The following is a 57,671-nucleotide window of genomic DNA, read 5'->3' on the forward strand; positions in this document are numbered from 1 at the left end:
AGTTTATCTCACATGCACTTGAGGTTTGGGCAGAGCAACATGGCATTAAGTTAGATTTTATTAAGCCAGGGAAACCTACACAAAATGCGTATATTGAACGATTCAACCGCACTTATCGAAATGAAGTATTAGACTGTTACTTGTTCAATAGCTTGACTCAGGTAAGAGAAATCACAGATAGTTGGATTGAAGAATATAATTATGATCGGCCACATGAATCACTGAATGATTTACCACCCAAATTATATGAGCGGTTAAATGAGGAAAGCTCTATTAAAAAATGATCGATATAGGGGATGGTTACACAACTATTAATCTCCATGTATTGTTAATTTAGTATTTTTAGAGTCTTTGTCTTTTACATTAACGAGCTAGCCAAGAGTAATCTAAATACTGTATCTATTTTAATTTAATACATTATGAAATTAGATGTTTATGGTTGTTGTGTGGATAATTGTTTTAACTATTTCATTATTTTTAGTTATTAGTGTATAGATTTGGTAGATGTTGCTAATGAAAGAGTTTAAGTATTTAATTATTGTAAATTTACATTTTTTTTGAAGTAGCTATTTAAGATATTAACTTAATTATTTTAGTTGTTAATAATCCCTGTATTTGGAGTAATCAATGCAGCATTTACAAAAAATATTTTCACTTTCACGTGCTCAAAAACGACTTGTTAGTCTCTTGGGTGATAGTGTATTTATTACATTGTCATTTTGGATGGCTTTGTTTGTTAGAATTGATGAAGTGCACATTTTTTCTAATATTTCATATTGGACGGTGCTATTTTTTGTCCTTCCTATGAGTCTGTTTTTTTTCACCAAGCTAGGTTTGTACCGTGCTGTTCTTCGCTATATTGGTTTACATGCTTTAGTGGCAATTAATACCGGAATTTTACTTTCTACAATTTCGCTTGTTGTTGTGGCATTTTATTTAACTGCCGATATGCCTCGTACCCTTCCATTTATCTATGCAGCCTTTATGTTGATGTGTGTCGGTGGTTCACGCGTATTAATTCGTTCTTTTATTGGCACAAGTATTAAAAAAGACGGTGAACCAGTGATTATTTATGGTGCCGGTGTTAGTGGGCGCCAGTTACTGAGTTCATTAGTGCAAAGTCGTGAATATTATCCGGTTGCATTTGTTGATGAAGACACCAATTTACATGGCACTGTTATTCAAGGGGTGAATGTTTATTCCCCTGATGTAATTCAACAATTAACAAAAAAGAAAGCGGCGACTAAAGTGTTATTGGCAATACCAAGTGCTACGCGCTCAAAACGTAAAGCTATTTTAACGCAACTTGAGTTTTTGTCAGTACCTGTTTTGACTATTCCGTCAACAGCTGATTTAGTTAATGGTGACAAACTCTATAGTGATGTCAAAGAAGTTGAGATTGACGATCTTTTAGGGCGAGAAAGTGTTGCCCCTCGCCAAGATTTATTGCAAGCCAATATTATTGATAAAGTGGTTATGGTCACGGGGGCTGGTGGCTCTATTGGTTCTGAGCTATGCCGTCAAATTTTAAGGCAATCGCCTAAAAAGCTCATTTTATTTGAGTTATCGGAATATTCTCTATACGCCATAGAAAGCGAATTATCGCTAATGGCGAAAGAGTTAAATTTAGATGTACCAATTTTACCTATGTTAGGTTCTGTTCAAAACGAAAATCGAGTGCGTTCGATAATGCAGTCATTCGGCGTAAAAACGGTTTATCACGCTGCAGCCTATAAACACGTACCATTGGTTGAGCATAATGTGATTGAAGGCATACGTAATAATGTTTTCGGCACGCTTTATACGGTTAGGGCGGCAATTGATGCCAAGGTAGAAACGTTTGTGTTAATTTCTACCGACAAAGCGGTTCGTCCTACTAATGTCATGGGCACTACTAAACGTATGGCCGAGCTGGTTTTGCAAGCATTTGCTAACGAAGGTAATGCAACCCGCTTTTGTATGGTCCGATTTGGTAATGTGTTGGGCTCTTCTGGCTCTGTAGTTCCGTTGTTTAGAAGTCAAATAGCTAAAGGAGGTCCTTTAACCGTTACTCACCCTGAAATTACGCGTTTCTTTATGACTATTCCTGAAGCGTCTCAACTGGTCATTCAAGCTGGAGCGATGGGTAAAGGGGGGGATGTATTTGTGTTAGATATGGGTAAATCAGTTAAAATTGTCGATCTTGCACAAAAAATGATCCGCCTGAGTGGCTTTGATGTGCTTAATGATGAAAACCCAAATGGTGATATTGCTATTGAGTTTAGCGGTTTGAGACCCGGTGAAAAGTTATATGAAGAACTCTTGATTGGCGATGACGTTACCGGCACTAATCATGAACGTATTATGACAGCTAATGAGCTTAATTTAAGTTGGAAAGAATATGAAGTTATTTTAGATAAGTTGGATATTGCATGCAATACAAGAGACTTAGAAGGTATAAGGAATATTCTGTTAACAACACCAACAGGTTTTGCTCCTACTGATGGTATTTGTGATTTACTTTACCAGCAGCAAGCGAAAAATATTCAGTCGCAAAGTAATATTGTCAATTTATAATTTCTCCCTATAAAAAAGCGCAAATCATTTACAGATATGCGCTTTTTTATTTTATATACGGGCCTTGAACTGTCGTCGTTTAAACGTTAACCCTAATAAGGGGATATCTCTTTTCGCTTACAATGTTTTGGCTATCGTTTTAATATAATCGCTAAATTCTTTGCCAATTTCTTTATGGCGTAATGCATGCTCAACACCTGCTTGCATGTATCCCAATTTATTACCGCAGTCGTGGCTTTTACCTTGCATGTAATAAGCATTCACAGTTTGGTTTTCCATTAACATTGCTATGGCATCTGTTAATTGGATTTCATCACCAGCACCAGCAGGGGTTTTCGCTAGGTACGACCAAATTTCAGCTGGTAAAATATAACGTCCTACAATACCTAAATTTGAAGGTGCTTCTTCGATTTCTGGCTTTTCCACTAACTTAGTTAATGGTAATGACTCACCAGGTTTGAGATTTTTTCCATTAATATCCGCTATACCATACTGATCAACTTGAGTTTCGGGTACGCCCTCTACCATTATTTGACCAACTTCGGTTTGATCAAATAATGTCACCATTTGTGCTAAGTTATCCGTTTTCAAATTGCTACTTGCTGAATCAAGAATGACATCTGGTAAAAGCACAGCAAAAGGTGCGTTACCCACAACGGTTTTAGCGCATAAAATGGCATGGCCTAAGCCTTTAGCTTGAGCTTGGCGCACGCTAATGATAGAGACATCAGCAGGGCATATTGCTTTTACTTCCGAAAGTAGCTGCCTTTTTACACGTTTCTCAAGATGCGCTTCCAGTTCAAAGCTGGTATCGAAGTGATTTTCCACTGCATTTTTACTCGCATGAGTGACCAGTACGATTTCTTTTATACCGGCTTCAATGGCTTCTTGTACAACATATTGGATAAGTGGTTTATCCATAATAGGCAGCATTTCTTTAGGGATGGTTTTAGTGGCAGGTAACATTCTTGTACCTAACCCAGCAACAGGAATAACAGCTTTGGTAATTTTATGTTGTTTCATTAAAATGAACTTTTTTATTTGCATTAAGCCTTTTATTTTATACTGAAATAACCATCTGGTGCAGATAAATTTGTATCTTTGTTGCACCATAGCGCTGTCACGGTTGTCGATGCCTCCTCTAGCAGCTGCATGCGTAATAGTGAGCCAATCATTTAAAAAGTGTTGTAAAAACGGAGTCATCCATATATCACATGGTGAATTTTGTATTTACTGTTTTTCCTAAAAAGAGTTAGCCGCCGTAACACTTTTCAATATTTAGTCATTCATTATTCTGTCATTTAGTCATATAAGCTATTTTGTTGTTAATGACATTGCTTTAAAATAGCAATATTTTTTCAGTTAGTTTGAACTTGGGTTCGGAGAAAGCATGTCTCGTAAATTTTTTGGTACCGATGGTGTACGCGGTAAAGTGGGAAGTTTTCCAATAACCCCCGTTTTTGCTATGAAGTTAGGTTGGGCGGCTGGTAAGGTGCTTGCCTCTGGTGGTACTAAAGAAGTGTTAATTGGTAAAGACACGCGTATTAGTGGTTATATGCTTGAGTCTGCCATGCAAGCGGGTTTTTCTGCCGCTGGTGTTAATGTGGCTTTAGTTGGCCCAATGCCAACCCCTGCAGTTGCTTATTTGGCATCGACATTTAGAGCAGATGCCGGTGTGGTCATCAGTGCATCTCATAATCCATATTATGATAACGGAATTAAGTTTTTCTCAAATTCAGGTACAAAATTAAACGATGCACAAGAATTAGAGATAGAAGCGTTATTAGACCAAGCACTGAACCATAATGCGATGGATTGTGTTGCTTCTGAAGAGTTAGGCAAAGTGCGCCGCATCAACGATGCTGCGGGGCGTTACATTGAGTTTTGTAAGGGCGTGTTCAATAAAGAACTGTCATTAGAAGGTTTAAAAATTGTTGTCGATAGTGCCAATGGTGCGGCTTACCATATTGCGCCTAACGTTTACAGTGAATTAGGCGCACAAGTGATTAGCATAAACGCTAAACCCAATGGAATAAATATTAATGATCACTGCGGTGCAACACATTTAGATAGTTTGCAAACCGCTGTGTTGGTGCATGAAGCGGACTTAGGCATTGCACTTGATGGCGATGCAGATCGTATTATGTTTGTTGATAACCACGGTCATGTCGTCGATGGCGATCAGATACTCTATATATTGGCAAAAACCGCGCAAGAGAATGGCACTTTGCATGGTGGTGTTGTCGGTACATTAATGTCTAACTTAGGTTTAGAGATGGCATTGCGTGACATGGGTATTCCATTTAAGCGCGCTAAAGTGGGTGACCGTTATGTTGTTGAACTGTTGCAGCAAACGGGTTGGCGATTAGGCGGCGAAGGTTCTGGGCATATATTACACCTAGATCATGCTTCAACCGGTGACGGCGTTGTGGCCTCTTTATTGGTACTTCAAGCTTTGTTATTGGCGCAAGCTAACGATGCAGAGTGTACATTGGAAACCTTGGTTTCTGGCATGCAAATGCTGCCACAAGTATTATTAAACATCAAACTCACCCAAGATAACGCCGATGAAATTATTGCATCCGATGCAGTTAAACAAGCGGTGACAGAGGCGGAAAACGTGCTGGCTGATAATGGTCGAGTGCTATTAAGAAAGTCAGGTACCGAGCCGCTTATTCGCGTGATGGTTGAATCTACAGACCCTACTATGAGCCAGCAACAAGCTGAACATATTGCAAAAGCGGTAAAGCAACAATAACCCAATAGATACAAACAAATAGATACATCGACTAAATGAGTGTTATTTTGTTGAGATTTGAGATTTGAGATTTGAGATTTGAGAGTTGAGGTGTTGTGGATTTACTCTTTAAATATGATTGATTTTAGTAAGACTGATTATTTCTGACCTAAACATTCATGACACTATAAGTACACAACATCATAGAATTAAAAAAGGCTTTAAGTTTTTACTTAAAGCCTTTTTTATTGTTGTAACTTTTAAACTCTGAGATTAAAAATCACGTTGCCAGCCGGCATAAAATACCGTATCCCAATCACTATTTAATGTGATATCTGGATAAGTACTATAACCCACTGTGCCGCCTAAGGTTAATTTACCTTGATAAAGCGGGCGATGATAACTAGCATCAACTTGGTATAGTTGCTCATAACGTGCTGGAGAAATTGGGTTGCCACCCGGGGAGCCTTTATCTGTGCCATCCACATTGAGTTTTGCCCAGCGTAACTTGGTGGTAAGTGATTGCTGGTTTGACAGCTGAGTGATGCCGCCGAGTACTAATACTCTTGAATCATTATCATATGTGGTGCCTAAACTACGGCCGTAGTAACGATAGCCGCTTCTATAAAATCCGTGTTCATACATGCAGTTAAATACGTCACTTGATATACCACAAGAGGCAGTTGTGTCGGTGTACTCAGCAAAAACTCGGGTTTTAATATCTTTAAGATAAATATCAACGCCGCCCATATTTGAGGCATTAATTAAGCGATGTTTTACTTTATGGTAGTCTTCATGAGTGCGTTCATAGTAAATGCCATATGGTACGCCCCAAGCGGTGTCAGACCATCTAAAGTCATAACCTGCGAGTAGGTTTTCTTGACCATTTTTAACCTCTGACTCTATAACACCACCATTAGTTAAACCGTCCCACCAATCAGATAAGCTATTGCCGTAACCTTCGCCGCCCCATTGCATCACCCATGAAAACCCAACCTCTAACTTGCTAATGGGCTTTAAAGTGCCTCGTGCGCCCCAATGTTTGGCGTCAGGTACATAACGGTCGCTTTCCATTTGGCTAAAGCTGGTGGTAAATGTCCAAGGGCCAACCCAACTAAGCCAAGGCGACTCAAATGCGTTACTGTCATCTCTGCTTAATGTAATGCCTGGCATTGGTCGTGCATTTGCCGTTTGAATTAGCCCTGAGTCCCACCCAGGTCCCCAATATTTTTTAATTGCGCCGCCAGAGACTATCCAGTTGCCTAACTTTACCGCAGCAAAGCTGTCATCTAGGCGGGTTTCATTGCCATCAATTGCATCATAATGATAACTGGCGGATAACCGACCACTAAACCAGTCTTGCGTGATTGAGGTATCAACTTTTACTTCAGCTTTGTCGCGGTAATCATTACCAAAGCCTATAAACCTAGCTTGATCGGTTGCACCGTTAAGGCTTACGCTGACATTGGTTGATTGATTCGCGTTGTCATATGCTTGGACTACTCGGTCAAAAGCCGCTTGCTGAAAAGGCGTCATTGCTTGACGAGATGAGTTATCAAGGTCCTTTTTAATGCCAGACCACATTAAAGGGTAGGTGGTGACAGGTTGAATAATCACCCCTGTATCAGCAAGTAGCTGAATATCAGCACGAAGTGCTAAATCGGTTGGCTCTACCCACCACGATGCTTGTGAGGCAAAACTCGTTAAAATGGTCAAACTGGCTAATAATTTTAGTTTCATGATGTACTCATTTACAATTTGGCAAAATGTGTAATGCAATAAATACGAGGCAAATAGCGACTCACTACATTAATCAATGACTGATTGTTCGCGGAGATTATCCAAATTTCCCCCGTAAAAATTAGGTGGATTTTAGCATGGATACCGACGATATGTGCATATTGTCACGGTATTCTTTATCTCATCGGTTTTTGAGTCACTTTACCCATCATTGTGCTAGTTATTTCGTTAGTTATTGTGTATTGCTGCTGCCTTTTTTGTTAATTATTAACTGTTTATGTTTGGCTGGCTTGTGCTTTAGGTTGTAAGTTAATACCTAAACGAGTCTGTCCGCAATTGCGCGTTTTATTGTGTTAAGCCTTTAATGCGTTTGTAAGTGTTGATTGTACGTTGCGTTGGCACTTGGCTTGGTTTTTTAGCTAATAAATAACAAAGCCAAGGCTGACTGAGCATTGGCTTTTGGTTCAACAGATTATCCCCCCCTGTGATGATGAATATCAAACGGCTATGGTAAGATAGCGAAATTAATTGCTCAAAGATCATTTGTAGGTAAAGCATGATTTTAATCACTGGTGGTGCAGGGTTTATTGGTAGCGCGTTAATTCGTTACTTAATCAATCATACCCAAGAGCAGGTGATCAATTTTGACTCATTGAGTTATTCAGGTAATTTAGCGTCGTTAATGTCAATTGACATGCATCCTCGCTATCGTTTTATTCAAGGTGATATTTGTGATGCGCTAGCCGTTACGCAGGTTTTACAACAATACAAACCTAAAGCGGTAATGCATTTGGCGGCGCAATCTCATGTAGACCGCTCGATTGATGGGCCAGGTGACTTTATTCAAACCAATATAGTGGGTACATTTCAGCTGCTTGAATCTGTTAGAGCTTATTGGCAAAACCTGGAGCAAAAAGCGCGTCTAGCGTTTCGTTTCCATCATATTTCTACCGATGAAGTGTATGGCGATTTAACCGCCACAGCGCCAGCGTTTACTGAACAACATGCTTATAAACCTAGCTCGCCTTATTCTGCTTCAAAAGCCGCCTCTGATCATTTGGTCAATGCATGGTGTAAAACCTATGGTTTACCTGTTGTTATAAGTAATTGCACTAACAATTATGGTTCACATCAATTTCCTGAAAAACTGATCCCACATATGATTTTGTCTGCATTATCGGGTAAATCGTTACCCGTTTATGGTGATGGTTTGCAAGTGCGCGACTGGCTGCATGTTGATGATCATGTTAGAGCCTTATACTTGGTGTTAACCCAAGGCAAATTAGGCGAAACCTATAATATTGGCGGCTTAAACCAAATCACCAATATTGACGTGGTTAAGCAGATATGCCAAATATTAGAGCAGCTAGCGCCGCAATATCGCCCTGAAAATGGGTTTGCTAGTTTGATTCGTTTTGTGAGTGATCGGCCTGGGCACGATAAGCGCTATGCGATAAACAGCACTAAAATTTCTACCCAATTAGGCTGGCAGCCACAAGAAACCTTTAGCAGCGGCTTACACAAAACCGTGCAGTGGTATTTAACCAATAAAGCGTGGTGGCAGGCAATTGTTGATGATACTTACCAACTGAGCCGTATTGGACAGGACAAACAACAATGAAAAATCAGCCGTGTAAAGGGATTATCTTAGCCGGTGGTAATGGCACCCGTTTGCACCCCATCACGTTAGGCACCTCAAAACAATTATTACATGTAGAAATTTTAGGCCGTGGTTTTGCTTGGCTTGATACCGGTACGCATGAGTCATTGTTAGAGGCAGGGCAATTTGTACAAACTGTGGAAAAACGTCAAGGTTTTAAAGTGGCTTGTTTAGAAGAAATAGGCTTAAACAATGGGTGGCTTTCAATTGATATCGTGAAAAAGCGCGCTGAACTAATGAGTAATAACAGTTATGGGCAATATTTAAACTTGCTTATAAAGGAGCATTTACATCAACATTAAATCAACGGCTATTGATGGGGTTAAACTCATTACGCCGACTGTTTATCAAGATCATCGCGGCTTTTTTGCGCAAACTTATCAACTGGCACAATACCAGAAGTTATTGGGCGAGAATGAACCGTTTGTTCAAGATAACTACTCCCGTTCAAATAAGGGCGTATTACGCGGCATGCATTTTCAAGCGCAGCGGCCGCAAGCTAAGCTAGTTCGTTGCACTCGCGGGGCAATATTTGATGTGGTTGTGGATTTAAGAACTGACTCAGCCACGTTTAAACACTGGTTTGGTATTGAGCTCACTGAACATAACCGCCTTCAATTATGGGTACCAAAAGGTTTAGCTCATGGTTTTCTAGCGCTTGATGATATCAATGATGTTGAATATAAATGTTCTGATTATTATCACCCTCAAAGCGAACAAACCTTGCGTTGGGATGACCCCACTATTGCTATTGAATGGCCGCAAGCTGAAGTTATTTTGTCTGATAAAGATCGCGACGGCCTGAGTTGGCAGCAATTATTTTTATGAAGGTATTGGTTATTGGCGGCCAAAGCCAGCTAGCGCAATCATTAAAGGCGAGGCTTATTGTTGACGATGGACGATTATTTGCGCCTGCTTATCAAGATAACGCACCAACTTATGCAATAAATGATAATGCAATTGAGTTTGTGTTTACCAATAAAGCCCAACTCGACATAACCCATGCTTATAATGTGCAAGCTGCAATTAATGACATTAAACCTCACATTATTATTAATTGCGCAGCATTGACTGATGTAGAACAAGCTGAGCAAATAGACAAGCAATCTGATGTTTTTGCTGTTAATGCCGACGGTGTGCAAACACTATCTCAACAATGTAAACGCAATGATATTTTGCTTATTTATCTATCGACAGATTATGTTTTTGACGGCAATACAAGCAGGCCTTATTTATCAGATGATCCTTGCCAGCCTTTAAATCAATACGGACTGAGCAAGCGACAAGGCGAGCTTAATGCTATCAATAGCGGCTGCAGATATGTTGTGATCCGTACGTCTTGGTTATTCAGTGAATTTGGCCAAAACTTTGTTAAATCAATGCTGAGGTTGGGCGGGTTTTACCACGCTAATGCTTTAGCTAAGCCTCTGAACATTGTTAATGATCAACGCGGCAACCCCACTTATGCCGGGCATCTTGCCGATGCGTTAATTGCGGTTGTTCAGAAAAATGCCCGTCAATCTGTACCATCAGCGGTTTACCATTTTTCTGACACTGTCGTTTCGCCAGCCTTTTTGCAACAGCAACAGCAACAGCAACAGCATAAAGCTGATCTGCAAACTCAATCATCATCTGAATGTGAATATATGGATGTTAGCTGGTTTGAATTCGCACAAAGTATATTTCAGTTTGCTGAAATAGAACGTAACTCGTTTATTCCACCTGCATTAACCGCGGTATCAACAATTGACTATGTCAAAGCCGTTGGCCAACAAGCTAAAAGGCCTAAATATTCGTCGTTAAATTGTGACTCTTTTTATGAAACATTTGGCGTGGTAGCGACAGATTGGCGAGTAGGGCTCAAAAAGGTGATCAAAGCTTGTGCTGCTGAAGCTAAAACGGGCTAATGCTATTTATGTGTTTTGCGTGGAGGGGAGCCTAAACCTGCTCGACAATCCGTTGATGTAAGTTATTCCATTGCTCTGGGAACTTGCCATCTAACATATATACGAATGCGATAATCTCCGCGATAAGCAAATACAGCTCTTTGGGAATATCTTCTCCTAATTCTAACAACTGTAAAAAATTGCTTAAATTAGGGTCTTTATGAATATGAATCCCCGCTTCTTTGGCAAGAGCGATAATTTCTTCAGCTAAAAGGTCTTCGCCTTTTGCCGTCACTTTCGGGGCATTTTTACCGTCGAAGCTAAGTGCAACGGCTTGTTTTTTACTTTGGTGTTCATCTGCCATGCATTATTGCCTTCTATTACTTACCGGTTATCAAGCGAGCGTTTTTACTAAAAAGTGATCGCCTGGTAATAGTGTTGGCGGTATCGGTTTCACTTCAGTTTTAAATTGTCCGGTTGTAAACCCTATCGCGGATATTTTTTGTTTAAAAGCGTCTTGAAAGTTAACTATTTTATCCAATGTTTGTTGATTATTGCCTTGTACGGTGATGTCTAAAAGCGCATTGCGTTTGTGGGCAATAACAATCAATGAACCTTGGGTAATATTAAATTTTAGTTGTAAACGCCAGCCTTTTTTATTGTCATCGTCATCTTTTTTTTGTTCAAACTTGCCTTCAAATTGCTCTTGTTTTTGATTAATAGAATAGGGCATCGCAAAGTACCACGTTGGCGCTTGATTTGGATCAGAGCTAGCTTGTTGATACAAGCTCACGCTGTGACTTAATTGCCCTAAGCTGTCTAAGGTACCTGCTTTATCTAGCCCCGTCATTAATGCGCTAGCATGGGCCAACTTGCCAACTGCAGCGGTTTGTAGCTTTTGGATATGAGCGGCGAGTTTAGTCGATATTTTGTTATTTTGATTTTGCGCCCTAACACCTAACAATAACTGAAATAAGGTAGTAATTGCGCTGCCACTGACCAAAGGCGTTGTAGCCGAAGAAGGGTGCGAGACTTGTAATGCAGCCAAACTATGAAGCTCTGCTTGTAGTAATTGCGGCTCAGCTAAACTGGTTAGCGGTTTAGGTGCTATTTGCGGCAATAACTTTAATAGTTCGGTGGCTAAATTGACTTTCGCTGTTGCAACTTGAGTGTTATCGCTTGGGAGCGTACCAGCTTTAGTTAATGCTTTTGCAAGTACGTCAATCGGGCTGCTGTCGGTGGTTTTAGCTTGATAACTTGGGCCAATAATCCCTTCTTTTGCATTACCTAATATGTTTTTGTCCGCTGCAGATGTTTGTTGATTAGCTTGAGTAGTTTGCACTTCAGCAGACATTCTTTTAATACTTGCCATTGATAAGCCGTTGGTTAATGGCGCTGCAGTATTTTTTGCCGCGTCAGTGTTTCCATTCGCTGAATTGGCATTTGATGCGCCGGCTTTATCTGTTGGCAGTATTGGCGCTGTTGTTTGGCTGCTATTGGATTTTGCTGTGGCTTTAGCTGCAAGTTGGTTAAGGTTATTTGTCAGTTCAGCTTGCGGGTTTTTAACGGTTGATTGAAGCTCTTTTACTGCTTGGTTAGCTAATTTGCTGTCAGATTGATTTTGAGGTGTCACTTGCGCAATTGACGCGTTGGCCGACTTTGTTGAGCTATTAGCCGCATTGGCATTATTTGATGCAGTGCCTGCTTTATTGTCCTGGTTAAGCGGAATTGATTCGAGTTTTTTAAATAATTGCGCCAGTAATTGCCCAGGCTCATTTTTGGTGATAACGAGGTTAGTTGCACCGTTTAATTGGGTAGTGGCGGCTTGTTTAGGGGTGAGCTCAACATCAACCGTGCCTAACACTTTGGTGAGCTCTAGTACCAGTCTTTGGGGCTGCGCAGCTATTTTTGCTAAGTATTCGCCCGATTGAATCCGTGGTTGGCTATCTAACTTGATATTAGGGCCGTCAGCAAACTGTAATGTGTTGGCGCTAATTTGCGATAACGGCAACGGATAACCTTGAGGGCGAGAGGCTAAATTACTCAGTTGAGCGCTTGATACGCCATTTTGTTGGGCAAGCTCAGACAATGCTTGAGGCATTTTTAGTTGCACGCTTTGCGCCAGCATAATTAATTGGCTTGCAATGGGTTTGGCCGTAGTCGTTGTTGAACTTGCCCCCGCTTGTGCTTCCTTGGCAATTTGTTGACTTGCCATGGTTTGTTTTAACGCATCGGCGGTGATGGCTTTTATTTGCTGTTGAGTGAGCACCACACTGGCGGCTTTATTGAGCTGTTTAGCTTGTTCATGATTAAGCTTTACATCAAAATCTTGCCCTTGCACGCTAACTTGTGGCCTAGCGGATACGGCTGGCTGTGGTGGGGTTTGGGGGGCACTTTTGGGATTAGTCGTTTGATTAGTGCTTTGGTTATTAGCAGCTTGAGTGCTTGGGTCACTATTGGTTTGCGTTTGCATCGCTTGAGATGGCGTATTTGATGTATTACCACGAGTAATTTGTACCTTGGTTACATGCGCTAATTGTTTATCTAATTGTTCAAGCTGTTTAAGGTTATTTACTTGGGTGTCAACGGTTGCTGGCGTATTTGTACTTTGGCGCGGGGCATTGGCTTGCGACCCATGATTTTGGTTGCTAGCGCTTGAAAGAGCTTGTTGAGAGGCATGTTGTTGTGCGCTAAGTTGGCTATTTTGCTGTGCAAGACTTGCCGATGATGATGCTGTTTGGGTATTTGTTTGAGCGCCAGTAATATTTGTTTTTCCACCTGAGGTCAATCTATTAGGTGAGACATGTTGCGCGTTATCGTTTCCTGTCTTTCTCACCGTGGCTGTTTTGTCAGCTGTGGTTTTTGATATAGAGGGACGAAATGGGCTCATGTGACTTCCTAGTTAACTTGCACGCCTTAAACACGGGATTTATTTTAACTCAATGCACTGTTGTCGGCATTAATGAGTTTGAGATAAGCATCAAAATGATAATTAATGTTTTGCATCCGCTTTTTTCAAGCGTATCCTTGCACATCTTAAAATTAGCCCTAACCGACAATTGTCATTGATTTGTTCTCTAGCATATTTCGTTTGGCTATCTTTAAGCTACCCTTTAACCCATGTGTGGGCTCTTGGGTTGTAAAATCGGCCAAATTATCGAGAATGCTTGGTTAATATAATACGAAGTGATAATGGCTACCGACATATAGTCAGTATCGACTTGAGAAAAAATTGCTTTAACAAAAAGACTGGCGCGTGTTGATCTTTCTAGCTGATTTTAACCGCGTAAGATCAACATGACCTAATATGCAGTTTATTACGTACAAGTTGTTATCTGCCATAGTTTTGGTTTATATCAGTTTTTCTGGGCGATTAAAAAGCCCAAAGTCTTAGTCAATTTATAAGAGATGTATATGAAGTTTGTCAGGATATTGTTTTCTTCACTTACCTTACTTGCAGCCTTGTTTGCGCTACCCGTTCATGCTGAAAAAATAGCTGACGCTCCCCATGCTGAGCAAGCAACAACGCCACTTGTTGCTGAGGTTGTCTACAACGATGACCGCGATCCTTTTGAAGGGTTTAACCGCGCCATGTGGGACTTTAATTATCATTACCTTGATAAATACCTTTTGCGCCCTGTCGCTCATGGTTATCAAGACTATGTGCCGATGCCCGTGAAAACGGGGGTAAACAACTTTATATTAAATTTTGACGAGCCAAGTTCGTTGGTCAATAACGCACTTCAAGGTAAATGGGGCTGGGCGGCTAATGCTGGTGGACGCTTTACAATTAACACAACGGTTGGGCTATTAGGGATTGTTGATGTTGCCGATATGATGGGCTTGGCGCGCAAACAAGATGCTTTTAACGAAGTGTTAGGGTATTACGGCGTGCCCAATGGACCTTATTTTATGGCACCGTTTTTCGGCCCTTACGTCACCAGAGAAATCACGACAGATTGGGTTGATGGTCTATACTTTCCTCTATCAGAATTTACTTTTTGGCAATCAATCCTTAAATGGGGCCTGAAAAGCATTCATTCTCGCGCAGCGGCCATTGATCAAGAACGGTTATTAGACAACGCACTCGACCCATACACTTTTGTAAAAGAAGCATTTTTACAACGCATGGACTACAAGGTTTATGATGGCCTTCCCCCTTCAAATAATGAAGATGATGCATTGTTAGATGAATATATGGACGAGTTAGATTAGAGGAGCTGCTCTGAATCATTCTCTGGGAGTTGTTTTATGGCGCTAACAGATGTTGCAGTACTTTTAGTGGAAGACGACCCCGTATTTCGTCAACTTGTTGCTGATTTCCTTGCAGCCCAAGGGGCGGTGGTTAATATTGCCAATGATGGCGAGCAAGGGGTCGACCTGTTTAACCGTCAACACTTTGATATTGTTATCGCAGATTTATGCATGCCCGTCGTTGGGGGCTTAGATATGCTAAAACAAATGGTTGATATTAACCCGGCGATCCCTGCCATTGTTATCTCAGGTAACGACGCCATGGCCGATGTGGTCGAAGCGCTACGCATTGGCGCAAGTGATTACTTGGTCAAACCGGTTACCGACTTATTTATGATTGAACAAGCCGTTGAGCAGGCGCTGCTTACTGGCACAAAAGCCGTTGAGCAGCACGTTGCGCCACAAAGCACTGAACTTATCGACCTTTCATACCAAGAATTAAATGACAATCTGTTGTTACTTGAACAAAGTGCCGAAGCGGCTAAAAGTGTGCAGCAACAGTTATTTCCAAGCTCTGCTATTGAATACCCCCAAGCACTTATCCACTATACCTTGTATAAAAACAATGATGTTAGTGCTTACTTCATCGACTCGACCATGGTGGGGGACAAACACCTTATACTGTATATGGCGCACTTTATGCCAGAAGATAACAGCGCCGCCTTTGGTTGTGTGTTATTGCGAAGTTTTGTCAATCAACAACTAAAGCGCTATCGAAATGGTCAAAGTCACACCTTAATTCGACCTGCTGAAATGCTTGAATACTTAAATGAGCGCATGGTTAATTCAGGTTTACATATTTTGATGGACATTATTTATGTGTGTTTAGACGTTAGTGAGTATCGCATTAGCATTGCTCAGTCGGGCAAGGGCTTACGTTGTTACTTACGCAATGAAATGGGACTAACACCGTTAGCCATTCCTGATACTGCCCCCATTGGTTTCCCTTCTTGGTATCAACCGAGTATTCAGTTTCGTCATTTATCGATAGGTGAGCAGCTATGTATTGGTACTCATCAAGTTGAGCACAAGCAAGCGTTACTTGAAAATCAGTTTGAAGGGCTTATTTTTGATAATAAGATAAAAGCAGGCGGGTTTATGCAGCTTGAGTGCGAGTAACATTAACTGGTTATCTTAACGCAAGCGTGTTTTTTAAATGTAGATGACAGATGACAGCGTATTGATAAATAGCGAGCAATAAAAAATCCCCGAAAGGGGATTTTTTATTGAAGTAACTTAAGCCGTTAACTTATTAACGTTTAATTGCTTCGTGTTCCGCAGTCACTGCCATTTCTTCTTCTAAGGCTTTTTCTTCACTTTCAGTATGGCCTTCAGCGCCATGCATCCAATCAACTAATTTATCAGCCATAAAGTACAAAATGATACCTGAAATGGTTGCTGTAATTGCAATACCAGAAAAAATAGCCATTGCATTAGCAAGTTGCTCTTCTTTTTCGCCACCGTGACCAATAAATGAACCCACGATACCGCCAACTTTGTTTGCTACTGCAATAAATAAGAACCAAGTACCCATCAATAATGAAGCAATACGCAGTGGCGCTAATTTAGTCACCATAGACAAGCCAATAGGTGATAAACATAATTCACCCATAGTATGGAAGAAGTATGCGCCGACTAACCACCACATGCTTGATTTAGCACTTGCGTCACCATCCATTTGCATTACTGCGCCAATCATGAATAGGAAACCAACAGCTAATAGGAATAAACCTAAAGCAAATTTCACTGGTGAGTTTGGCTCACTTTTACCTAAACGAATCCAGATAGAGGCAATAACAGGGGCAAATACCACAATGAAAATAGCATTTAATGATTGGAAGTAAGTCGTTGGTACTTCCCAGCCACCGATCATACGGTCAGTAAACTCGTTAGTGAACAAGTTCATCAAGCCGCCTGCTTGTTCAAAGCCCGCCCAGAAGATAACGGTAAACAGACCCATTACCATAATAACTTTAATGCGGTCGCGTTCAATTTGAGTGAGTGGTTCTTTACGTAATTCACCTTTGGCTTCATTTTTTTGTTTTTCTAATTTAGCCGCTGGAATGGTACCAATATCACCGAGTAAACGCTGTGCAAAGAAGAATTGGATAATGAGTGAAGCGACCATACCAATACCTGCGCACAAGAAACCGGCTTGCCAGTCATTGACAAAAATTTCTTTACCGTCAATAACCGTGTGGTGACCAAATGCAGTATAAGCCCAAGCAACAATAATACCTGAAAGCGCGGCACCAACGTTGATACCCATATAGAAGATGGTGAATGCACCGTCACGGCGGTGATCGCCTTCTTCGTATAAGTCACCTACCATGGTAGAAATGTTTGGCTTAAATAAGCCATTACCAATAATAAGAGTACCAAGACCGATATAAAACAATGTTGTTTCAAGACCTGGGAACCAGTCATGAGGGGCTGCTAGGGTAAATTGCCCTAGTGCCATCAAGAAACCACCAATATAAATAGATTTACGTTGACCAAGATAATTATCTGCTAACCAGCCACCAACGAGTGGGGTTAAGTAAACAAGGCCTGTAAAGGTGCCATATAGCGACAATGCGTCGGCTTGTGTCCAGCCAAGTCCGCTACCACCTTGTGATTCAACTTTATCGACCAGATATAACACCAAAATTGCGCGCATGGCGTAATAACTGAAACGTTCCCATAATTCGGTTGTGAATAAGAGGAACAATCCTTTTGGATGACCAAGTATCGTACCTGGTGCTTTTGCTTCACTCATTAAGTCTTCCACCTTAAGCTTGTGATTGCCTGCAAAAATTTGCAGAGATTGTTTGTTTGCAAAATGCGACTGTTAATGAAGACATAATGAAATGTGAATAACATTTGTATCAACACCAAAGAGCGCTTAATTGTTTATTTTTTATATTAATTAACTTCTTTTGAGGCAAAAATGCCATCAAACATAAAAAAGTTAACCTTATATACCCTTTTAATAGCGGTAAAGTCAATGTTGATAAGGCTCAGGGCAAGGGTGAAGTAAGATTAATTTGTAAATAAAATCGACACTTAACGGTGTTTTTAGAGAGGTTAGTTGTTAACTGAGCCGAATAAAGCGCACTCATGTTTTGGTCGCTACCGTCGATAACTTATGCATCACTATGGTTTGCCTGCACAGATATTTCATTATGCGGGTAAATGTTAAATATATTTTACGAAATGGTGATAAGTGTTTAAAATGTATCGGGCTTTAAGTCGTCTTTTTGGGGAGATGTTCCGTTGTGAATCTCCTATGTGACAAATCCTTTCATCAGCAGCACTTATTTGAATTTACGTACTTTAAAGAGTAGAAAATATCGATGATGAACTGCATCATTTGGGAGTTGGTATGTTGCTTGGGTTAAAAAGGGTTTGTTTTTTATGTTGTTTATTGTCTTTTCATGCGTTTGCAGCATGGCCAGATTCTGACAATGATGGTGTGCCAGATAAAAAAGATGCCTGCGCAGATACCCCAACGGGTGTGACGGTGATGGCAAACGGTTGCCAAGACCCTAATGACGCCATTTTAGCCGCGCAGTTATCTGCCTCTGCCATAATGGCCGTGATTGAAGATAACAATGTGGATAAAAACGGGCAAACCGTTGGCCAGCAGTTTATTAACCAGCAAATAGACCCTGCGGATATTTTACAAATACAGAGCAGCTTAAAAAGCCAAATTGCAGCATGTAATAAGACCGCTAGCGTTGCTTGTTTTAATAATGTAGTAAAAAGTATTTATTTTGATGTAGGCAGTGCACAACTATTATCGACTCAATGGCGAGCCTTATTGGCGATAAACTTGATACTTGAGCAATCTCCCTCATTGCAGTTGACGATTATTGGCCATACTGATAATTCAGGTACCGAACCGTTAAATCAAACGTTATCGTTAAAACGTGCACAACAAGTAAAAACTGCATTAATACAGTTACAACCTGAACTTGCCCTGAGCAAAATTGTTGTAAAAGGCCTCAGCAGTAAAGCACCGGTTGCCAGTAACCTTTCAGCACAAGGAAGGCAGCTGAACCGGCGAGTAGAATTTATGTTTAAAGCAGAATAATTCTGTTTATTTAAGGGAGTAAAACCATGGAAAACCTTGAAGGTTTAATTGAACAAGCACCAGCATTTTTAATGACATATGGCCTTAAAGCCGTTGCCGCCATTGTTATTTTTATTATTGGTAAATATTTTTCAGGTGTTGCAAAACGCCTAACAGATAAAGTATTAACCAGTCGGGGTGTTGATCAAACCGTTGTCTCATTTGTCTCTAATCTTGTTTGGGGCTTAGTCTTTGTATTTACTGTTATTGCCACCTTAGGGCAAATAGGGGTGCAAACGGCCTCGTTAGTCGCTGTTATTGGTGCGGCTGGTTTAGCGGTTGGTTTAGCGCTTCAGGGGTCGTTATCTAACTTCGCTGCTGGGGTATTAATGGTTATTTTCCGCCCTTGTCGTGTAGGTGACTTTGTTGAAGCTGCTGGTGTTGCAGGTGTGGTCGATGAAATTACTATTTTTTCGACTAAGTTACGCACCGGCGATAACAAAACCATTATTGCCCCTAATTCGGCAATGATGGATGGCACGATTATCAATTACTCGGCTCAAGAAAATCGCCGTGTAGATTTGGTGATAGGCGTGGGTTACACCTCAGATATTGCCGCGACCAAAAAAGTCATCGCACAAGTGTTAGACAATAACCAATATGTGTTAAAAGACCCCGCTTACACCGTGGCATTAGGTGAATTAGCTGATTGTTCAATTAACTTTGTTGTGCGCCCATGGGTTAAAACAGCAAACTACTGGCCAGCGCATTTTGAGTTACTAGAGCAAATTAAAATTGCCCTAGATGAAGCCAATATTGAAATTCCATTCCCACAAATGGATTTGAATGTAAAAGAATTGCCTGCTAGCTAAGCGGCTCATTGTTAAATGAATAAAAACCAGCTGCGGCTGGTTTTTTTATTTGTGGTTATGGTTAAACCAAGTGGGTAATACGCTTGTGTCTCGACAGATATTGCTCAACGCTTGAACCGCTTGAACCGCTTGAACCGCTTGAACCGCCATTAGCGGTAAATAAAACCGCGTCAGGGTTATATTCTATGTAAACAGTGACATCTAATTGGTTTGTAACAATAAAGTAGGGGGCGGAGAGGGGATTTTTTGAAAGGAAAGAAACGTTAATACGAATGGGGGTCTTAAATATGCATGTATAACTCACATATTTCATAAGAAGTGTTAGTCGTAGCGTGTTTTTATTATGTGGCATGTTTTATATTAGCCACCTTAATGATAGCTAAGGGCTGTAAGATAATGACCACAAAGTTTGATTTCAGAAGTGACACCGTGACGCAACCAACACCGGCGATGCGCGCAGCAATGGCAAGCGCTGAAGTAGGTGATGACTTTTATGGGGACGATCCAAGCGTTAATGATTTACAAGACCATGCGGCAGACATGTTTGGTTTTGACAGTGCTTTATTTGTGACCTCAGGTACTCAAGCTAATTTATTGGCGTTAATGGCACATTGTGATCGTGGTGATGAGTATATTTGTGGTCAACAGGCGCACAATTATCAGTTTGAAGGCGGCGGCGCAGCCGTGTTAGGCAGTATTCAGCCACAACCGTTGACCAACCAAGCTGATGGTTCAATTTTATTGTCTGATATAGAACAAGCGATAAAACCTAACGATATTCATTTTGCTCAAACCAAGCTATTAAGTTTAGAAAACACCATTGGCGGTAAAGTATTGCCCCAAGCTTATTTAGCCCAGGCGCAAGCTTTAGCATTTAATCATGGTTTGAAAATTCATCTTGATGGTGCGCGTGTGGCCAATGCTGCGGTGGCCCAGCAAACATCGATTAGTGATGTGGTGCAGTATTTTGATTCGGTTTCTATCTGTTTATCTAAAGGCTTATGTGCACCGGTTGGCTCAATATTATTAGGCGATGAAAAACTGATCCAAAAAGCGACGCGCTGGCGTAAAATGCTCGGCGGCGGTATGCGTCAAGCTGGTATCTTGGCTGCTGCGGCTAAGTTAGCATTAACTGACCAAGTACAACGTTTAGAGCAAGATCATCACCATGCGTCATTGCTTGCTAACCTGCTAGCTGAAATGCCAGAGTTTAATGTTGACAGTGCACAAACCAATATTGTGTTTGCTCACTGGCAATCAGACCTTGCAATTGAACAAGTTGCTGCTGATTTAGCTAAACAAGGTTATGTATTCATCCCTGAGCAACATTTACGTTTTGTGACCCATAATGACATTAGCGAACAAGGTGTTATTGGCTTTGTAGACGCGTTAAAACAAGCGATTGTAAAAGGCTAAATTTGTCACCAAACACTAAAAAGCGCGTTGATTGTGTCAACGCGCTTTTTATTGGAATACTGATAATGGCTTTAATCTGTTGAAGTTGTTAAGCCATTAATATTTAGCGGCTAATCAACTTTAGCAAGACGTTGTTGATAATCTTCAACAAGGTGTTTGGTAATTTCAATTGGGTCTGCGTCTTGGCAACAGTCATTAAGCAAAATTTTGAACGTGACTAATGCATGGCCATCACGGGGTAAACGGTCACTTTGGACAACAAAATATGCTTTTTCGCCATCCGCTTTTCTGATAATGAAGTTGCCGACTTCTGCAAGTTTTGTACCCGAGTCAGTGTGCCATTTGGTGATCCGATTAAGGGCAATTTCACAAGATTGGTTAATTTCAATATGGTTTAACCAGCTAGCAGGTTGGTCATTATCTTTGTAATGTGGGCATCGTACGGTGTAATTATAAACATGTGTGATTGCTGTCATTTTTACCTACCTTTATTTTTGAATTAACTTCATCATAGTCTGTGATTTTGAAAAGCGTCAAAGTTAGCGACAAGAATTTAGACCTATCTATCAAATATAAATAATTCAGCAGATAATCAACTAAAAGCGGCGTTAAAGGGTTGTAAAATGGAAATAAAAAGGGCTCAATAGAAGGTTGCTGCTAGTGATTGCTTATCTTTAAAAAGGCTATTTATTCAGCAGTTTAGTGTTTTTATTTTATTTTGCTAATATTTGCCTTTTTCTTTAACTGCAATAAAAAAGTGAACCTGAAGGTTCACTTTTATGTTGTGGTCGTTATAGCACTATTTTTCGGTGTTGTGATGACAAAAAACCTTGCTCTGCGTCCCTTAAATATGATTTACGTATTGCTTATACATTGTCGATAACATGACCAACAGATTAAGTCTGAGTTGTTGCCTGCTGGCCATGACTTAAATGCGGGGCAATATCGGTCAGCGCGAGCTAAATACCGCTAGCATTTGCGCTATCATGGCATTGCCTCACACGCGGTATATGCTTTGTCTTTAAAGCGCGGCTTTAAAAATAGCGCAAATCTCTTCATGAGTCGCTTGTTTGGGGTTCGTCAACCCACAGGCATCTTTTAGGGCGTTATCTGCCAAAATGGCGAGATCTTGCTCCTTAACACCTAACTGAGTTAAGTTTGCCGGAATATCAACCGCAGCAGATAAGGCTTTAATCGCTTCAATTGCCGCCTGAGCACTTTGCTGTTCGGTTAATCCGTTAATATTTTCGCCCATCGCAGTGGCAATATGCCCTAAACGAGCCGGGGCAACTTGGGCGTTATATTCTTGTACATGTGGTAGTAAAATCGCGTTGCACACGCCATGAGGTAAGTCGTAAAAGCCGCCTAATTGATGCGCCATCGCGTGTACATAACCTAAGCTAGCATTGTTAAATGCCATTCCGGCTAAAAACTGGGCATAAGCCATTTGTTCACGCGCATGAATGTCTCCACCTTGATTGACCGCATTCACTAAATTGGCATGGATTAATTCAATGGCCTTAATGGCGCATGCATCAGTAATTGGGTTGGCTGCAATTGAAACATAAGCTTCAACAGCATGAGTTAAGGCGTCCATTCCGGTAGCCGCGGTGAGTGCTTTTGGTTTTTCTAACATCAGTTCTGGATCATTGACCGATAAAATTGGCGTGGTGTTTTTATCAACAATGGCCATTTTTATGTGGCGTGCTTCATCGGTAATAATACAAAAACGGGTCATTTCACTGGCGGTGCCTGCGGTTGTATTTATTGCAACCAAAGGCAACTGCGCTTTGGTTGACACATCAACGCCTTCGTAATCTTTTATCTCACCGCCATTGGTGGCAACCAATGCGATGCCTTTGGCACAATCATGTGGCGAGCCACCACCTAATGAAATAACAAAATCACACTGATTATCGGTTAATAATTGTAAGCCTTGTTTGACGTTGCTGGTGGTAGGGTTAGGCTGCACACCGTCAAAAATAATTGACTCTATTCCTTGGGTGAGTAATTTATCCGTGACATTGGCAACCAGACCAATACCCACTAAAGGTTTGTCGGTGACAATTAATGCTTTGGTAAAACCCAGTGCTTTAATGTCATTAATTGCTTCATTAACGCTGTCTTGTCCGAGAATATTAACGCTAGGGATAAAGAATTTAGCCGCCATAATAAACCTCTTAGATTGTCTTAAAATTGAAATTCTGAAGTTAAAATAACAGGCTAATAAGGTTAAAGTTGTGATCCAGATCGTGACTTTGCAAATATGTATAACTAAAGGGGTAGTATTGTTAAATAATTACATTTAATCAATGGTTTGAAAGTTATCACTGGCGGGTCAGTTTTGGTTCATTCACTTGTTGCACTAAAAATGAATGTGACGGGAATAGGTCTGCGGGGAGGTTTAATCTCTATTTATTGTCGGCTGTCATCGTCATTTATTTTGATGGTAACAACGGTGAATAACATGCATAAGCGGTTAACCATATTGAAAAATAACCATTAACCGCGCATGACACGACAGACGCTTTTTTATGAATCTGCAAAGGTTAATTGCTCGGGCAACTCACCGCCGAAACAGAGTTAATGACAATGTTGTCTACCGGGGCATCTTGAAAGCTAATTCCATTGACTGTTTTTGTTTCGGTATTCACCGCGTTCATGATGTCCATAATCTCAATACCTTCGATAACTTTCCCAAATACCGCATAGCCGCCTTGGCTGGGATAATCTAAGTTTTGATTATCTAAGATATTAAAGAAGAATTGCGACGTAGCGGAGTCAATGGATTGAGTGCGTGCCATCGACAAAGTACCGCGTTCATTTTTAAGCCCAACACTGGATTCATTTTCAATAGGCGCGAGGGTTTCTTTGTAACTGTAATCAGGGTTAAGCCCACCTGCTTGGTTGACAAAGTTATTTACAATGCGATGGAAAATAGTGCCATCGTAAAATCCGTCTTCGACATATTCAATAAAATTACCGCCAGTGACTGGGGTATTGGTGGTGTCGATCCCAAGGGTCATGTCACCTTCAGATGTCGCCATCAAAAAGCATTGATCAATGCTTAATTCAATGGGATCTGGAATGGGATTGGCGATTTCACTATCTGAGCCACCACAAGCAGTTAATCCTGTGATGATGGCGAGTGGGAGTAGATATTTCATTGTTATCCTTTTTATTATTTTTCGTTGAATAAAGTCGCGTTATTCCGTTTTTTCCTCAGCAAGTACATGTTGTTTCAGCGCTTGGCTGTTATTAATGCATTGTTGTCAATATGTTGCTTTATTTGCTAGGTTAATTCAATCTGCCGCACAAAATGATACAAAAGGTGCGCCATGTCACGTTAACTGAGGCGTAAACATGGCGATTGTTGTGTATGTTGTGGTTTAAAGGGGATTTAGCTGAAGTGTGGCGGTGATAAAGGTTACAATAAGGCTTTATTTTTATATGAGTCGCTTTCATGTCTTTTTCGTCTTTATCACTTTCTCAGCCTTTACTTGATGCCGTTCGCGAGGCTGGGTATCAACAACCTACGCCAGTGCAACAAAAGGTGATCCCGCTTGCTATTAATGGTGAAGACATTATTGCCAGTGCTGAAACTGGCACGGGTAAAACAGCAGCCTTTGCGTTATCTCTTTTGCATCAACTGCAACAAGCAGATATTGGCGACTCACCTAGGCAGCTCAAGGTGTTGGTGATGACACCAACCAGAGAGTTAGCCATTCAAATTCAACAGTGCTTTGAGCAATATGGGCAGTTTTTACCTTATGTCTCATTAGCTATTTATGGCGGCGCCAGTATTAATCCCCAGCGCAAAACGTTAGCACGTGGGGTTGATGTGCTTATTGCGACCCCTGGTAGACTGTTTGATATTATGGGGCAATACCAATTAGATTTAGCTGACGTTTGCCATTTAGTGATTGATGAAGCCGACAGAATGCTTGATTTAGGGTTTGTAAAAGACATTGAAAAAGTGAAACGTTTGGTGGCATTTGAGCACCAAACGATGATGTTTTCGGCAACCTATTCCCAAGCGGTAGAGACATTGGCTAAAACCATGTTACGCAACCCACAAGTGATTAATGTTAAACAACAAGCCACGGCTGGGCGAATTACCCAACAAGCATATTTATTGGATAAACGTCGTAAAGCGGAGTTGTTGGCTGAATGTATTGGTAAATATAACTGGCAGCAAGTTATGGTGTTTGTCAGCACAAAAGAGTCGGCTGATTTCTTATTGTCTGAACTGTCACTTGACGGTATTAACGCGGCGGTATTTCATGGTGACAAAACCCAAGGGGCACGTAACCGTGCACTTGAAGAGTTTAAAACGGCCAAATTACGGGTGTTAATTGCCACCGACTTAGCCGCTCGTGGACTCGACATTGCTGCATTGCCTCGAGTCATTAACTTTGAACTGCCAGAAGACAATGAAGATTATGTTCATCGCATTGGCCGTACAGGCCGAGCGGGATTATCTGGCGAAGCTATTTCATTTTTTAGTGAGCAAGAGCATGCAAAACTGGCTGAAATTGAAGCCTTAATTGAGCAAAAAATTGAAGTGGTGATCCCCAAAGGGTATGAACCTGGCGCGCCAATGCCTGCAAGGTATCGTGAATTATCAGCAAGCAAGCCGAAAAAAACCTTTAAATCACATAAAACAGCCAAACATAACGCGGCTAAAAAACCACGTTTTGGCCAAGATAAACAAGCTAAAAAGCCTGCTCGCCAAGGAAAATACGCCGCCAAAAAAGGGTAATGGTTTGGTGACCTTAAAGAGGTGTTAGCGCACCTCAATTAAGCTGTTAATTAGGCGCTATATTGGCAAACGCTTTACTTCATCTTAAGGACCGTTATGCGCATTATCACTAAACCAATTAAAACCAACGTCATTACGGGATTTTTGGGCGTAGGAAAAACAACCTTAATAAAGCAGCTATTGGCGCAAAAGCCTGCAGGCGAGCGCTGGGCGGTGTTGGTTAATGAGTTTGGCCAAGTCGGAATTGATGCCGGACTGCTTGACTCTCCTCAACAACACACTGAGCTGTTGATAAAACAAGTGCCAGGTGGTTGTATGTGCTGCGCTGCAGGTTTACCCACGAAAGTAGCAATAAATCAAATAATCCAACAACTTAATCCAGATAGACTGCTTATTGAGCCAACCGGTCTTGGTCACCCTAAAGAAATATTACGCACGTTACAAAACGAATATTTTAAACCGATTTTAAGCTTAGGGTCGGTATTGACCTTAATTGATGCGCGAAAATTGGCAGACAGTCGCTACACTCAGCATGATATCTATATCGAGCAAGCTAAAGTGGCTGATGTCATCATTGCCAGTAAATCACATCTGTGTACACTTGAACAAATTGATATTTTACCGCAATGGCTGGCTGATATTGAATGTGCGACAACCTTGGTCGTTGATAGCGCGGATTATTATCAAATAAACAATCAAGGCCATGTTGAGTCTACCGAAAAGTTCGCTCGCTTAATGAATATGCTTGACACACCGAGCCGATTTATTGCCGCTGCCCCTGCGAGCCGTATATTAAGTACTCGTCATGGGGTTAACTCCCTGCCACTTACGCCTGATTCATTGTTTAAAACGGCTGACGATGTGATCCCCAGTGAACTGGATGAGTTAGATTGGAAAGGGCAGGTTTATCAGCAGTTTTCGGATAAACAAGGCCAGTTTTATAGCCTTGGGTGGATATTCGCTCCGCAAGTGAGTTTTGGTTTTGACAGGTTAATGGTGTGGGTTGAGCAGCTTAGGACACTAAATGTGGTGCGCTTTAAAGCGGTGGTGATCACCTATGATGGTATTTTGGGGATTAACTATATTGATGGTGAGTTACAGCTTAGTGAAATAGATGACACGCTTGATTCGCGCATGGAGCTTATTGGCGATACGCAACTTGACGCCGCGAAACTTGAGCAAGATTTATTAGCGTGTATGGGTGGGCACTGACGTTAACGTGCATCAAGCGATAATGCCGTGAATACGCCATGAAAGGTGAACGTGTTATCACGCTAAATGGGGCCATGAGTTATTAAAGAAAGCTTCATGCTAACGCGGTGTTCTTATTAAGGTTAACAACCGATAGGCAATAAAAAAGGCATTGATAACAATGCCTTTTTTTGTTCGTAATGAACAGCAAATCGGTTGCTGTTTATTGCTTAACCTCGCGTACACTCTTCAAGAAGATAAACAAGGTGACGATACGGAATACCGCTGTGTTGAGTTAAGCCCACTTCACACATTCTGTTGGCGTAATAACCTTCTTTGACCTCAGCAGGTAATAATGATTTTATATTACGCAATGCGCTGGCGTTAATTTCAGGTTTATACAAGCCTTTTTCACCGGCATAACCACAACAGTAAATCCCTTGCGGCTCAACAACACGCTCAGCACATGCATCAGCAATGGCTTTTAATTTAGGTTCAAGTTTCATCTTACGTGCACTACAACCTTGGTGCAGCGTAATACTGCCTTTCTTGGTGATTGCCATGTTTGGTAAAATGTTGTCATGCATAAACTCAACTAAATCAATTAAGTCAATTTTTGGATTGCCAGTTAACGTTCTGTAAGTGCATGACAAGGCATCGACAATAACAGGCACTTTGCCGCCATCGCTCATTTCGCTCACAGCATTAATTAGCTCATCACGTTTCGCATCGGCATTTTTAAAGTCACCTTTTGATTCCCACATTTGGCCGCAACATAAGTCACGTGTTTTATCTGGGGTCACCACGTTATAACCCGCACGTTCAAGGACGGTGATAACCACTTCAGGTAACGGACGCTTATCAGTGTCTTTTGGCGTTGGGCCAAAGGTGCGGCCACCACAAGATGGGAAATAAATCACTGTCGGTTGACCTGGTTTATGTGCCGAAGGCTCAGCCAATAAACCACCTTTGGGGAAGTCTGGGTTCCAGTAAGGGACTTCTTTCGTGACTTTTCTGGCGGTGTTCATCAATGTATTAGTGAAGCCGTCACCGGTGATCTTATGAATAACACCTAAAGCATCAAAACCACGGCTAATAACCTGATTAACCACACCAAAGTGCTTAGCTTGGAAATCTAATACTTTTTGCTCGGTAGACGTAATGTGCGGTGTACGTAATTTACGTACTAAGTTACCCATGCTGTTATCAACAGGACAAGCAATGGTACATAACTGACAAGCAGCGCAGGTATCAATCACATCATATTTTGAGTCAGCACGCATTTTTTCAGCGGCTTGTTTTTCACCTGCTTGCTCTAAACGTTCAATCTCGCGCAACGTGGCAATACGTTGACGAGGCGAGAAGTTTAACGCTGAGGTTGGACAGGTTTTTTCACAAAAACCACACTCAATACAACGGTCAACAAAATCATCAACCACTGGGCATGGCTTAATGTTTTTAATATGGACTTCTTGGTCATCATTTAAGATCACCCCAGGGTTGAGCAGGTTAGTTGGGTCAAAAATATGCTTAATTTGCTTCATTAGCGTGTAAGCATCTGCGCCCCATTCCATTTCAACAAATGGTGCTACAGCGCGGCCAGTGCCGTGCTCAGCTTTCATTGAACCATCATATTTGTTGATGACCATCTCTGCTACGTCTTGCATGAAGCCGTGGAAACGTTGAATATCATCTTCACTCGAGAAGGTTGGGGTGATAATAAAGTGGAAGTTACCCGCAAGCGCATGACCATAAATAACCCCTTCAGGATAACCGTGTTTATGGAATAATGCGGTTAAATCACCGGCGGCTTGGGCAAGGTGCGGTAATTCAAAGGCCACATCTTCGATAATGACTGACGTGCCTTTAGGGCGTGCACCACCAATAATAGGGAATAAACCAGAACGCATTGCCCAGTATTTACCAAATACGGCTGGGTCATCACTAAATGTAATTGGGCGTTCAGTGTCAATATGAGCAATTTTCTCAATAATCGTTTTGGTATTTTGAGATAACGTATCGGCGTCATTTGCACGGCTTTCGATTAATAAAATCGCAGCGCCTTCTGGTAAGTCGGTTAGCCACTCAGGCATGCCCGGTTTACCGGTTACGGCTTTAATTGACGCCCAGTCAAGTAATTCAACGGCGGCCACTTCTTTAATATTCATTGGCGGAACGGCGCGAGCCGCATCTTCCATATTAAAAAATACCGCTAATGCCGAAGCTTTAAATTTGGCTTCTTCTACGGTGTGATAGGTCACTTCGTTAACGAACGCTAATGTGCCTTCGGAGCCGACGATTAAATGATTAATTAAATCAAATGGGTCGGTATAATCAACCAACGCATTGATTGAGTAACCCGTGGTGTTTTTAATCGCAAATTTTTTGTTGATTCGCGCTGATAAGGTTGGGTTATTTTGCGTTATCTGTGCTAATTCAGTGAGTGAGGTCAGCATATCGCCATGGGTTTCACTAAACGCCGCTTTTGATTGTTCACAAGCGGTGTCTAATTCCGTGCCATCAGCAAACACCAATTTAGTACTCGCAATAGTTTGATATGAGTTTTGCGCCGTACCACAACACATGCCTGAAGCATTGTTACAAACAATACCACCAATTTGCGCTGCAGCTAATGTGGCGGGATCAGGGCCAATTTTTTTGTTTAATGGTTTTAAGGCGGCATTGGCATCAGAACCAATCACCGCACAGCCTAATGTGACTTTATTATTGTCATCACTAATGTTTATTTTTCGAAAGCCATCGTGACCAAGTATCAGCAAAATGCCTTCACCAATGGCTTGACCAGACAAACTGGTACCCGCTGCACGGTAAGTGACTGGCACTGAATGTTTACCTGCTATCTCAAGGGTTTGTTTCACTTGCTCTACATTGTCTGCATGAACAACGATTTCAGGCACAATTCGAAAGTAACTCGCATCAGTTGACCAAGCAAATCGGCGAATAGGGTCATTACTTACGGCATCCTTACCGAGTTTAACTAATAGCTCATCCATGACGGTTTGATAATTAATAGACATAACTGTTCTCGATGTTTTTTATCATTGTAAAGGCAAAATGATCGTCGTCATTTTGCCCATGTTATCAACGTTTAGAATCCGCCCCACATAACGGCGATGGTTCCCGCTACAAACGCATAAGCAAGGGCCACTGGCATCGTTTTACGGATAATTTCCGACTCTCTACCAGCCATTCCGACAACCGTTGCTGCTGCGACAACATTCATCACGCACATCATATTACCGGCGTTTGCACCAATGCCTTGAAGAGCAAGTACTAAAGCATGGTTCATCCCAATGTTATCTGCTACAGAATACTGCAATCCAGAGAACATCATGTTGGAGAATGTCGCAGAACCAGATAAAAATGCACCAAAAATACCGACAACAGGAGCCATCCATGCCCAAACAGCCCCCATGCTGCCCGCTAGTAGGTCGGCAAGTGCAACTGGCATAGAGTCGAGATTGGCGCTGTTAGTGCCTGAGTTAAGGAAAATTTTAACCATCGGCACCGATGCACCTAGTGAAATAATAGTCGGTAACATCGACGAACAAGATGTGCTAAATGACTGCTTAATGCTTTTCGAGTTCATCTTGAACAACACAAAGCCCATAATACACACCACCACAAAGAAAATACCCGGCGCATAAAACGTGGCAAATCCCGCTTTTAATTCAGTCCCTAACAAATTTGTCCAACTGATATTGAAGCTGGTTAACCAGGCTTTAAATGGCGTGATAACACGAGACAATACCAATAAAACAGCCATGATGATGTAAGGAGACCATGCCGCCATTTGGGTAAATTTAACGGGGGCTTTCGTGTCGGCGGTGTCTGCTTTGTTTGAATCAAAAGTCAGCTCTGACTCTTCAAAGTCGTGCCAAGCTTCTTTTGGTAATAACCAGCCTTTTTTTGCAACAGGAATTACCACAGCCATGCCAACAAGTGCGCCAATAACCGATGGGAATTCTGGGCCTGCAAAGTAGTTAATTAACCATGCCGGAACGGTGAATGAAAGACCTGCAAACAAGGCAAACTTCCAAACTTGTAGGCCTTCTAAGAATGATTTGTTTTTACCGAAGAAACCGGTAAGCACACACACTAATACCAACGGAATGAGCGTGCCGGTGACAAGGTCAATGGTGATCATGTGCATTGCAATATATTGTGCATAATCAGCAAAAGAGCCGCCGTGAGCGGCAATTTGCGCTGCAGCCATATTGACGCCGCCTTCAGTTAACCCTTGCTCCATACCAAATAGAACCGGTAAGCCAATGGCACCAAATGATACGGAGGTTGAGTCTGCAATTAATGCCACAACAGCAGAGGCAATAGGGGGGACACCCAACAGCACAAGTAATGGTGCACCAATGGCCGCAGGTGTTCCAAAGCCTGCTGAACCTTCAATAAATGAACCAAATAGCCAACAAATAATGATGACCTGCACTCGGGCATCAGCACTGATATTGGTAAACCCAGCGCGAATGGTGTCCATCGCGCCAGAGAATTTTAAGGTATTGAGTAAGAATACCGCGCCAAAAATAATACTTAATGGGGTGAGCGCCGATAACAGTCCTTCTACGACTGATGCGGCTAAAAATGTGGTGTCCATTTTCCAGATAAATACCGCAGCTAAGCCAGTAACAACCATCGAAATGGGCATTGCCTTTGACGCGGGTAAACGGAGTAAGACTAAAAAAACCATTACGCTAATAATGGGCGTTAAACTTGCGAGTAGTTGTAAAAATGTCATGCGTACCTCTATGTGAGTGCATTAATTAGTCGTTATTATTGTATTTTTTATGTTGCTCAATAGTCGTTAAACTAGGGCGCATGTAATAGACGTTATTTGGCCTGTAAAATAAATGATCAAGATCATGACTGTTCGTTTCAATTTGGTGACTTAAAGTAATTGTGATCCAGCTCCGGTCGTGGCTTGGCCATTATGGTTCTGTGTCACATAGAACGGTTGGGGTACAGCAGTCGTCGAGCGATAAAGTGATTAATTTTATCGCCGATAGATTACGTTTATTGCAGTAAAGGTGGTGTGATGTGAATCACAATCGCTAGTTAGCGTTTGTGATTGGTGGGCGGTTATTTAGAAAAGTTTTGAACCCCATCCCAATTTATTGCGAAGGACGTGGAAGTAATTATGCCCTTTCGGATGAATTAAGCGTAACCGTTCCCCTGAACGGCGGATGATAATTTCATCACCTGGTAACACCGCAAGGTGAACATGACCGTCACAACTGACTTCAAGATTTTCATCATTATCAGGGGATACGACTAATTTTATCGTGCTGCATGCATCAACGACGATAGGGCGGCACGATAGGGTGTGGGGGAACATGGGGACTAAAATCAACGCTTGTAAATTGGGTGTTAAAATTGCGCCGCCGGCGGACAATGCATACGCGGTTGAGCCAGTAGGCGTTGACACAATCATGCCATCAGCGCGTTGGCTGTACATAAAATGGTCATCGATATACACCTCAAATTGGATCATGTGGGCAATCTTGCCTGGGTGAAGCACGGCTTCATTAATTGCGGTGTTGCTGGCAGTGATTTTTCCGTGGCGATGAACTTCGGCTTCTAGCAAAAAGCGATGTTCAGTTTCAAACTCACCTTCAAGCACATTTGACAATGCATCTTCAAAGTTATCGGGCGGTAAGTCGGTAAGAAACCCTAAGTTGCCCCGGTTAACCCCAATAACAGCAACATTAAAACGAGCCAATACCCGGGCTGCACCTAACATGTTACCGTCGCCACCGACCACAATAGCAAGATCACATAAGCCGCCCATGTCAATTAAATCCATCGATTTAATCCCCGTGCCAAGCTCAGTGGCTACCCGTTCTTCTACAATCACACAATAATCTTGCATCGTTAACCAATGATGCAGACGTTTTAAGGTGAGATTGGTTCCTTTGTGATGTGGCTTACCAATTAATCCAATCGTTTTAAACTTTTTACTCATAAATGAATTTGATTTGCTCAAGGCCTTGAAAGCACGAAATTGATCCCCATAATATACCCAAACTACCTGAATGTGTGAATGCCCATTGACGAATTCAATGGCTGTGCAACGGGTAAACACCTAAGAATTTACAATAGAGCATTTTTAGCTGGAGTGAAAATGAGCAACGAGTCAAACATCGACCCTCAAGAGCAAGTAGAAGACGTCATCAATACTGAAATTGAAGCTGATGAAGCCACAGAAACAAGCTTAATGGATGAGTTAACCCAAGCTAACTTTCGCATTGAAGAGCTTGAACAACAGCTCGCTGAGAGCCAAGCGGCTTTAGCAGAACGTAAAGATGTTGAGCTACGTGCGGCGGCTGAAACCCAAAACATTCGTTCTCGTGCGGCTCAAGAAGTAGAAAAAGCACGTAAGTTTGCTTTAGAAAAGTTTGCCAATGAATTGCTACCTGTTATTGATAACATGGAACGTGCTTTACAAGGTGCGAATCCTGAAGATGAAGCAACTAAAGCGATTCATGAAGGTGTTGAACTCACAATGAAAGGTTTCTTAACTACGGTTGAGAAATTTGGCGTTAAACAAATTGACCCACAAGGTGAAGCATTTAACCCCGATCACCACCAAGCTATTGGTATGCAGCCAAGCCCAGAGTTTCCTGCTAATACCGTTATGATGGTCATGCAAAAAGGTTACATTTTAAATGAGCGCTTGTTGCGCCCAGCAATGGTAATGGTTTCACAAGGTGGCGGCAGCGTCGACACTGAAGCATAAACCTGTTTGTTTATCCCCTCTTGCCAAAGAGGGGGTATTGTTTTATTCCGTCTTTTTTGTCTCTTCTTTTACGTCTTCTTGCTAACAGTCAGCCCTGCAATAGTGACTTTCTGTGCGTTCCTTCCGATACGTTTCGTTTAGCATCCAAAAATTCAGCTGCAGGTATAGTCATGATTTTTGCAAATCAGGCTGCTGTATATATAAAGGTTGTTTATGCAGTCACTCAATCAGTGGAAGATGTCAGCTAATAAGTTGCTACCCTCGAATGAGCAAGGGCTAGAATGAGTAAGGGTTTGAGTAAGTAAGGGCTGGTACGAGAGTTAAAGTTGTATAACATCTTCTGTCGCCCTTATATTTTGATATTTTTTTGTGATGGGATAAAACAAATGGCGACATTGTCATCATGGAGATCACCATGTCGCACAGTTATTATTTTGCCGCTGACGATTTTAGGTATTGGTTGCGGTAGCATTTAAAACTGTCGACTTCCCAACGTCGATACATGCAGTTATAGCAAGATAACGGCACATTATCGGTTTGTTCGTCTTCATCGTCTTCGACAAACTGCCCGCAAGCTTTAGCCGCATGTTGTGCATGCAGAAAGTCTTCAACCCCAAATTTAAATTGCCATAAGCGGTCTTGTTCAATAAACCATGTTTTCATTTGGTCTTACTCCTTAATAAGGCTTAAGTTGCTGACGAGTCGCATTGCACCAAATGCCGTTATCTTTACTGACCAACAAAGTAAACTGATGATTAATGTAAACGGCTTTAATTTTGCCAGTAAAGTTAATCACTTCATCGCTGTTGACTTGTTCTCCTGTCGTTGCAACCACGGCTTGTAATTGCGTTTGCTCAAGCACATCAGCAACCGTTAAGGTCGTGACGTCGCTATCACTTTCACCTTGGCTTACATTTTCCGACTTTAATGTTATTTGTCCTTTTACGCGTCCGTCATTGCCACTTAAACGTAATCCTAAACCGGCTAAAGCCCCAATCACACCTTGGCCTGTTCCGCCGTGCTCTGATAAATCAATGCCTAACTCAGTTGCCAGTGAGTACGCCTCGGGTTTGGTTAATACCTGTTTTTTAGCTTGTAGGCCAAATGTGATTAATTTTTCAATGTCATAATCGGTGCTTAAATCTAAAATAGCTAAGCCCGGATCAGACGCTGGGGCGCATTCTTTCATCAGGTGTTCAACACAGATTTGTTTTATGGCATCAAGGTTGATATCGCTACACAACCTAAAACACATTGCACTGTTATGAGATGTGTAAGGAATATCAGGGTGAACATATAACTGGTGACGAGTAACAAATTGCGTTGATGGCTTAAGTTCGCCATATTCACTTGCAAGTTCAAGCAATTGGCGGATTTCATCGGCAATTTCACCTGTCCCTTTAGTGCCTAAATCATCGGTGTCATCAATGCATATTAACCAATTCTTCATGTGTTAGATCCTAATCTTTATGGTTTTCAGGGGTTTGTGAGGGTTTGTTCATCACAGCGGGGGTGACTAAGTCATGTGCTTGTAATCGATTTAGCACAGACGGCACTAATAAGGCGGCAATTAACGCGAAAAAACCACCTTGGACGACTTCAAGACCAAATTTAGCCAGTGCAACTTGTAGTGTCATTCCTGCCAGTAAATGACCTATCCCACTTTTTAAGCCCCAAGCTATGCTGGCTGTGGCAGCCAAAATGAGGCTTTGCCAGCGAAAGGAAAATAAACCTGCAATAAATAACAGTGTTAAGTCCATGGCAAGTGCGGGTAAACCAAATTTGATGATCAACACCGGCCCACCTTTACCCACGCTGAGCATCATGGCCAATATGCCCGTCACTAACCCGCAGACGGTGATGCAACCTTTTTTACCGACAACGCCGTAGCAAATTAAATAAAAGAAGGTCATTAATAACATTGAATGACCGCTGAGACCGAGTTTTAAGCGCATCATGCTTTTGATGGCCACTAATAATGTGGCGCAAAAACCGATAAATAAGGCATCTTGTAAATTGAAGGACAGTTTCATTGTTGTTCTCTTGTCGATGTCGTTTTAGGTGACGTGGATTGATGAGTAAAAATCGGACTGATATCTTGGTTTTCTTTTGAGTTAGCGGGGTGATCAGCCGTGTTATTTACTGCGTTGATATGTGGTCCTTCATCTGGTGTATCTGGCCAGTGAGTGGGGGTCTTATTGTGACCAAAATGGCGTAACTGCGCAGCTTGTGCCATTTGTTTTGATAATTTAAGGAGCTCAATTAACATTGGCAGCAGGACACAATAGATTAGTTCACACCAGTTTTTGGGATTCCTGAGGGCTTTAGGGGTAATTCGTGCTCCGCGTAAACATTGAATGGTATAGATTTCCTTGGTTTCTTTGATGATATAAGGCAGCAACCCAATAGAAGCGGCAATCACAAATGACCATTGTGCTGGCAGCCACCAACAAAGCACTTCACCGAGTCTTTCTGGGCGTTGCGTATGAGACAACCACCATCCGGGTAAAATGGCTAAAAACACCCGTAAAACCACAATAAATCCATCAAATAAAGATGCTGAGCCGTGAATAAAGTAGTAAAACGGCAAGGTGACCAATAATTGCATGAGTCCCATTTTAATTAGAATAAATGTCTTTTGTTTTAAATACATCGCATGCAGCACTAAGGCGATATCGACAATAACTAACCCGAGTAGTGCTTTAGCGGGTAAGAAAAATGCGCAACTTGCAAGCACGATGCTGACAACTAGTGCTGCAAAACAATAATGCTTCGCTGACGTTTTAATGGATTTAATCTGCATAGGGGAACGCTTGTGCGTGCGTGTTTGTTGGCCGAGTTTGCTGCGTGAGTTGCCCGTGACTAATGTGCCAATGTTGTTGGTAGCTTAAAGACGGTATGACGCGATGACTGGCAATTAATATGCCACAGCCTTGTTGATTAAGCTCAATCAGTATCTTGATTAATTTCTTCATGTATTCATCATCTAGGCCTGCAAAAGGGTCATCTAATAATAAAAACGCTGGGTATGTGCAGGCAATGGATGCAAACGCAATGAGATGTTGCTGTCCATAAGATAACGTGTGCGGTGAGGCATGTTTTAAATGGCTCAGTTCAAGTTGTGCTAATACGGTGTCAGCTTGAGTTAGCGGTAATCCAAAGCGTTTTAAGCTAAATTGCAGCTCTGAAATGACGGTCGGTTCGAATAACTGTCGACTCGGGCGCTGCATTAAAAAACCAAGACGGTGTTTAAATATACCTAACTTCGGCCTTTGCCCAAAAAGCTCAATGGCAGCTAAATCTACGTCACTATTACCGCCGACTATGGCCGTTAATAAACTGCTTTTACCTGCACCGTTGGAGCCAGTGAGTAACACCATTTCTGTTGCTGATACGCTTAATGGGCGTGCACATTCAAAAAGTGGCTCTTGGGCTAGATAACCAAAATGGTGCGGGGCGATAGTCAGTAAAGGCGAATGAGACACCGTTTGTGGCGGCTTTACTGATGCATGCGCTGATGTTATTGATGCCGCTTGAGGCGGTAATGGTGCTTGATTAAATCCCTTGATTGATGCAGCTGGTGTTACTGGCTCTGGCGATGAATAGCTGATTAATTGTCCGCCAGTTAACTGCCAGTGAAAATCAATGAGTGGGTTAAATGCCTGCGGTTGATGTTCAATAATGATAAGACTCATCTTATCAGCCAGTAAGCTCACTAATAGAGCGCTTAACTCTGCAACGCCTTGATCATCAAGCTGAGCCCATGGTTCATCAAGGAGTAATAACTGCGGTGATAACACTAATTGCGCCGCTATCATTAAACGGTACTTTTGCCCTAATGACAGTTGCGAAATTGGGGTTGAAAAGGGCAGGTTAAGCCCAACCCGTGTTAAAGCTGTAGCGACTTTTTGTGGCATTTGTTGGGCAGGAACGGCAAGATTTTCTAAGCCAAAGGCGACTTCTGCCCCAATGGTTTGACGCAAAATTTGAATGTTAGGATCTTGCATCACCAGCCCAATTAACAATGATGGCGCGAGCTTAACTTCTCCATCGTAATTAAATGCTTGTGGCTGAGTTAACAACTTAAGAATGGTTGACTTCCCTGAGCCGGTTGGGCCATCAATACAATGGCACTCACCCTGATTGACCGTCAAATTTAGCTGGTTAAAAACCTTGCCTTGGCGGTCATTAAATTGAAAATCAATTTGGCTCAGAGAAGCTAGCTGCATGGGTTAATCTCTCACTTAAATATGAAAGTTTACGCCCACAAAAACTTGTCTACCGGCTTGAGGTAATGCCTCACTTTGGTAGTAGTTTTCATCCAATAGGTTGGTGGCTTTAATGTACACATCCAATTGGTCAGCAATAACAGGTTGAGTTAACTTCATATCCACTAAGGTGTAATCAGCAACAGATTGTTTCACGATTTGTTGATTACCTGCGACATGGTCTTGTGCATAGAAAACCTGATCCATGACACGTTCAACATTTAAATGCAGTGACGTGTCTGTTGGGAACAGGTAGTTAGCTTCAAATCTGACAATATTTTCAGGACTATATTGTAAGGTTTTAGCATTATTTGCCGCGTCTTTATCTTCAGTATTGAGATAGCTGTAAGTTAAGCGTAGTGACAAGTTATCAATGCTGTTATTTTGCAATTGCACATCTGCCCCTTTAAATGCGTAACGTCCCATATTTTGGTACATGCCATTTAAATCTTTAGCGATATAGTTTTTAGCGTCAGTGTAATAACCAGCCACATTTAATTGAGTATTTGTGGTTAATGTTTGCACTAAACCTAATTCAACATGTTTTGATTGCTCCGTTTTAAGGTCAGCATTGCCCGATGACAAAGTGTATAAGTTAGTCATTGATGGGAAACGTACTTTACGTGCGACACCAAAGTTAAACTTGGTTTGAGCAAGTGGTTGCCAGTAAGCAGAGGCTTGTGCGCTATAGTCAGTTTTAGATGCTTGTTTACGGTCTTGGTCGTGAACCGCTGCGCCTATTGTTACGCCGTAATCATCGCCTTGGAATTGATATTCTGCAGCAGCGGTATATAACCATGCTGAAGCATTAAATGGCTCGCTGCTATGACCTGAGCCATTGCCTCCGCCGTGTCCACTGCCATTTCCGCCGCCGTGTCCATTGCCGCCGCCGTTACCGCTATGGTGGGTTGGATTGTGTTGTGAGCTAGGTTGCGTTTGTGTTGTGCTGGCACTGGTGCTTGAATGTCCGCCGCCATTACCTGAGCCATTGCCGCCGCCATGACCACTATGGGTGTGAGTTGTGGTGCTTGGGGTCAGTGTTTGCATTGGTGTGCTAGTGCTACCATTGTGACCTGAACCGTTTCCGCCGCCATTACCACTATGGGTGTGAGTTGTGATGCTTGGGGTCAGTGTTTGCATGGGGGTGCTGGTGTTTGTGCTACCCGTGTGACCGGAACCATTTCCGCCGCCATGACCAGAGCCGTTGCCGCCGCCATGTCCGCCACCTGTGCCTGAGCCATTGCCTTGTGCGACATCATAGCCAAATGAAGGATAATCAGCTGCAGATGCAATTGACGCTACGGCCACGGTGTTAGATTGCCATTGTTGTTTTTCAGCAATCACTGCTGTGGTTAATACACCCGCTGAACCAAAGTCAGAGATAAACTGAACATTGGCACCTTGCATAGTAGAGCGGCCGCGTTGTTGTGCATCAACTATGTTGTAAGTTTCATCTTGGTATGTTGAATCTAACATGTCACTTTCGTTGACATAACCGAAACCACGTAAAGTAAACATGTCATTGAAACTATGAGCAAAACCTAACTGAGCGGTTGTAGAGCTGAAATCATCAACACGTTCAAATTTCACATTGCCTGAGCTAGTGCCGTCGCGTCCAGGTTTACCCCATTCGCCAGTTTTATAGCTGAAATTGGCAAATAATTTAGTGTCATCATTAAGGGTATAGCTACCTTGGCCGTAGAGGTTATCTAATACGCGGTCGGTATTTTCGCGGGTATCACCTTGTTGATGCGCTGTATCTTGGTAGTCAGATGACATTGCCCAGCCGTCAGTATGCTGTCTCGAGTAGTTAAGCAGTCCTTGCCACTTCTCACCGCCGCCAGCAACATTAATGCTGCCGTTATATGTCTGGTTTTCTGCCATTTCCATATTGCCTGAAACGGTCGGTTCTTTGTTACCGTCTTTGGTGATGATGTTGATAACCCCACCCGCGCCGCCAGTGCCATAAAGGACAGATGCTGGGCCAACGGTGACATTCACAGAGGCAATTTGTGAGGTAGGAATTAAGCTTGGGTCAAATTGCCCGTCTTCAGCTTCGTTAGCAGGTACACCATTGATGAGATAAATAATATGTCTTGATTTGAAACCGCGAATATCAATCCGTGGTGTGCCTTTGCCACCCATTCGAACATAAATACCAGGGATATATTTTAAAACCTGATCTAAACGTTGTGCTCCAGTTGCTTGAATTTGCTCATCATTCATTGTCCACTGCGTGTTAGCAGACTCGGTAACTGGCGTGCGCTCACCATGTACCACAATGACTTCTGCTACATTTAACTTGGAGGTATCTTTTTCTGCTGCTTGCACTGCAGATTGGTAACTTAAGCTGATAGCCAGTGCTAGCGTCGACACTTTTACGGTATTGATAACGGTTTTCATAAAATAGGGATTCTTATTTACGATATGTAGATCGCTATTTTAAGATTAGGAATTGATGATTCAATGTTTGTTGTCAGTAAAAGTAACCTAGGTCTACTAATTTAAACAATGGAGGTGGCTATGGTATACCGTGTGCGACAATATGTCTGTTGAGTCTAAAAGGGGGGACAAAAGGTGACACTGGGTCGTCTCACCTTATTAAATCAACCAATGAGTCATCTTATTCTGTACTACCACTCCACAATAAAGTACCGCATTGGCTTAAATCATAACCTTGAAGGGTTTTGGCTAATTGTTGTGTTTGAGGCTGGTTCAGTAAGGTAAAGAGTTGCTGTAATTGGCGTCTAAAATAAATACCTTGGGGCATGACAAAGTCAAATGACTCGGTCATTAATGGAATAAAGCTTAATCCACACTCCATGGCGACGGATTGACAACCAAAGCCAATATCTGCGTCGCGCCTTGCAATGTAACCGGCTAATTCACGCTCGCTTTGGGCGGTGATGTTCATATTAATTTGTTCAAGCTGGGTGTGTTGCTCTGCTAAAAAATGCTCAAGATGTAACTGACTGCCAGAGCCTGCTTGGCGGCCAACCCAGCGCCATGATTGCTGAGTGATAAGGTTAACTGATTGACATAGTTGGTAAGTTTCTGGGCGCATCATTAACCCTTGGGCACGATTATAGCCTTTAACTAAGACCCAGTGCTGGTGGTTAGGAAATGATGTTAAAATGGCCAAATTTTTCTTTAATGGCTCATTGATACTACCTAAATGGATGGTGCATACGTCGGCATAGCCTTTTGATAACAGCTCTAAACCCAGCTTAGAGCCGGTCGCGCTATAACTGATCAGTTCATTATTACCCACTTGTGACATTAATCTTGCCACTAACATTGACAACAATGGGTCATCGCTGCCGGTAATGTGCATTCGATCTGACAACATACCGCTGTGACAAGAGTCCATTATCCATCTGTCGATAAGTATCTTTGGAAATAACCATTTGCCGGTTATCTTGGTGGCAGGAATAATCCGGTCATTGGCCATTGAGTAGATTTTTTTTTCATTTAAATCTAAGTATTCAGATACTTGCCTTGCACTCATGTACACCAAATTTTCAGCGTTATCCATTATGTGTCCTATATGATGTGCTATGTGGAGAGACGTTAACTGATGATAGCAAAATGGCGGTAATTTAGGGCTTAGATATTTGCTGTACAAATGAAAAAATATTAATCTTTATCAATAATTACACCTTTATGGATTAATTATGACACCTTGAGTGTTAATATTAAATCCATACCGACATAATGTCCCATCTTCGTAAAGGTGGAATTAATGAAATATCACCTATGAAATCAGTTTCGAAGTTTTTTTCAGCGTTGATCGTCGATCATGACGTCCATATGCGTGAATATCTTATTCAATCCTTGTCTAAACAGTTTGTTTTGCTTGAAGCGGTTGCCACCATTGAAGAAGCAGAACAATTACGTCAACGGTGTCACTTCGATGTCATCATTATGGAAGTTAATTTACCTCAACGTTCAGGTTTAGATTGGACAGAAGTGTTTGAAGGGGCAGTGCCGCGCGCTGATATTATTTACCTCTCAAGTCAGCACAATATCCAACAAAGTATCAAAGCATTACAGCTTGGCGCTGCTGACTTTATTTTAAAACCGTTTACGCTTGATGTGTTGAACACATCCATTGAGCGCTGCTTGAGCAAACGCATCGTTAGGCGTCAACATTTAACTTTAAATGAAACCATTACCTATGACCAACCCAGTGTGATTACGGGTCAAAGCCATGCGATTAAATCAATTCAGCGGCTACTTGAACAAGTCGCCCCAACCCAAGTGTCGACCCTAATTGAAGGCGAGTCCGGTACAGGTAAAGAACTTGTCGCAAAACAATTGCATGTATTAAGTGGACGCACGGGTGAGTTTGTGCCGATAAATTGTGGCTCAATTGCCGCACATTTATTGGAAAGCGAGCTGTTTGGTCACGAGATAGGCGCATTTGCCGGGGCTGAACATCGTAAAAAAGGCTTATTTGAAACAGCTCATAAAGGGACACTTTTTTTAGATGAAATTGGCGAGATGCCACTAAATATGCAATCTGCTTTATTAAAAGTACTTGAAGATCGAAAGATTAAGCCTGTGGGTTATGATGGTGAAATTGATGTTGATGTCAGAGTTGTCGCGGCGACAAACCGTAAGCTTGAAGATGACGTTGAGGCAGGTCAGTTCAGGTCTGATTTATATTACCTGCTGAATGTGATAAACATTACTTTGCCGCCACTACGAGAGCGGCCAGAAGATATAGTGGCACTCACTCACAGTTTTACTAATGAGATAGCACTTGAACTTGGATTAAATGACATTGTTTGGTCACATGGGGATTTAGAAGCATTAAAACAATATCATTGGCCGGGTAATATACGTGAACTACGTAATATTATTTCAAGGTGTATTTTACTGGGTAAGTTACCTGCCGATTACTGGCAGCTTAATACGCCTGCGCCTGAACCGGTTGTGGCTGGTTATCCGTTAGAATGGTCTGCCAAAGCAGTAGAAAAAGAACATATCTTAAAGGTGGTTGAGTCCGTTGGCGGTAATAAGTCTATTGCTGCTAAGCAATTAGGTCTGTCACGCAAAACCTTGGAACGAAAATATAAAGATTGGTTTGAATAATACATATGAAAAAGCCTTGGATTACCAAGGCTTTTTATTTTTTATCATATAACCATAAAATAACGTATTGATATTACGCGATAAATCGGCAGCTGATGTTCGAATTACAAAGCGATAAAATCACGTATTTGCTGCTCAATACCTTTGGCGTCAAGCTTCATATCCGCGGTTATTTCTTCTGGGCTACCGTGCTCAATAAATTCATCAGGTAGGCCAATTTGTAAAACGGGTTTGACAACTTTTTGCTGCATTAAGGTTTCGATGACGCCAGAGCCTGCACCGCCCATAATCGCATTGGCTTCAACCGTTACAATCATGTCATGGCTATTTGCTAGTTCAAGTAATAACTGCGTATCAAGCGGCTTAACAAAGCGCATATCTGCCACGCAAGCATCAAGTTCTTCAGCTGCAGTTAGCGCCGCTTCTAAGGTGGTACCAAAGTTAATGATAACGATTTTTTGTGCGTCGCTTTGACGTTTAATCAGCCCTTTACCAATAGGTAATTGGGTCATTTCTTCAACTTGGGCTTCACCTGTCGCGCTGCCACGAGGGTAACGCACTGCGCAAGGTCCGTCTTGATACATGTGGCCGGTATAAAGCATTTGGCGACATTCGTTTTCATCAGACGGCGCCATAATGACCATATTAGGAATACAGCGCATAAAGCTTAAATCAAACGCACCTTGATGAGTTGGGCCATCTGCGCCAACAATACCGCCACGGTCAATGGCAAATAACACTGGTAGACGTTGTAATGCCACATCGTGAATAAGTTGGTCATAACCACGTTGTAAAAAGGTAGAGTAAATCGCTACCACAGGGTGTAAGCCTTCGACAGCAAATCCGGCGCCCAATGTGACAGCGTGTTGTTCTGCAATCGCAGCATCAAAGTATTGCTTAGGGAATTTTTGTGAAAACTCAACCATGCCAGAACCTTCACGCATCGCAGGCGTAATGGCCATTAATTTGTCATCAGTTGCTGCCATGTCACAAAGCCATTTACCAAACACATTTGAAAAGGTGGGCAAGCCAGGTTTAGTGGCAGGTTTTTTAAATTGCGACGGGTCAAACTTAGGCACAGCATGCCAACCGATGGGGTCTTTTTCTGCCGGTTCATAACCACGACCTTTTTTAGTCATGATATGCAATACTTGTGGACCATTTAGGTTACGCATATTACGCAATGTTTCAACGAGCGCATCGACATCGTGGCCGTCAATTGGGCCGATATAGTTAAATCCTAGCTCTTCAAATAAAGTACCAGGAACAACCATACCTTTAAGGTGTTCTTCCGTGCGTTTAGCCATTTCTTTAATGACCGGCATATCTTTAAGCACACGTTTAGAGTTTTCACGAATGGTGGTGTAAAAACGTCCTGACATTAATTGCGCTAAATGGTTATTCAGTGCGCCGACATTTTCTGAAATTGACATTTCATTGTCATTTAACACCACTAGCATGTCATTGTGCAGATCGCCAGCGTGGTTCATGGCTTCAAAAACCATGCCGCCAGTCATTGCACCGTCGCCTATTACGCTGACAACTTTACGGTCTTTGCCTTCTTTTTCTGCGGCAACGGCCATCCCTAAAGCGGCGCTAATCGAGGTGCCTGAATGCCCCACACTGAAGGTGTCGTATTCACTTTCTTCGCGCCAAGGAAAAGGGTGTAAACCGTTCTTTTCGCGAATGGTGTGCATTTGGTCGCGACGACCCGTTAAAATTTTGTGCGGATAAGCTTGATGCCCAACATCCCAAACTAAACGATCAAACGGGGTGTTATAGACATAATGAAGCGCGACAGTCAGTTCGACAGTTCCAAGCCCTGAGGCAAAATGCCCACTTGATATGCCAACAGATTGTAATAAGAATTGACGTAGCTCATCAGACAGCTGTGGTAACTGACTTTGTGGAATGTTTTTTAATTCTTCCGGTGTATTAGCTTGTGCTAGCACAGGGTATTGAGAAATATCGAAACTCATAAGGAGATATTCTGCTCTTTTAAATTCTTCGCTCGATAATATATCGGGCAAATTTTTCAATTAACTGGCTATTGTAAGGCAAATTAGTCAGCGCTGATAGTGCATCTTCAATTAATTGGTTCGCACACTCAATAGCACCTTGTAAGCCCATTAATTTGGGGAAGGTACTTTTATTAGATTGTTCGTCACTGCCTTGTGGTTTACCAATTTCTTCAGTACTGGCGGTGATATCGAGTATGTCGTCTTGTACCTGGAATGCAAGTCCAAGTGCTTGACCGTATTGAGTTAATGCAACTTTTGTTTCATTGTTTGCTTGTGCTGCAATTAATGCAAGCTCAATAGCACAACTAATTAACGCGCCAGTTTTCTTATTATGTAACTCAGTCAGTCTTGCAAGTTCAATACGTTGGTCTGTCGCGCTAAGATCAATTGCTTGGCCGCCGCACATACCTTGGTATCCTGCCGCTTTAGCGAGTGCGGTTACCATTTGTAATTGCTGTGTTGCGCAAAGAGGGCTGCTTGGGTCGCTGATAGATTCAAACGCCAATGTTTGCAATGCATCACCAGCTAAAATGGCGGTAGCGTCATCAAACGCGACATGGACCGTGGGTTTACCGCGCCGAAGAGCGTCATCGTCCATCGCGGGTAAATCGTCATGGATAAGCGAATAAGCATGAATACATTCAATAGCAACAGCCGCTTGATCAAGTTTTTCTAGTGGCACGCCAAGCATTTCGCCCACACTGTAGACTAAAAAAGGACGAATACGTTTACCACCAATGAGTGCACCATGGCGCATGGCTGCTTTTAATTGTGTGGCAGAGTCATCAAGGGCATCAATTTTTTTTGCCAAAATAGCATCAACACGTTGTTGATAATTGGTTATCGACTCAAAAAGAGTAGGTGTGTTCACTAAACGTGTTATCCCTATTTATTGTGCGTCAGCGTCAAACGGGGCTAAAGTGTTGTTATCTTCAAGTAAGATCGACACTTTTTGTTGCGCTTGCTCTAATTTAGTTTGGCTGTGACGGACGAGTGTGATTCCGTGTTCAAACTGTTTCAATGCTTCATCAAGAGAAACATCGCCTTGTTCGAGGTTTTCAACAATTTGTTCAAGCTCTGAAATTGATTGTTCAAAACTGATATTTTCAGGTTTTTTGGACACAATGTTTTTCCCATTAATTTCGCGTGTGACAAGGTATATCAGCCTCGGGTTTTGGTCAAATTTAGTTGTTTTATTTTTGTACGAAGACACATATTGAATGCCAAGTTTTTAAATAATGCGTTAAATAACGTTAAACTTGGTAGCACAATGACCGATAAGTAATGGTAGTGTCAGTTTGATGGTTTAAACTGAGTACAACAATTAGTTGTCGATGCAACTGATATTTATGTCAAAATGCACTTGATACAATTGAGCATAGCCAATTGGATGACAAGCAGTTAAAACAAAGACTACAGACAAAACATTAAAACAACGAGCTCAGGTTGAGGAGATATTGTGGATTTAGCGACCCTAATTGGAATGATTGGTGCTTTTGCATTTGTTATTGGTGCAATGGTAACAAGTGGTGGTATCGCCATTTTTATCAATTTACCTTCAATATTAATTGTATTTATGGGTTCACTGTTTGTTGTGTTGATGAAATACACCGTTAAACAGTTTTTAAGCACGGCTAAAATTGGTCTTAAGTCCTTTGTATTTAAACTTGATAAACCTGAAGAATTGATTGAACAATCGGTTAATATGGCTGATGCGGCGCGTAAAGGTGGTTTTTTAGCCTTAGAAGAAGCGCAAATTACCAACAGTTTTATGCAAAAAGCGGTTGATATGCTGGTTGATGGTCATGATGGCGACGTGGTACGTAACGCGCTGGAAAAAGACATTGAACTGACTGAAGAACGTCATAAAACAGGCATTAGTATTTTTCGAGCTTTTGGCGATGTCGGTCCTGCAATGGGGATGATCGGTACATTAATCGGTTTAGTGGGCATGCTATCAAACATGGATGACCCTAAATCTATTGGTCCTTCAATGGCAGTGGCATTGCTTACAACGTTATACGGCTCTGTTATGGCGAACATGATTGCTTTGCCAATGGCGGATAAGCTTGAGTTACGAATGAAAGAAGAAATTTTAAATAGAAATTTAATTATGGATGCGGTTTTGGCGATTCAAGATGGTCAAAATCCACGCGTCATTGAAGGATTATTGAAGAACTATCTCCCTGAAAAATCGCGTTCAATTGATACGACCGATGGGGAATAGGTTATGGCTAAACCTAAGTGTGAATGTCCACCACCAGGCGCACCTGGTTGGTTAGCTACATTCTCTGATTTAATGTCATTGCTGATGTGCTTTTTTGTATTATTACTGTCATTTTCTGAAATGGACGTAATGAAATTCAAACAGATTGCCGGCTCGATGAAATATGCCTTCGGGGTACAAAATAAGGTTGAGGTTAAAGATATTCCTAAAGGAACGTCGGTGATTGCATTAGAGTTTAGGCCGGGAAGACCTGACCCAACTCCGATTGAAATTATCAATCAACAAACCAATGAAATGACTCAACAAACCATTGAGTATCAAGCGGGTGAAGATGCCAGTGCAGGTGGTGTACAAAAGCAATCAGGCGAGCAACGTGGTGGTAACGCTGCTGCCACGGCGCAGCAAGCGGCTGAAGCAGTGAAGAGTGACAGTTCCTCATCGCAAGATAAAATTAATGAACAAGTGAAAAAAATGGCCGAAAAGCTCGACAAAGAAATTGTCGATGGTGCGATTGAAATTGAGTCACTTGGGCAACAAATTATTATTAGAATACGCGAAAAAGGGTCATTTGCTTCTGGTTCTGGTTTCTTACAGCCACGTTTTAAGCCCATAGTACGTGCTATTGGCGAGTTGCTCAAAGATGTTCCGGGGATTGTCACGGTGTCAGGTCATACCGATGGGGCTCATATTCATAACGAGTTATATAGTTCTAATTGGGATTTATCGAGTAAGCGCGCGGTATCGGTTGCACAAGAGTTGATGAAAGTTAAAGGCTTTGATGAAACCCGCATGAAAGTGGTAGGTGAAGCATCAAATCATCCACTAGTGCCTGACAGCTCTAACTTTAACCGCGCCCGCAATCGCCGTGTTGAAATTGCGATTGAGCAAGGTAAAGCAAAAGAGTCAGATGAAATAACGGTTGAACAAAATAATCCTCAGCCAACCACCCCTTCTCAGTAACGTGGATGTTGTATTTAACAAAAAGCAGCCGTTGGCTGCTTTTTTTGTTTTCAGCGTTCAATGGTGCATTTTAATGATTCGATTAGCGGCGTCAATCTGCTTAAATTTGTTGTCACTATTGATATAGAAAGTCATATTTGTGTTGGTTAATAAATATCCATTATGGCTTTTATTTGGTTAGTGGCACATTTTTGATATAATCACGCGATTCTGGCTTGGTCAGGGCTTTTTCTAAGCGTACTTAGTGCAATTACAGCGGCAAATTGCAACGGGAGTCACCTTTTAAAAAGCCGATTAAGCATTGTTTTTAATTATTTTTACATAGCCATTAAGTGTTGTTGTCAAAGGAGTTTTGACATAGCTCTTTGTTGATTGTGTCTGCGGAACCCATAATGAAGTTTATCGTTAAGCTGTATCCAGAAATCATGATGAAAAGTAAATCAGTAAGAATGCGATTTACTAAAATGCTTGAAACCAACATTAGAAATGTGTTGAAAAAAGTTGATGAAGAAGCAAAAGTGCAACGCATGTATGACCGTATTTTGGTACAAGTGCCAAGCGACAAGCCAGAACTTCATGAAGATTTTGCTGAGCGTTTATCGTGTATTCCTGGTATTGCTCATGTGATTCAAGTTAGCGAGTCTTCATTTGAATCTATCGATGACATTTACCAACAAGCATTACCAAAGTATCAAGCTCAATTAGCGGGCAAGACTTTTTGCGTGAGAGTAAAACGCAGTGGTAAACATGACTTTAATTCTATTGACGTTGAACGTTATGTTGGCGGTGGGCTTAATCAACATACTGAAGCGCTTGGCGTGAAACTTAAAAAACCTGATATGACGGTAAATATCGAAATTAACCAAGATAAATTATATCTTGTTGAGCGCCGTATTGAAGGGTTAGGCGGTTTCCCTATGGCAACACAAGAAGATGTGTTGTCATTGATCTCTGGTGGTTTTGACTCTGGTGTGTCGAGTTATCAGTTTATTAAGAAAGGGGCGCGTACTCATTACTGTTTCTTTAACCTTGGTGGTGCTCAGCACGAGATTGGGGTGAAGCAAGTTGCTTTCCACTTATGGAAGAAATACGGTGAGTCACATAAAGTACGCTTTATTTCTGTGCCGTTTGAACCTGTTGTTGAAGAAATCTTAGAACGTATCGACAATGGTCAAATGGGGGTAGTGTTAAAGCGTGTGATGATGCGCGCCGCAGCTAAAATTGCTGAAAAGTACGGTATCCAAGCGTTAGTCACAGGTGAAAGTTTAGGTCAAGTTTCTAGCCAAACACTAACTAATTTAAACGTGATTGATCGCTGCACCGATTTGCTGATTATGCGCCCACTGATTGCCATGGATAAGCAAGATATTATTAATATTAGCCGCCAAATTGGCACTGAAGATTTTGCTAAGTCGATTCCTGAATACTGTGGCGTGATTTCGCAAAAGCCAACAGTGAAAGCGGTGCTTGCAAAAATTGAAGCTGAAGAACAAAAGTTTACTGCTGATTTAGTTGACCGCGTAGTGGCGTCAGCGGTTGTGATGGACATTAGAGATATTGAAGCTGAAATGAATCAACAAATCACTGAAACCGAAACGGTTAAAGATATCAACGCAACTGACATTGTGATTGATGTGCGTGCACCAGAAGAAGAAGAGCGTAAGCCACTGAAAATGGAAAGCACGCAAGTGTTAACGATTCCATTCTTTAAATTAGCGACACAATTTGCCGATCTTGACCAATCAAAAACATACCTGTTGTACTGTGACCGTGGTGTGATGAGTAAACTGCAAAGCTTATACCTTATTGAGCAAGGCTACACCAATGTTAAGGTTTATCGCCCATAACCATAACAAGCTCTGCTTTTAGTCATCGCTCTGCTTTGACATAAGTGAATCTGCTCCACAATAAAAGACGTCTTTGGACGTCTTTTTTCTGTTGGCCAATAAGCGGCTTATTCTCGTCGTAGTCATGCTATTTAACGTGTTCTCAATTTATCGCCTTCTTGGTCAATGGCTCTGAGTGTCATAACAATATATCTGATAAAAAGCCAAATAGTGGCAGTGCAATCAGAGCGTCAATATCGATTATTGCATGGTGGTATTTGGTATCTATTTATTTTTCTCAATATATATCAGCCATTAAATGCCAATGTAGTTAGGGCTATCTAGATTGGCATCTCGGCCAATTGTTGCTCACAATGCAAATAACCCACTATTGTCATCATTTACTATTGGTATTTGATTGAGGTTATGCGCTGGGGGGGGGCAGTGTGCAGCAATGAAATATTAACCAGTATCGGGATAAAACTGCAGTGTGAATGAATCAGATTGTCATGATTGTTATTGCGATTGACTAAATGCTTATCCATTAAAAAATATAAGTCATTAAAAACCGTACTCTGGCAGTTTTTTGTAGCTGTATTAATCCTTATCGTGGTCGATAAGTGAATTGCTAACATGGGTTTTAGTGAGAGTTAGTTTGGTATTCGCATTGTCTCTTATGTGCTCACCCGAATCTTCAAGTGCTTCTTTATGGATAATCAGCATGTTTCCAATTGACGGTGCATTATCAACTTTTAAATCAGCAGTTTCTAAGACTGTAGCGCTGCATGATAAGTCTGTAATTATCGCTACAGCGAGTCACGTTATTGGTCACTGCGGGCTGATAAAATATCAGTCAGACACTGCTATTTAGGTTGTATAGGCTATCCAATAGGGCAAATTTTGATGCTAAAACCTATCCAACTGCAATAGGCTTTACAAATGACAAAAAATAACGATAATCATTAGAAAAACTAAGTAAAAACAAGAGGCGGAACACGATGTCCAGACGCTTGCCCCCATTAAATGCAGTGAAAGCGTTCGAAGCTGCAGCAAGACATTTAAGCTTTACCCGCGCTGCTGAAGAGCTTTTTGTTACCCAGGCGGCTGTGAGTCATCAAATAAAAGCATTAGAAGATTTTCTAGGGCTAAAACTGTTTAGACGAAAAAATAGATCATTATTGCTAACAGAAGAAGGTCAAAGCTACTTTCTGGATATAAAAGATATCTTTACCCAACTTGGTGAAGCGACAGACCGATTACTTGCCCGTAGCGCTATTGGTTCACTTACTGTCAGTATGTCTCCCAGTTTTGCCATTCAATGGCTGGTGCCGCGGTTGTCAAAATTCAGTGAGCAAAATCCCGATATTGATGTGCGTATTAAAGCTGTTGACAGTGATACTGGCGTGTTTACCGATGATGTCGATGTGGCTATTTACTATGGTCAAGGTAACTGGCCTGGGCTGCGAGCAGATAAATTACGCAATGAAGTCCTTATTCCAGTATGTTCGCCAATGTTGTTAAACGGCACGAAACCGCTCAATAAACCGAGTGATTTGAAAAATCACACCTTGTTGCATGACTCTAGCCGCCACAATTGGCAAGCGTGGTTTAGGCAGTGTGAAATTAGCGACGTAAATGTTAATCAAGGGCCGATTTTTAGTCATTCATCATTGGTGTTGCAAGCTGCAGCGCACGGTCAAGGTATTGCGTTAGGTTATAGCGTATTAGCTAGACCTGACATTAAAGCGGGGCGGTTAGTGTGCCCATTTTCTGAAGTGTTAGTCAGTAAAGATGCTTACTATTTAGTGTGCCAACAAAGCCACTCAGAGTTAGGTAAAGTGTCTGCTTTTAGAGAATGGATGGTTGATATGTTTGCAGAGGAGTCACGTAGTGAATTACTCGCCGGATAACCTCGCTAAAGATTATATGCTTGACGGGAACGCGTCAGATACATTGATTGTATTTGCCCATGGAGCCGGAGCTAATATGCACCATGCTTTTATGCAATCAATGACACACCGGCTAGTTAATGCCGGTTTTCAAGTATTGCGATTTAACTTTCAATATATGCAAGCTAATATGACCGACGGTAAACGTCGTCCTGCAGAGCGGGTACCTAAATTACTGGCGCATTATGAAGCGGTTTTAGCCCATATTCATCAACTGACTACCCAAGGAAAAGTGAACTGTGAACGTGTGGTGTTGATGGGCAAATCAATGGGGGGACGAATGTCCGCTTTATTAATGTCATCTGAACATCAATTTGAACGCCAAGATATTAGCGATATTATCAATAAAGTCAGCCATGTTATTTGTCTTGGTTACCCATTTGTACCGCAAAATGGCGGCGCGCCACGTTTAGCTCCGCTTAATAACAGTAATATGGCGACATTAATCATCCAAGGTGAACGTGACAGCTTTGGTAATCAAACTCAACTACCACAATGGCCATTACGTGATGACATAGAAGTTAAATGGTTAACAGACGGCGATCACAGCTTAGTCCCTCGAAAATCATCCGGGGTGACATTAGATGATAATCTTGATGATGCCATTGCCTATATCACTGAGTATTTAAGTTAAATTATGAATAAATCGATTATGTTCGTTGCCGCGATTAGCGGTTTTATTGCCGTAGCATTAGGTGCTTTTGGGGCGCATGGCTTAAAAACTATTGCCCCTGAGCATCTTGTTAATATTTTTAATTTGGGGGTGCAATACCAGTTTTATCATACCTTTGCATTGGTTGCGTTAAGCCTTAGTTATCAAGCGATGCCTGTGAAGCAAATTGTCTGGGCTGCAAGGTGTTTTGTGGCCGGTATGGTGTTATTTTCCGGTTCACTATATTTATATGCATTTACCGGTGTTAAGTGGGTTGGCCCTATTACGCCTATTGGTGGAACCGCTTTATTAGTGGGGTGGGCATTATTTGCTTACGCGCTATATAAATCAAAGGCCGCACAACAGTAATACTGTAAGAATTAATGCCGTTGATGATGTCAATGATTAAAGGCTTTTGCCAGTTAAGTACGATAACGCTGATTGTCCATGAACGTTTCAATATGAGCTTAACGACATATCAATTAATAGCAGTATGATGCAATTTATCTATTTCTATCGTGGGTAAATTGCACTTGTTGAGTGTATTTAAGGTATAATCGCCGCCGATTTTCTACTGTGTTTAAGGTCTGTGATGAAAAACCTCGTGTTATATTGCCGCTCTGGTTATGAAAAAGATTGTGCTGCTGAAATTCAATATCGCGCCGGTGAATTAAATGTTGGCGGGTTCGTTAAAACCAATGTTAACGATGCTTACGTGGTTTATCAGTGTTTTGAAGAAGATGGTGCAGATACTTTAATGCGTATTTTGCCATTATCTTCGATGGTTTTTGCCAGACAAATGTTTGCAGCGGCTGATTTACTCAGTGCTTTGCCTGAACAAGACCGCGTATCACCTATCGTTGCGGCGTTATCTTCATTAACGCAATGTGGTGATTTACGTGTTGAAACGCCAGACACTAATGAAGCAAAAGAATTATCAGGTTTTTGCCGCAAATTTACCGTACCACTGCGTCAAGGGCTTAAAAAGTCAGGGGCGTTGCTGAGCAAAGAAAACCCCAAAAGACCAATTATTCACGTGTGCTTTGTCGCTTCAGGCACGGCGTATGTGGGTTATTCATTAAGTGATAACAGCTCGCCACACTTTATGGGGATCCCTCGTCTTAAAATGGCTGCGGATGCACCCAGTCGTTCAAGTTTAAAACTTGATGAAGCATTTGGTGCTTTTTTGACAAAAGAAGAGCAAGAAGTACGTTGTCGTAGTGGTCTTAATGCCGTTGACTTAGGCGCTTGCCCAGGTGGATGGACTTATCAATTAGTCCGCCGTGGTATGATGGTTGCGGCAATCGATAATGGCCCAATGAATGAAAAACTGATGGAAACTGGGCAAGTTAAACATTACCGCGCAGATGGTTTCCGCTTTGAGCCACCACGTAAAAACATTTATTGGCTAGTTTGTGACATGGTTGAGAAACCATCGCGGGTTGCAGAGTTAATGGAAGCATGGGCGATTAATGGTTGGTTTAAAGAAGCGATTTTTAATTTAAAATTGCCAATGAAGAGTCGCTTTAAAGAAGTGAAAGTGATCTTAGAAACCATGTCGGCTATTTTGACCGAAAATGAAATTGACTTTCAAATGCAGTGTAAACATTTATACCATGACCGCGATGAAGTGACGGTTCACTTATGGATTTTCCCTGAAAAAGGCGTGAGTTACGCGTAACGCTGTATCAGTGAACATGATTTTAAAAGCGCGATATTAGCGCTTTTTTTATTGGTGTTTTTTACAGCCGCAATAAAAATGCCCTTGAAGGTTCAAGGGCATTGTACTTAAGGGCATTGATATCATCAGTTAGCTAAGGTAAATAAATTCTCAACTTAAATGATTGAACCTAACTGTTAACTAGACGATTAACTTAAGCGTTCTAATACGGCTTGGGTGAAGTCAGTTGTACCATGAGTCCCCCCTAAATCGCGCGTGGTACGATCGCCTTCTTCAATAACCGCTGAAATTGCACTGCGTATTTGGGTTGCTTTATCTTGCATACCTAAGTATTCAAGCATTTGAATTGATGCTAAAACCACTGACGTAGGGTTTGCTAAATTTTTACCCGCGATGTCAGGTGCGCTGCCATGTACCGCTTCAAAAATAGCGGCGTCTTTACCAATGTTTGCCCCTGGTGCCATACCTAATCCGCCGACAAGCCCAGCACATAAGTCTGACAAAATATCACCAAATAAGTTAGTGGTCACAATCACGTCAAAGTGTTCAGGGTTCATGACTAATTTCATGCAGGTTGCATCAACAATCATTTCTTCGGTGGTGATGTCTGGGTAGCGCTCACTGACTTCACGTGCCACTTTTAAAAACAAACCTGAAGTTGACTTCATGATGTTTGCTTTGTGAACGATAGTGACTTTTTTACGATTTTCTTTACGGGCTAACTCATACGCGAATGTCGTGATTTGCTCAGCACCTTGGCGAGTAATAATACTGGTCGCTTCTGCTGTTGTACCATCGTCAGAGGTTTTTTGTCCTAAGCCAGAGTACATACCTTCGGTATTTTCACGCACCGTGATAATGTCAATATTGTCATAGCGTGCTTGTGTGCCTTTGAAAGAGTTCACTGGGCGTACATTGGCATAAAGACTAAATTTTTTACGTAAGCTGACATTAATTGAGGTAAACCCCCCACCGACAGGTGTTGTTAGCGGGCCTTTTAATGTAATGCGATTTTTCTCGATAAGATCAAGAGTACGCTGTGGGACTAATTCACCGTGTTTTTCTAACGCGGCTAAACCGGCATCAGCAAACTCGTATTCGAAGTCACATCCTACTTTATCAAGAATTTTTAAAGCTGAATCAATGATGCTTGGACCAATGCCATCACCAGGGATGACTGTAATTGTACGTTTTGACATGGATGTTCCTTCCACTTTTGTGGTTACTGCAATGGTCAGTTAATGTTGCGACTTGGTCGCGTGACCACGAAATTCATTTATTTATAGCGGCGTATTTTAACGACTTTCATGCTTTATTTACAGAAAATAGTGAACTGAATCACATTATTTTTTGCTGTTGTCAATAATTCCCACTGTGATTGCTTTATTATGACAAGCCTAAATATTGGATATTGGGTTATTTTGACATAACTAGATAAAAATCAATAATAAAATGCACTTAAGAATAGGTAGTTACCTCATTTTAGGAAAACGACTTTAGTCTAGTATGCCAAATTGATAATAAGAAAAAGAGGGCGAATGTGAGATTGATTAAAATGATGCCAATTGCCATGGCTGTCAGTGCGATAACGCTGAGTGTTTTTACATCGGCCACAGCCAAGCAATTAACACTTGAAGACATTATGAGTTTTGAAACGCTGCAACAACCGGTGATTTCAAATAATGGAACTGTCATTGCTGTTGAGGCGAAACCAGACCGTGGTGATAGCCGTGTACTCGTGACTGTGATGGGAGAAAAACAAAAGCAATTCACGATTGCTAATGGCTCGCAAGTACAAACATCGGCAGATGGTCAGTTTGTGATGGCGACGATCCCCCCCACGTTACTTGAGCAAGAAACAGCGGATAAAAAGTCATTAACCAATAACTTAATTGTGCTGAACACCCAAAATGGGCGGCAAACCGAATTTAAACGCGTCAAACATGCTGAATTTAGTCTCGATGGTAAATTTATTGCGATTGAATTTGAGCCGTTAGATAACCAAGACACAGATTCAGAGACAGATAAGCCAGTTAAAGAGATTGAAGAAGCCGATATTGGCAATGGGTTGTCATTAATTCAATTGGCCAATGACAAACGTATCGACTTTGATCATGTGACTCAGTGGGTTTTTGATGATAAAAGTACGGCATTTTCAGCCGCTATTAATGATACGACGACCAACTTACATCAAGTTAAATGGGTTGATCTCACGACGCAAAAACAAACCGTTGTGTTTGACTCTAATACGTTACAAGTTGGCCATATTGCTATTTCAACTCTAGCGCAAAAGTTAGCGTTTACTGTTGGCGATAGCCAAGCGTTGCGTTGGGGACGTGAATACCAACTTAAGTTGGTGGACTTAAACAATAATAAACTCATTACATTACCCAATACCAAAGAATGGACACTTAATCAGTACAGCTCACTTACGTTTTCAAATGATGGCGAACGATTGTTCTTTGGCCGTGTACCCAGTGTGAAGCCGCAACAACAAATTGCTCAGTACAAAACAAAAGCGGATGTTGTTGATCGTAATATCATTGTCGGTCAGCGCAATCTTCGTGTATGGCACGGTGATGATCCCAAAATTAAACCGCAAGAAGTCAAAGAATATAATAAACAGTTAAAGCATACCTATTTAGCGGTTTTGCATATTCAAGCTAACAGAATTGTGCAACTGGCAACCAAGGCCATTCCTGATGTGAATATGGGGCAGCAAAAACGTTATTTGCTTGCCAGTTCAAATTTGCCATATCAAAAGATGACTACATGGGCGGGGTTTTATCGTGACGTTTATTTAATTGACTTAAATACGGGTAATCACAACTTAGTGCTGGCACAGCAATCTAGTTATGCGATGCCAACATTATCACCTCACGCCAAGTTTGTTGCTTACTATAAACAAGGTGACGTATTCCTTTACGACATTAGCAATAATCGTAAACATAACCTTACTCACAATTTAAGCGTTTCTTTTGCAAATGAAGACCATGATTATCCAAGCCTTGCGCCTGGTTATGGTTTTGGCCCTTGGGTTGAAGATGATAGCGGTATTGTGGTGTATGACAAATTTGATACATGGCAGTTTAA

Annotated in this window: 46 protein-coding genes (1 of these 46 running past the window's edge); 24 read left to right on the forward strand and 22 right to left on the reverse strand. The window is 41.7% G+C overall.

What is annotated here, in order from left to right; genetic code table 11:
• Both G3R48_RS04690 and G3R48_RS04695 read left to right on the forward strand, forming a co-directional pair.
• A partial coding sequence (locus tag G3R48_RS04690; RefSeq protein WP_212593221.1) for an integrase core domain-containing protein occupies positions 1–284 on the forward strand: 284 nt, incomplete at its 5' end.
• 343 nt (positions 285–627) lie between these two features.
• Positions 628–2,556 (forward strand): polysaccharide biosynthesis protein, encoded by a 1,929-nt coding sequence (locus G3R48_RS04695; protein ID WP_153662722.1) that lies wholly within the window; start codon positions 628–630, stop codon positions 2,554–2,556.
• Between the two features lie 117 nt (positions 2,557–2,673).
• Here G3R48_RS04695 and galU read toward each other — a convergent pair whose 3' ends face one another.
• Positions 2,674–3,579 (reverse strand): UTP--glucose-1-phosphate uridylyltransferase GalU, encoded by a 906-nt coding sequence (gene galU, locus G3R48_RS04700; RefSeq protein WP_153662720.1) that lies wholly within the window; start codon positions 3,577–3,579, stop codon positions 2,674–2,676.
• 367 nt (positions 3,580–3,946) lie between these two features.
• Here galU and glmM point away from each other — a divergent pair, with 367 nt between their 5' ends.
• Positions 3,947–5,314, forward strand: a complete 1,368-nt coding sequence (gene glmM / locus G3R48_RS04705) for a phosphoglucosamine mutase (protein ID WP_153662718.1) — start codon at positions 3,947–3,949, stop codon at positions 5,312–5,314.
• Between the two features lie 252 nt (positions 5,315–5,566).
• On the opposite strand, the gene G3R48_RS04710 is transcribed toward glmM, so the two are convergent.
• Entirely contained in the window at positions 5,567–7,033 is a 1,467-nt protein-coding gene (locus tag G3R48_RS04710) for a capsule assembly Wzi family protein (RefSeq protein WP_153662716.1), read from the reverse strand.
• A gap of 556 nt (positions 7,034–7,589) precedes the next feature.
• On the opposite strand from G3R48_RS04710, the gene rfbB reads away from it, so the two are divergent.
• Genes rfbB through G3R48_RS04730 form a run of 4 tightly spaced genes read left to right on the forward strand, consistent with a single transcriptional unit; the run spans position 7,590 to position 10,600 of the window.
• A complete protein-coding gene (rfbB, locus tag G3R48_RS04715; RefSeq protein ID WP_153662714.1) occupies positions 7,590–8,654 on the forward strand; it encodes a dTDP-glucose 4,6-dehydratase in 1,065 nt (354 codons plus the stop codon).
• The gene (locus G3R48_RS04720) at positions 8,651–8,995 is read left to right on the forward strand and encodes a sugar phosphate nucleotidyltransferase (RefSeq protein WP_194823856.1); all 345 of its coding nucleotides are present in this window, start codon (positions 8,651–8,653) and stop codon (positions 8,993–8,995) included. Before rfbB ends, G3R48_RS04720 begins: the two co-directional genes overlap by 4 nt.
• Before the next feature lie 10 nt (positions 8,996–9,005).
• Complete coding sequence (gene rfbC, locus G3R48_RS04725) at positions 9,006–9,521, forward strand: dTDP-4-dehydrorhamnose 3,5-epimerase (protein WP_343227745.1); 516 nt, start codon at positions 9,006–9,008, stop codon at positions 9,519–9,521.
• Positions 9,518–10,600 carry an SDR family oxidoreductase gene (locus tag G3R48_RS04730; RefSeq protein ID WP_153662712.1) on the forward strand — a complete coding sequence of 361 codons (1,083 nt, stop codon included), beginning with the start codon at positions 9,518–9,520 and terminating at the stop codon, positions 10,598–10,600. The genes rfbC and G3R48_RS04730 overlap by 4 nt, the downstream gene beginning before the upstream one ends.
• Positions 10,601–10,631: 31 nt before the next feature.
• Here the strand turns inward: G3R48_RS04730 and G3R48_RS04735 are convergent, their stop codons facing one another.
• Positions 10,632–10,943 carry an EscU/YscU/HrcU family type III secretion system export apparatus switch protein gene (locus G3R48_RS04735; RefSeq protein ID WP_153662710.1) on the reverse strand — a complete coding sequence of 104 codons (312 nt, stop codon included), beginning with the start codon at positions 10,941–10,943 and terminating at the stop codon, positions 10,632–10,634.
• Positions 10,944–10,973: 30 nt separating this feature from the next.
• A complete protein-coding gene (locus G3R48_RS04740; RefSeq protein ID WP_153662708.1) occupies positions 10,974–13,469 on the reverse strand; it encodes a hypothetical protein in 2,496 nt (831 codons plus the stop codon).
• A gap of 524 nt (positions 13,470–13,993) precedes the next feature.
• Between G3R48_RS04740 and G3R48_RS04745 the strand changes: the two genes are divergently transcribed.
• Positions 13,994–14,794, forward strand: coding sequence for an MlaA family lipoprotein (locus G3R48_RS04745; protein ID WP_153662706.1), 801 nt, complete (start codon positions 13,994–13,996; stop codon positions 14,792–14,794).
• 36 nt (positions 14,795–14,830) lie between these two features.
• Positions 14,831–15,952 carry a response regulator gene (locus G3R48_RS04750; protein ID WP_153662704.1) on the forward strand — a complete coding sequence of 374 codons (1,122 nt, stop codon included), beginning with the start codon at positions 14,831–14,833 and terminating at the stop codon, positions 15,950–15,952.
• Between the two features lie 133 nt (positions 15,953–16,085).
• Here G3R48_RS04750 and G3R48_RS04755 read toward each other — a convergent pair whose 3' ends face one another.
• The gene (locus G3R48_RS04755) at positions 16,086–17,591 is read right to left on the reverse strand and encodes a peptide MFS transporter (RefSeq protein WP_153662702.1); all 1,506 of its coding nucleotides are present in this window, start codon (positions 17,589–17,591) and stop codon (positions 16,086–16,088) included.
• Positions 17,592–18,197: 606 nt separating this feature from the next.
• Here G3R48_RS04755 and G3R48_RS04760 point away from each other — a divergent pair.
• From G3R48_RS04760 to ltaE, 3 genes are all read left to right on the forward strand, one after another.
• On the forward strand, positions 18,198–18,908 hold the full coding sequence (locus tag G3R48_RS04760) for an OmpA family protein (RefSeq protein ID WP_153662700.1): 711 nt from the start codon (positions 18,198–18,200) through the stop codon (positions 18,906–18,908).
• A 26-nt stretch (positions 18,909–18,934) separates the two neighbouring features.
• Positions 18,935–19,759, forward strand: coding sequence for a mechanosensitive ion channel family protein (locus G3R48_RS04765; protein WP_153662698.1), 825 nt, complete (start codon positions 18,935–18,937; stop codon positions 19,757–19,759).
• A 396-nt stretch (positions 19,760–20,155) separates the two neighbouring features.
• Entirely contained in the window at positions 20,156–21,175 is a 1,020-nt protein-coding gene (gene ltaE, locus G3R48_RS04770; RefSeq protein WP_153662696.1) for a low-specificity L-threonine aldolase, read from the forward strand.
• A gap of 110 nt (positions 21,176–21,285) precedes the next feature.
• Here the strand turns inward: ltaE and G3R48_RS04775 are convergent, their stop codons facing one another.
• From G3R48_RS04775 to G3R48_RS04785, 3 genes are all read right to left on the reverse strand, one after another.
• On the reverse strand, positions 21,286–21,651 hold the full coding sequence (locus G3R48_RS04775) for a cytoplasmic protein (RefSeq protein ID WP_153662695.1): 366 nt from the start codon (positions 21,649–21,651) through the stop codon (positions 21,286–21,288).
• A 545-nt stretch (positions 21,652–22,196) separates the two neighbouring features.
• Positions 22,197–23,345 (reverse strand): L-threonine dehydrogenase, encoded by a 1,149-nt coding sequence (yiaY, locus tag G3R48_RS04780; RefSeq protein ID WP_153662693.1) that lies wholly within the window; start codon positions 23,343–23,345, stop codon positions 22,197–22,199.
• 379 nt (positions 23,346–23,724) lie between these two features.
• Positions 23,725–24,342, reverse strand: coding sequence for a peptidylprolyl isomerase (locus G3R48_RS04785; protein WP_153662691.1), 618 nt, complete (start codon positions 24,340–24,342; stop codon positions 23,725–23,727).
• 296 nt (positions 24,343–24,638) lie between these two features.
• Here G3R48_RS04785 and G3R48_RS04790 point away from each other — a divergent pair, with 296 nt between their 5' ends.
• Positions 24,639–25,937: a DEAD/DEAH box helicase gene (locus G3R48_RS04790; protein ID WP_153662689.1), complete on the forward strand. Its 1,299-nt coding sequence runs from the start codon at positions 24,639–24,641 to the stop codon at positions 25,935–25,937.
• 96 nt (positions 25,938–26,033) lie between these two features.
• Positions 26,034–27,149, forward strand: coding sequence for a CobW family GTP-binding protein (locus tag G3R48_RS04795; RefSeq protein WP_153662687.1), 1,116 nt, complete (start codon positions 26,034–26,036; stop codon positions 27,147–27,149).
• Between the two features lie 209 nt (positions 27,150–27,358).
• Here the strand turns inward: G3R48_RS04795 and G3R48_RS04800 are convergent, their stop codons facing one another.
• The 3 genes from G3R48_RS04800 to nadK all read right to left on the reverse strand — a co-directional run bounded on the left by G3R48_RS04800 (position 27,359) and on the right by nadK (position 33,123).
• On the reverse strand, positions 27,359–30,166 hold the full coding sequence (locus tag G3R48_RS04800; RefSeq protein ID WP_153662685.1) for an FAD-binding and (Fe-S)-binding domain-containing protein: 2,808 nt from the start codon (positions 30,164–30,166) through the stop codon (positions 27,359–27,361).
• Positions 30,167–30,237: 71 nt separating this feature from the next.
• Positions 30,238–31,899 carry an L-lactate permease gene (locus tag G3R48_RS04805; RefSeq protein WP_153662683.1) on the reverse strand — a complete coding sequence of 554 codons (1,662 nt, stop codon included), beginning with the start codon at positions 31,897–31,899 and terminating at the stop codon, positions 30,238–30,240.
• 345 nt (positions 31,900–32,244) lie between these two features.
• Positions 32,245–33,123, reverse strand: coding sequence for an NAD(+) kinase (nadK, locus tag G3R48_RS04810; protein ID WP_153662681.1), 879 nt, complete (start codon positions 33,121–33,123; stop codon positions 32,245–32,247).
• A 159-nt stretch (positions 33,124–33,282) separates the two neighbouring features.
• Here nadK and grpE point away from each other — a divergent pair, with 159 nt between their 5' ends.
• Positions 33,283–33,897 (forward strand): nucleotide exchange factor GrpE, encoded by a 615-nt coding sequence (gene grpE / locus G3R48_RS04815; RefSeq protein ID WP_153662679.1) that lies wholly within the window; start codon positions 33,283–33,285, stop codon positions 33,895–33,897.
• A gap of 429 nt (positions 33,898–34,326) precedes the next feature.
• Here the strand turns inward: grpE and G3R48_RS04820 are convergent, their stop codons facing one another.
• The 7 genes from G3R48_RS04820 to G3R48_RS04850 form a co-directional block, all read right to left on the reverse strand.
• A complete protein-coding gene (locus G3R48_RS04820; protein ID WP_153662677.1) occupies positions 34,327–34,560 on the reverse strand; it encodes a hypothetical protein in 234 nt (77 codons plus the stop codon).
• Between the two features lie 13 nt (positions 34,561–34,573).
• Positions 34,574–35,347, reverse strand: coding sequence for a DNA-binding protein (locus G3R48_RS04825; protein ID WP_153662658.1), 774 nt, complete (start codon positions 35,345–35,347; stop codon positions 34,574–34,576).
• A 10-nt stretch (positions 35,348–35,357) separates the two neighbouring features.
• Positions 35,358–35,930 (reverse strand): core component of ECF transporter, encoded by a 573-nt coding sequence (locus tag G3R48_RS04830; RefSeq protein ID WP_153662656.1) that lies wholly within the window; start codon positions 35,928–35,930, stop codon positions 35,358–35,360.
• The gene (locus tag G3R48_RS04835; protein ID WP_153662654.1) at positions 35,927–36,700 is read right to left on the reverse strand and encodes an energy-coupling factor transporter transmembrane component T family protein; all 774 of its coding nucleotides are present in this window, start codon (positions 36,698–36,700) and stop codon (positions 35,927–35,929) included. Before G3R48_RS04835 ends, G3R48_RS04830 begins: the two co-directional genes overlap by 4 nt.
• Complete coding sequence (locus G3R48_RS04840; RefSeq protein ID WP_153662652.1) at positions 36,690–38,126, reverse strand: ATP-binding cassette domain-containing protein; 1,437 nt, start codon at positions 38,124–38,126, stop codon at positions 36,690–36,692. The genes G3R48_RS04835 and G3R48_RS04840 overlap by 11 nt, the downstream gene beginning before the upstream one ends.
• A gap of 15 nt (positions 38,127–38,141) precedes the next feature.
• A complete protein-coding gene (locus G3R48_RS04845) occupies positions 38,142–40,568 on the reverse strand; it encodes a TonB-dependent receptor (protein ID WP_153662650.1) in 2,427 nt (808 codons plus the stop codon).
• Positions 40,569–40,788: 220 nt separating this feature from the next.
• On the reverse strand, positions 40,789–41,700 hold the full coding sequence (locus tag G3R48_RS04850) for a helix-turn-helix transcriptional regulator (RefSeq protein ID WP_153662648.1): 912 nt from the start codon (positions 41,698–41,700) through the stop codon (positions 40,789–40,791).
• Positions 41,701–41,921: 221 nt separating this feature from the next.
• On the opposite strand from G3R48_RS04850, the gene G3R48_RS04855 reads away from it, so the two are divergent.
• Entirely contained in the window at positions 41,922–43,262 is a 1,341-nt protein-coding gene (locus G3R48_RS04855) for a sigma-54-dependent transcriptional regulator (RefSeq protein WP_153662646.1), read from the forward strand.
• A 104-nt stretch (positions 43,263–43,366) separates the two neighbouring features.
• On the opposite strand, the gene dxs is transcribed toward G3R48_RS04855, so the two are convergent.
• The 3 genes from dxs to xseB are packed head-to-tail and all read right to left on the reverse strand — an operon-like array spanning position 43,367 to position 46,406.
• Positions 43,367–45,241, reverse strand: a complete 1,875-nt coding sequence (dxs, locus tag G3R48_RS04860; RefSeq protein ID WP_153662644.1) for a 1-deoxy-D-xylulose-5-phosphate synthase — start codon at positions 45,239–45,241, stop codon at positions 43,367–43,369.
• A gap of 19 nt (positions 45,242–45,260) precedes the next feature.
• Positions 45,261–46,154, reverse strand: coding sequence for a (2E,6E)-farnesyl diphosphate synthase (gene ispA / locus G3R48_RS04865; protein WP_212593222.1), 894 nt, complete (start codon positions 46,152–46,154; stop codon positions 45,261–45,263).
• A gap of 18 nt (positions 46,155–46,172) precedes the next feature.
• Positions 46,173–46,406 (reverse strand): exodeoxyribonuclease VII small subunit, encoded by a 234-nt coding sequence (gene xseB / locus G3R48_RS04870; RefSeq protein ID WP_212593223.1) that lies wholly within the window; start codon positions 46,404–46,406, stop codon positions 46,173–46,175.
• Between the two features lie 336 nt (positions 46,407–46,742).
• On the opposite strand from xseB, the gene pomA reads away from it, so the two are divergent.
• From pomA to rlmM, 7 genes are all read left to right on the forward strand, one after another.
• Positions 46,743–47,510 (forward strand): flagellar motor protein PomA, encoded by a 768-nt coding sequence (gene pomA / locus G3R48_RS04875; protein WP_212593224.1) that lies wholly within the window; start codon positions 46,743–46,745, stop codon positions 47,508–47,510.
• A gap of 3 nt (positions 47,511–47,513) precedes the next feature.
• On the forward strand, positions 47,514–48,470 hold the full coding sequence (locus G3R48_RS04880) for a flagellar motor protein MotB (protein WP_153662642.1): 957 nt from the start codon (positions 47,514–47,516) through the stop codon (positions 48,468–48,470).
• A 392-nt stretch (positions 48,471–48,862) separates the two neighbouring features.
• On the forward strand, positions 48,863–50,317 hold the full coding sequence (thiI, locus tag G3R48_RS04885; protein WP_153662640.1) for a tRNA uracil 4-sulfurtransferase ThiI: 1,455 nt from the start codon (positions 48,863–48,865) through the stop codon (positions 50,315–50,317).
• Between the two features lie 977 nt (positions 50,318–51,294).
• The gene (locus tag G3R48_RS04890) at positions 51,295–52,206 is read left to right on the forward strand and encodes a transcriptional regulator GcvA (RefSeq protein ID WP_153662638.1); all 912 of its coding nucleotides are present in this window, start codon (positions 51,295–51,297) and stop codon (positions 52,204–52,206) included.
• Complete coding sequence (locus G3R48_RS04895; protein ID WP_380714484.1) at positions 52,187–52,879, forward strand: alpha/beta family hydrolase; 693 nt, start codon at positions 52,187–52,189, stop codon at positions 52,877–52,879. The genes G3R48_RS04890 and G3R48_RS04895 overlap by 20 nt, the downstream gene beginning before the upstream one ends.
• A 3-nt stretch (positions 52,880–52,882) precedes the next feature.
• Positions 52,883–53,266, forward strand: coding sequence for a DUF423 domain-containing protein (locus G3R48_RS04900; RefSeq protein WP_153662636.1), 384 nt, complete (start codon positions 52,883–52,885; stop codon positions 53,264–53,266).
• Between the two features lie 223 nt (positions 53,267–53,489).
• The gene (gene rlmM, locus G3R48_RS04905; RefSeq protein WP_153662634.1) at positions 53,490–54,578 is read left to right on the forward strand and encodes a 23S rRNA (cytidine(2498)-2'-O)-methyltransferase RlmM; all 1,089 of its coding nucleotides are present in this window, start codon (positions 53,490–53,492) and stop codon (positions 54,576–54,578) included.
• Positions 54,579–54,766: 188 nt separating this feature from the next.
• Here rlmM and G3R48_RS04910 read toward each other — a convergent pair whose 3' ends face one another.
• Positions 54,767–55,777 carry an isocitrate dehydrogenase gene (locus G3R48_RS04910; protein WP_153662632.1) on the reverse strand — a complete coding sequence of 337 codons (1,011 nt, stop codon included), beginning with the start codon at positions 55,775–55,777 and terminating at the stop codon, positions 54,767–54,769.
• Between the two features lie 350 nt (positions 55,778–56,127).
• Between G3R48_RS04910 and G3R48_RS04915 the strand changes: the two genes are divergently transcribed.
• Positions 56,128–57,671: the 5' portion of a S9 family peptidase gene (locus G3R48_RS04915; RefSeq protein ID WP_380714560.1), read on the forward strand. The gene runs 1,225 nt beyond the window's last position; the window shows 1,544 of its 2,769 coding nt (coding positions 1–1,544); its start codon is at positions 56,128–56,130; the stop codon falls past the right edge of the window.

This window comes from Shewanella intestini (assembly GCF_018221465.1).
Classification (GTDB): Bacteria; Pseudomonadota; Gammaproteobacteria; order Enterobacterales; family Shewanellaceae; genus Shewanella; species Shewanella intestini.

Excerpts from the sequence above, each read along its gene's own strand:
- G3R48_RS04820 (WP_153662677.1), bottom strand. The coding sequence starts at position 34,560 with ATGAAAACATGGTTTATTGAACAAGACCGCTTATGGCAATTTAAATTT.
- G3R48_RS04910 (WP_153662632.1), bottom strand. The coding sequence starts at position 55,777 with ATGTCAAAACGTACAATTACAGTCATCCCTGGTGATGGCATTGGTCCA.
- rlmM (WP_153662634.1), top strand. The coding sequence starts at position 53,490 with ATGAAAAACCTCGTGTTATATTGCCGCTCTGGTTATGAAAAAGATTGT.
- G3R48_RS04775 (WP_153662695.1), bottom strand. The coding sequence starts at position 21,651 with ATGACAGCAATCACACATGTTTATAATTACACCGTACGATGCCCACAT.
- G3R48_RS04840 (WP_153662652.1), bottom strand. The coding sequence starts at position 38,126 with ATGCAGCTAGCTTCTCTGAGCCAAATTGATTTTCAATTTAATGACCGC.
- G3R48_RS04800 (WP_153662685.1), bottom strand. The coding sequence starts at position 30,166 with ATGTCTATTAATTATCAAACCGTCATGGATGAGCTATTAGTTAAACTC.
- G3R48_RS04695 (WP_153662722.1), top strand. The coding sequence starts at position 628 with ATGCAGCATTTACAAAAAATATTTTCACTTTCACGTGCTCAAAAACGA.
- galU (WP_153662720.1), bottom strand. The coding sequence starts at position 3,579 with ATGAAACAACATAAAATTACCAAAGCTGTTATTCCTGTTGCTGGGTTA.
- G3R48_RS04760 (WP_153662700.1), top strand. The coding sequence starts at position 18,198 with ATGTTGCTTGGGTTAAAAAGGGTTTGTTTTTTATGTTGTTTATTGTCT.
- G3R48_RS04850 (WP_153662648.1), bottom strand. The coding sequence starts at position 41,700 with ATGGATAACGCTGAAAATTTGGTGTACATGAGTGCAAGGCAAGTATCT.
- G3R48_RS04745 (WP_153662706.1), top strand. The coding sequence starts at position 13,994 with ATGAAGTTTGTCAGGATATTGTTTTCTTCACTTACCTTACTTGCAGCC.
- G3R48_RS04785 (WP_153662691.1), bottom strand. The coding sequence starts at position 24,342 with ATGAAATATCTACTCCCACTCGCCATCATCACAGGATTAACTGCTTGT.
- G3R48_RS04750 (WP_153662704.1), top strand. The coding sequence starts at position 14,831 with ATGGCGCTAACAGATGTTGCAGTACTTTTAGTGGAAGACGACCCCGTA.
- G3R48_RS04845 (WP_153662650.1), bottom strand. The coding sequence starts at position 40,568 with ATGAAAACCGTTATCAATACCGTAAAAGTGTCGACGCTAGCACTGGCT.
- nadK (WP_153662681.1), bottom strand. The coding sequence starts at position 33,123 with ATGAGTAAAAAGTTTAAAACGATTGGATTAATTGGTAAGCCACATCAC.
- G3R48_RS04755 (WP_153662702.1), bottom strand. The coding sequence starts at position 17,591 with ATGAGTGAAGCAAAAGCACCAGGTACGATACTTGGTCATCCAAAAGGA.
- ltaE (WP_153662696.1), top strand. The coding sequence starts at position 20,156 with ATGACCACAAAGTTTGATTTCAGAAGTGACACCGTGACGCAACCAACA.
- G3R48_RS04795 (WP_153662687.1), top strand. The coding sequence starts at position 26,034 with ATGCGCATTATCACTAAACCAATTAAAACCAACGTCATTACGGGATTT.
- G3R48_RS04790 (WP_153662689.1), top strand. The coding sequence starts at position 24,639 with ATGTCTTTTTCGTCTTTATCACTTTCTCAGCCTTTACTTGATGCCGTT.
- G3R48_RS04740 (WP_153662708.1), bottom strand. The coding sequence starts at position 13,469 with ATGAGCCCATTTCGTCCCTCTATATCAAAAACCACAGCTGACAAAACA.
- G3R48_RS04855 (WP_153662646.1), top strand. The coding sequence starts at position 41,922 with ATGAAATCAGTTTCGAAGTTTTTTTCAGCGTTGATCGTCGATCATGAC.
- G3R48_RS04735 (WP_153662710.1), bottom strand. The coding sequence starts at position 10,943 with ATGGCAGATGAACACCAAAGTAAAAAACAAGCCGTTGCACTTAGCTTC.
- G3R48_RS04805 (WP_153662683.1), bottom strand. The coding sequence starts at position 31,899 with ATGACATTTTTACAACTACTCGCAAGTTTAACGCCCATTATTAGCGTA.
- thiI (WP_153662640.1), top strand. The coding sequence starts at position 48,863 with ATGAAGTTTATCGTTAAGCTGTATCCAGAAATCATGATGAAAAGTAAA.
- yiaY (WP_153662693.1), bottom strand. The coding sequence starts at position 23,345 with ATGGCGGCTAAATTCTTTATCCCTAGCGTTAATATTCTCGGACAAGAC.
- G3R48_RS04720 (WP_194823856.1), top strand. The coding sequence starts at position 8,651 with ATGAAAAATCAGCCGTGTAAAGGGATTATCTTAGCCGGTGGTAATGGC.
- rfbB (WP_153662714.1), top strand. The coding sequence starts at position 7,590 with ATGATTTTAATCACTGGTGGTGCAGGGTTTATTGGTAGCGCGTTAATT.
- G3R48_RS04830 (WP_153662656.1), bottom strand. The coding sequence starts at position 35,930 with ATGAAACTGTCCTTCAATTTACAAGATGCCTTATTTATCGGTTTTTGC.
- G3R48_RS04835 (WP_153662654.1), bottom strand. The coding sequence starts at position 36,700 with ATGCAGATTAAATCCATTAAAACGTCAGCGAAGCATTATTGTTTTGCA.
- glmM (WP_153662718.1), top strand. The coding sequence starts at position 3,947 with ATGTCTCGTAAATTTTTTGGTACCGATGGTGTACGCGGTAAAGTGGGA.
- G3R48_RS04890 (WP_153662638.1), top strand. The coding sequence starts at position 51,295 with ATGTCCAGACGCTTGCCCCCATTAAATGCAGTGAAAGCGTTCGAAGCT.
- G3R48_RS04710 (WP_153662716.1), bottom strand. The coding sequence starts at position 7,033 with ATGAAACTAAAATTATTAGCCAGTTTGACCATTTTAACGAGTTTTGCC.
- G3R48_RS04880 (WP_153662642.1), top strand. The coding sequence starts at position 47,514 with ATGGCTAAACCTAAGTGTGAATGTCCACCACCAGGCGCACCTGGTTGG.
- G3R48_RS04825 (WP_153662658.1), bottom strand. The coding sequence starts at position 35,347 with ATGAAGAATTGGTTAATATGCATTGATGACACCGATGATTTAGGCACT.
- dxs (WP_153662644.1), bottom strand. The coding sequence starts at position 45,241 with ATGAGTTTCGATATTTCTCAATACCCTGTGCTAGCACAAGCTAATACA.
- G3R48_RS04900 (WP_153662636.1), top strand. The coding sequence starts at position 52,883 with ATGAATAAATCGATTATGTTCGTTGCCGCGATTAGCGGTTTTATTGCC.
- G3R48_RS04730 (WP_153662712.1), top strand. The coding sequence starts at position 9,518 with ATGAAGGTATTGGTTATTGGCGGCCAAAGCCAGCTAGCGCAATCATTA.
- grpE (WP_153662679.1), top strand. The coding sequence starts at position 33,283 with ATGAGCAACGAGTCAAACATCGACCCTCAAGAGCAAGTAGAAGACGTC.
- G3R48_RS04765 (WP_153662698.1), top strand. The coding sequence starts at position 18,935 with ATGGAAAACCTTGAAGGTTTAATTGAACAAGCACCAGCATTTTTAATG.